A 57,023-nucleotide genomic window follows, 5' to 3' on the forward strand; every position below is an offset into this window, starting at 1 on the left:
CGATGCGCTTGCCGGTAGGGGTCAGGCTGGAGAACTCTTGCTCCAGCAACTGTAGGAAACTGTTCTTTTCCATAGACATGTCAGAGCCCCCGAACGTTGATTGTTATTAAGATGTCATTATTTGCATGAATGTTACAAACATAACATGTGTTTTCGAGACAACACAATGCCTTTTTCAGCAGGCGCCTAGGGCGCTATCAGGCAAGTGTGTTGACGCCAATGCCGAATTGACCCATGTGCTGACGCAAGATTAACCCGCGTTCAAATCGGCACAAATCCACCAAAGGTAGTGGTTCGCGAGGAGTCAGACCGGTTCAGTGATATCTCGGCAACTGGATCAATTCGGCGTAAGCGTCGACAGGCGTGTGTCTTTTGGTTCCAATTGCGTAGGCTGCATCGCCACATGACTTGCGGCCTGGTATTTGGAGTCGATGGCGCCACCCACCTCCATAAAGAAAATATTTCCCTTACCTTTGTTCTTGACCTGATACATCGCAATATCAGCCTGTGCGATCAGATATGACGCTGTAACCGCACGCCCAGCGTGTGCCGCAATGCCAATCGACATGCCAACTAAAAGCTTTCTCCCTTCAAATTCGAACGGTTCGCTGACCGCTTTCAGGCATTGCTGGGCAACGACGTTCGCGGTAGTGCGTACATCGGTGAGCCCAGTAAGCAGGATGACGAATTCGTCGCCACCCAAACGTGCCACCGTATCAACCTTGCGCCGCCCGTTACTCAATCGATGGGCGGTCTGACGCAGCACCGCATCGCCGGCATGATGTCCATACTGATCGTTGATCGCTTTGAAGCCATCCAGGTCGCAAAACAGCAATGCGATTTGCGATCCGTCGCGCTCGACGCGTGCCAGCGCATGTTCCAGACGGTCTTCCAGCATCGCTCGATTGCACAACCCGGTCAGCGAGTCATGATGCGCCAAGAACTTCAGTTGAGCCTCGCTGGCCTCGCGTGCCGCTTCTTCCTTGCGCAGATTCTCGACAAGAAAATTGAAGCCTTTCACCAACTCGCCGACCTCGTCCTCGTTGACGAACGGCAGCGGTACCAGCTTGCCATCGGCCATGTCACGTATTGCATGTGCAGCATCGGTGAGCGGGCGCAGGATGCGCGTCAGCGCAATGAACAGTATCGCGACAAGTGCGATCAGAAAGGCCATACCGGCCTTGAACATGAAACTTCGCACCGCCTCGATCGGACGAAATGCCTCCTCGGTCGAGATGTGCGCAACCAGAAGCCAGTTGGTGCTGGGCACAGTCACAACCGAGAAAAGTTCCTTCACGCCTTTGGCGTTCACAGCGATGCCGCTGCCGTGATAACCGGACATTGCACGATCAAGCAGTAGATCGCCCCCGGGCGGCGTTGGCTGGAGGGTCACGGCCAAGTCGCTTGACGCGACAAACTGATGGTCCTCGGGCGAAATCAGCAGAAAGCCGCCGGTTGCACCCAGTCGCGTCAGCTGCATGTGGTCGAGAAAGCCCGGTGGATTGATCTGCACAATGCCTGCCAGCACCGCTACAACGCCGCCTGCACCATCGCGCACCGGTGCCGCGAAAACGATCGTTGGATTACCGTTCATGTGTTCGCGCGACGGCCTGCCAATGACCGATGTGTTCGTGCGCAAAGCGGCACGGAACCAGTCCGTCGCCGCAAAGTCGAGTTGCCGCTGACCAGGAGTGGCTGAATACTCTGCGAGCAGGCCCTTCCCGTCTGGCCGTACCACCAATAGACCGCCGTTGAACAGCGGATTGACTTGCTGCCGGTCCTCGATCCAAGCCTGCAATTGTAGCGGTTGCCCAGCCAACGCCGGCGGCAATTGGCCGGCCAACCGGTCGATGAAGGCCAGACGCGAGCTAATGCTATTGTCGATGTCGCGTGCGACATAAGTCGCGATGGACATTTGCTGACTAGCGACCAGCTCATACACATGCTCCTGAATGAGTGGCAGCGCTACAAAATTGCGCGCCAGCATGCCGATCATGAGCAGCGTGACACCGAGCGCGACAATTCGGATTTTGATGCTTTTAAAATTCACTTTATCGTATCCATTGTGGAGGCATGTCACGAGTCTTCACGCTTGACTGTGCTACCCAGACGCAGACGCTACTATGGGCAAGTTTCCAAGCGTGTTGACGCCAACGCCGAATTGACCCACGTGCTGACGCAAGACGAACCCACCTCCAAATCGGCACAAATCCAGCAAAGGTAATGGTTCTCGAGGAATCAGACCGGGTCAGTGATATCTCGGAAACTGGGTCAATTCGGCGTCGACGCCAACACACAGCTTCGCGCCAGCCCTACAAAAACTCCGATAATTACTTCACGTAAGCGGTCCTCAGGTAGGCGCCTTCTTCGGCAGTCCCAAGATGCATTGCTCCCCAGCAACCTTGTCTTGCAGAAGGGCAGGGATCGATTTTCCAAGCACAAAAAAGGCCAATTCAGAGAATTGGCCTTTTTGCGTGAACCCGTGGATTCAACTATTTGTGAAAATGAGCAACTATTTTGTGAACCTACACCTGAATCAGAAATCCAGGTTGGAAACCGCCAGGGCGTTGCTTTCGATGAAGTCACGACGAGGTTCGACCGCATCACCCATCAGGGTGTTGAAGATCTGGTCCGCGCCAATGGCGTCTTCGATGGTCACTTTGAGCATCCGGCGCTGGCTTGGGTCCATAGTGGTTTCCCACAGCTGATCCGGGTTCATTTCACCCAGACCTTTGTATCGCTGGATGGTATGACGCTTGGTGCTTTCAGCCATCAGCCATTCAAGTGCTTCCTTGAACTCGGTGACCGGCTTCTTGCGCTCGCCGCGCTGGATGTACGCGCCTTCGTCCAGCAAGGTGCTCAGTTGAGCGCCCAGGGACACAACAGTCTTGTAATCGTTGCTGCCGAAGAAGTCGCGGTTGAAGGTGATGTAGTTCGACAAACCGTGGGAGATCAGTTCGACCTCTGGAAGCCAGACGTTACGTTCACGGTCTTCACGCAGACTGGCTTTGTAGACCAGACCGGATTTCTCGACGGTGCGCAGACGGACTTCGTACTTGGCCATCCAATCCTGCATCGCTGCATGATCGGACAGTTGCTCCATGCTCACTGCTGGCAGGTAGATGAAGTGCTCGGTCAATTCCTGGGGGTACAGGCGCGACAGACGCTTCAGAGTCTTCATTACCAGGCGGAAGTCATTCACCAGACGCTCGAGGGCCGGTCCGGAAATACCCGGGGCTTCCTCGTTCAGGTGCAGGCTTGCATCTTCCAGGGCCGATTGCGTCATGTACTCTTCCATGGCGTCGTCGTCTTTGATGTATTGCTCTTGCTTGCCTTTCTTGACCTTGTACAGCGGTGGCTGAGCGATGTAGATGTAGCCGCGTTCGATCAGCTCTGGCAACTGACGGAAGAAGAAGGTCAGCAGCAGGGTACGGATGTGCGAACCGTCGACGTCAGCATCGGTCATGATGATGATGTTGTGGTAACGCAGCTTCGCGATGTTGTACTCGTCGCGGCCAATGCCGCAGCCCAGCGCGGTGATCAAGGTGCCCACTTCCTGCGAAGAGATCATCTTGTCGAAACGCGCCTTCTCGACGTTCAGAATCTTGCCTTTCAGCGGCAGGATGGCTTGGGTCTTACGGTTACGTCCCTGCTTGGCGGAGCCGCCAGCAGAGTCACCTTCCACGAGGTACAGTTCGGAGAGGGCAGGGTCTTTTTCCTGGCAGTCAGCCAGTTTTCCCGGCAGGCCGGCAATATCCAGCGCGCCTTTGCGACGGGTCATCTCACGGGCTTTACGCGCCGCTTCACGAGCGCGAGCCGCATCGATCATCTTGCCAACGACCAGTTTGGCTTCGTTCGGGTTTTCCAACAGGAAGTCGGAGAAGTACTTGCCCATTTCCTGTTCGACCGCGGTCTTCACTTCGGAAGAAACCAGCTTGTCTTTGGTCTGGGAGCTGAACTTCGGATCCGGCACTTTCACCGAGATGATCGCGGTCAGGCCTTCACGGGCGTCGTCACCGGTGGTGGCGACTTTGTGCTTTTTCGCCAGACCTTCGGCTTCGATGTAGGTGTTCAGGTTACGTGTCAGTGCGGAACGGAAACCCACCAGGTGAGTACCGCCGTCGCGCTGCGGAATGTTGTTGGTGAAGCACAACAGGTTCTCGTTGAAGCTGTCGTTCCATTGCAGGGCGATTTCTACGCCGATGCCGTCTTCACGCTGGATGTTGAAGTGGAACACCTGGTTGACCGGGGTCTTGTTGGTGTTCAGGTACTCAACGAATGCACGCAGGCCGCCTTCGTATTTGAACAGCTCTTCCTTGCCGCTACGCTCGTCCTTGAGGACGATGCCGACACCGGAGTTGAGGAAGGACAGTTCACGAATCCGCTTGGCCAGGATGTCCCAGCTGAAGTGGATATTCTTGAAGGTCAGGTCGGACGGTTTGAAATGAATCTGGGTACCGGTGGATTCACTTTCACCGACGATTTTCATCGGTTCTTTCGGAACACCGTGGATATACGTCTGTTCCCAGATCTTGCCGCTACGGCGAACGGTCAGGACCAGCTCTTCAGACAGGGCGTTCACAACCGATACACCTACACCGTGCAAGCCGCCGGATACTTTGTAGGAGTTGTCATCGAACTTACCGCCGGCGTGCAGCACGGTCATGATGACCTCGGCTGCCGAAACGCCTTCTTCTTTGTGCACGTCTACCGGAATGCCACGACCGTTGTCGCGAACGGTGATGGATTCGTCCGGATGGATGATGATGCTGATGTCATCGCAGTGGCCGGCGAGCGCTTCGTCGATCGAGTTATCGACCACCTCGAACACCATGTGGTGCAGACCGCTGCCATCGTCGGTGTCACCAATGTACATACCGGGACGTTTGCGTACGGCATCCAGGCCTTTCAGCACTTTAATGCTCGTTGAGTCGTACGTATTTTCTTCGCTCAATGCCTTCACTCCCGATGGTCGTGGGTCTGGGTGATACGGCCCTGTTCCACGTGGAACAAAGCGACTGGCGTTTCCGTCTGCCAGCCTTCCCTCAATAATTCGTGATCTACACAGGTGATAAACACCTGGCAGCGTAAGTCTTCCAGCAAGCGGCAAAGCGCGCGGCGATGTTGCTCATCCAGTTCGGACGGCAGGTCATCCACCAGATAAATACACTGGCCGCGTCGGGCCTGGCTAACCAAATGCCCTTGGGCAATCCGCAATGCACAGACCACCAACTTCTGCTGTCCGCGGGACAAGATGTCGGCGGCGTTATGTGCGCCCAACCTAAGACGCAAATCAGCGCGTTGTGGTCCGGCCTGGGTATGACCCATTTGCTGATCCCGCTGAACGGACCCAGCGAGCACTGCACTCAATTCCCGGTCTTTGTCCCAGCCTCGGTAATAGCTGAGCGTCAAACCCTCAAGCTCAACCAATTCGCTCAAGGTCTGTTCAAAGACTGGTTTCAAGGCTTTGATATAAGCGCGGCGGTATTCATCTATTTCAGCGCTGGCCTGGCACAGTTCTCTGTCCCAAACCGCTTGCGAAACGGCGTCAAGTGTACCATGTCGCAGCCAAGAGTTTCTCTGGCGCAGGGCCTTCTGCAAGCGCTGCCAAGTGGACATGAATCGCGGTTCCACGTGGAACACGCCCCAGTCGAGAAACTGCCGACGAATCTTCGGTGCACCTTCCAGCAAGCGGAAACTGTCGGGGTTGATCAACTGTAATGGCAGGATCTCTGCCAGCTGCGCCGCACTGCGGGCGTTCTGCCCGTCGATACGGATCTGGAATTCCCCTTGGCGGTCGCGCGAAATGCCCAATGCGCTATGTCCCCCCTCAGCCAACTCCACCTGACCAAACACCGTACAGGCCAGTTGCTCATACTGGATAACCGGCAACAGACGGGTGCTACGAAACGAACGGGCAAGCCCCAGCAGGTAAATGGCCTCCAGAACACTGGTTTTGCCGCTGCCGTTGGCGCCGTAAAGAATGTTGATGCGGGGGGAGGGGGAGAAGGTCACCGGGTGCAGATTGCGCACCGCGGTGACCGAGACGCGACTTAAGGACATCTAGCTTCTGCTGGCATGATTACAGACGCATCGGCATGACAACGTAAGCCGAGTCGTCGTTGTCGGACTCTTGCACCAGCGCACTGCTGTTAGAGTCGGACAGAATCAGCCGAACCTGCTCGGTGGTCATCACGCCGAGCACGTCGAGCAAATAGCTCACGTTGAAGCCGATTTCCAGCGAGCCGCCGTTGTACTCAACGCCCACTTCTTCTTCCGCTTCTTCCTGCTCCGGGTTGTTCGCCTGGATCTTCAGCTGACCATTGGCCAGTTGCAAACGGATACCGCGGTACTTCTCGTTGGACAGAATCGCGGTACGGCTGAAGGCTTCACGCAGGGCCTGGCGATCGCCCAGCACAAGCTTGTCACCGCCTTTGGGAAGTACGCGCTCGTAATCAGGGAATTTGCCGTCGACCAGTTTCGAAGTGAAAGTGAATTCGCCGGTGGTCGCACGGATGTGATGTTGACCCAATACGATGCTGACGAGGCCGTCCGGTTCGGTCAGCAGGCGCGCCAGCTCAAGGATACCCTTGCGCGGCACGATCACCTGGTGGCGATCCGGCTGACCGATATCAGCCTGCATCGAGCACATGGCCAGACGGTGACCGTCGGTGGCCACGGCGCGAATAATGCCCGCCGAGACTTCAAGCAGCATACCGTTCAGGTAATAACGCACATCCTGTTGGGCCATGGCGAAGCTGGTGCGTTCGATCAAACGACGCAGTTTGCTTTGCTGAAGGCTGCAGGTCAGCGAACCAGGACCTTCTTCAACCGTCGGGAAATCGTTCGCCGGCAGAGTCGACAAGGTGAAGCGGCTACGGCCAGCCTTCACAACCAACTTCTGCTCGTCGACCTTGATGTCGATCAGCGCGTCGTTCGGCAAGCTCTTGCAGATGTCCATCAGCTTGCGCGCAGGCACGGTGATGGAACCTGGATCAGCCGGTTCTTCGAGTTGCACACGACCGACCAGCTCGACTTCCAGGTCGGTACCGGTCAGCGACAGTTGCTGGCCTTCGACAACCAGCAGCACGTTGGAGAGCACCGGCAAGGTCTGTCGGCGCTCGACGACGCCTGCGACCAGTTGCAGGGGTTTCAACAGGGCTTCGCGTTGAATGGTGAAATGCATGGTCTAGTCCCTTGCCTTAATAAGCTGCGCTGGTGTTCATCAAGTAGTCAGTGTACGCAGCAGGTTCTTGTAGTCCTCGCGGATGTCCGCGTCGGATTCCTTAAGTTCGTTGATCTTGCGGCAGGCGTGCAAAACAGTCGTGTGATCGCGGCCACCAAACACATCGCCGATTTCTGGCAGGCTATGGTTAGTCAGCTCTTTGGACAAGGCCATGGCCACCTGACGCGGACGGGCGACCGAGCGCGAACGACGCTTGGACAGCAGGTCGGAGATCTTGATCTTGTAGTACTCGGCGACGGTGCGCTGAATGTTATCCACAGAGACCAGTTTGTCTTGCAGTGCCAACAAGTCTTTCAGGGATTCGCGAATCAGCTCGATCGTGATGTCGCGGCCCATGAAGTGTGAGTGAGCGATGACGCGTTTGAGTGCGCCTTCCAGCTCACGGACGTTGGAACGAATACGTTGGGCAATGAAAAACGCCGCGTCGTGGGGCAGATCGACTTTGGCCTGATCAGCCTTTTTCATCAAGATCGCAACGCGGGTTTCCAGCTCCGGCGGCTCGACGGCTACCGTCAGGCCCCAGCCAAAGCGGGACTTGAGGCGCTCTTCAAGGCCTTCGATTTCTTTCGGGTAGCGGTCACTCGTGAGAATGACCTGCTGGCCACCTTCAAGCAAAGCGTTGAAGGTGTGGAAAAACTCTTCCTGGGACCGTTCCTTGCGGGCGAAGAACTGAATGTCATCGATCAGCAGGGCGTCCACCGAACGGTAGAAGCGCTTGAACTCGTTGATCGCATTCAGTTGCAGCGCCTTGACCATGTCAGCCACGAAACGCTCGGAATGCAGGTACACGACCTTCGCATTCGGATTCTTCTTTAATAGATGGTTACCCACAGCGTGCATCAAGTGGGTCTTACCCAGGCCGACGCCGCCATAAAGGAAGAGCGGGTTGTAACCGTGCTTGGGGTTGTCCGCCACTTGCCAGGCCGCGGCCCGGGCCAATTGGTTGGACTTACCCTCAACGAAGTTCTCAAAAGTGAAGGTACGGTTCAGGTAGCTGGTGTGCTTGAGCGCACCTTCTACCTGCACGGTGCGCTGCTCGGAACGAACCGGGGCTTGCTGCGAGCTGGCGCCGGCCATGGGGTCGAAGCTGTCGCGAGACGGCTCTTCACTGACCTCGGCCACTTTTTGCGTCGAACGCTTGGTCTGAGTGGCTACCGGGGCAGGCGTAGAGCTGACAGGCACTTGAGCCGCCTGAGCCTGGGAGGCTGCAGCGGCCAATGGTGCGTTAGGCGCAGCGCGCGGTGCCGAACTGCGTTTGCTGCCTATTAATAAGGAAAGCGCAGGCGCCATGCCATTGCCATGCTCATCCAGCAGTTCCAGGACGCGGCCCAGGTACTTTTCATTAACCCAGTCGAGAACAAAACGATTCGGTGCGTAGACACGCAACTCGTCGCCTTCGGCTTCGACCTGTAGTGGACGGATCCAAGTGTTGAATTGTTGGGCAGGCAGCTCATCGCGCAAAAGCTCCACGCACTGCTGCCAAAGTTCCACTGACACGGATATCCCCTAAGTTGAAAGCCGGTGAGGCAAAAACAAGCGGCCATTGTAGCGACCGGGCGCCGACTTATCCACACGTAGGTTTGTCACCCATTAAGAAGAATCCACGATTTATGGGAAAAAAAGACGACCAATGGTCTGTGTATAAGCTCTGTGGATAACCGGGTCTAAGGTCGTTGCACAAGTAGGGGGGAAACTCGGTGGATAACTGGCTTGTGGATAACTAGCCTTTTCACACACAGCTTATCCGACAGCGCAGCACAGGCTGAACACCGTTTTCCACCGTAGTTGTCATTCTCTGTACATCACGGTCTATAAGGGCCCGATACAGTTATCCACAGAGGATGGCCGCCCTAGCTTTTATAAGCTTTACAGAAAAGCTTTAAATAATTCCCTTCTTTATTTCTATATCTAGCGAAGGACCTGCGGACGGGCAAATCCTCTGGAGATCTATTTATAAGGAAACGCTGGTTGGAAATTGACCTAGAGGCTTGCTTTCTCTAGAATCCCCGGTCTCTTAAAACGGGGGCCATTCCGGCCCGTTGTGGACGAACCAGGTAACACGACAATGAAACGTACTTTCCAACCAAGCACTATCAAACGCGCTCGTACCCACGGTTTCCGTGCTCGCATGGCTACCAAGAACGGTCGTGCCGTCCTGTCGCGTCGTCGCGCCAAAGGTCGTGCGCGTCTGGCAGTTTGATAATCCGGCACTGGAGGTGAGTCAGGACTTCAGTCGGGAAAAGCGTTTGCTTACCCCCCGGCAATTCAAGGCAGTCTTTGACTCCCCTACCGGCAAGGTTCCGGGGAAAAATCTCCTGCTCCTTGCGCGCAACAACGATCTTGATCACCCCCGTCTCGGGCTGGTTATCGGGAAAAAGAGCGTAAAGCTCTCCGTCGAGCGCAATCGCCTCAAACGTCTGATGCGCGAATCGTTCCGTCTGCACCAGGATTCACTGGTCGGTTGGGACATCGTTATCGTCGCGCGCAAAGGTTTGGGTGACGTAGAAAACCCCGAATTGATTCAGCATTTCGGCAAACTCTGGAAGCGTCTGGCACGTAGCTCGCCGGTACCAGCAGTCAAAGCCGAAACTGTAGGGGTAGACAGTCCCGATGCGTAAACTGGCACTCGCTCCGATCCAGTTTTATCGCTATGCCATTAGTCCTTTGATGGCCAATCACTGTCGTTTCTACCCCAGTTGTTCCTGCTACGCGTATGAAGCCATAGAAAATCATGGCCTTCTGCGCGGTGGCTGGCTGGCCTTTCGTCGTTTAGGTCGCTGTCATCCGTGGAATCCCGGTGGTTATGACCCGGTTCCATCTATCCCTACCTCCCGTTCTTCTTCGATGGCCGAGTAATCATGGATATCAAACGCACGATCCTGATCGTCGCCCTGGCAATCGTGTCCTACGTTATGGTTCTTAAATGGAACCAGGACTATGGCCAGGCTGCCTTGCCGACTCAGAATGTTGCTTCCAGTACTACCGCACCGGGCCTACCGGACACGGCGACTGGCAATAATGCTTCTGTCAGTGACGACATTCCACGCGCCGCAAGCGATACCAGTGCCACTGCACCTGCTGAAACACCAGTAGCTGTAAGCAAAGATCTCATCCAGATCAAAACGGATGTGCTCAACCTGGCTATCGATCCACAAGGTGGCGATGTTGCCCAGTTGACGCTGCCGCTGTATCCACGTCGCCAGGACCATCCGGAAATTCCATTCCAGCTGTTCGATAACGGCAACGAGCGGACTTATCTGGCTCAAAGCGGCTTGATCGGCACCGATGGTCCGGACGCAAGTCCTGCCGGTCGTCCGGTTTACTCCTCGGAGAAGAAGATCTATCAACTGGCTGACGGTCAGGACCAATTGGTCGTGGACCTGAAGTTCAGCAAGGACGGCGTCAATTACATCAAGCGTTTCACACTGAAACGCGGCCTGTATGACGTAACCGTTTCCTACTTGATCGACAACGAAAGCGCCAAGCCTTGGTCGGGTGCGATGTTCGCGCAATTGAAGCGCGACGCCAGCTCCGATCCTTCTTCCAGCACTGCCACCGGCACCGCGACTTACCTGGGCGCCGCCCTGTGGACAAGTAACGAGCCGTACAAGAAAGTGTCGATGAAGGACATGGACAAGGCTCAGCTGAAAGAAACCGTAAACGGTGGTTGGGTTGCCTGGTTGCAACACTACTTCGTGACCGCGTGGATTCCGGCGAAGGGCGAAAACAACGTCGTCCAGACCCGTAAAGACAGCAAAGGCAACTACATCATCGGTTACACAGCGCCTGCATTGACTGTGGCGCCGGGTGCAAAAGCTGAAGTCAGCGCTGTTCTGTACGCCGGCCCGAAAAGCCAGGCGGTGCTGAAACAGTTGTCCCCAGGTCTGGAACTGACCGTCGACTACGGCATTTTGTGGTTCATTGCCCAGCCAATCTTCTGGTTGCTGCAACACATTCACGCGATTATCGGTAACTGGGGTTGGTCGATCATCTTCCTGACCATGCTGATCAAAGGGATCTTCTTCCCGCTGTCGGCTGCCAGCTACAAATCCATGGCGCGTATGCGCGCAGTGGCACCGAAACTGGCCGCGCTGAAAGAGCAACACGGCGACGACCGGCAGAAAATGTCGCAAGCCATGATGGAGCTGTACAAGAAAGAGAAGATCAATCCGCTGGGTGGCTGCTTGCCAATCGTCGTGCAGATGCCGGTTTTCCTTTCGCTGTACTGGGTTCTGCTGGAAAGCGTTGAAATGCGCCAGGCGCCTTTCATGCTGTGGATTACTGACCTGTCGATCAAGGACCCGTTCTTCATTCTGCCGATCATCATGGGCGCCACCATGTTCATCCAGCAGCAGTTGAACCCGACACCTCCGGATCCGATGCAGGCCAAGGTAATGAAGTTGATGCCGATCATCTTCACCTTCTTCTTCCTGTGGTTCCCGGCTGGTCTGGTGCTGTATTGGGTAGTGAACAACTGCCTGTCCATCACCCAACAGTGGTACATCACCCGTAAAATCGAACGAGCTACTAAAGCAACCGCTTGATTTACACTGTGGATAACCACTCAAGACGCCCCCTAGTGGGGCGTTTTGCTATCTGTCACTTTTGTCTGGATACCGGTTTATGAGCGTTCCTCGTGAAACCATCGCTGCCGTCGCCACCGCTCAAGGTCGCGGCGGTGTAGGCATTGTCCGTATTTCGGGACCACTCGCGAGCGTTGCAGCCAAGGCCTTCAGCGGTCGCGAACTCAAGCCACGATTTGCCCACTACGGCCCGTTCCTCAGTGATAACGATGAGGTATTGGACCAAGGCATCGCGCTGTATTTTCCGGGGCCCAACTCGTTCACCGGTGAAGATGTCCTGGAACTCCAGGGCCATGGCGGCCCGGTTGTTCTGGATATGCTGCTCAAACGTTGTCTGGAACTGGGCTGTCGGCTGGCCCGGCCTGGGGAATTCAGCGAACGCGCCTTCCTCAACGACAAACTTGATCTGGCCCAGGCCGAGGCTATCGCCGACCTGATTGAAGCGAGTTCTGCACAGGCGGCACGAAATGCCCTGCGTTCCTTGCAGGGAGCGTTCTCTGCACGTGTGCATAACCTGACCGAGCAACTGATTGGCCTGCGGATCTATGTCGAAGCGGCGATCGACTTTCCCGAAGAAGAAATCGACTTCCTTGCCGATGGCCACGTGCTGAGCATGCTCGACAAAGTGCGTGACGAGTTATCCACCGTGCTTCGAGAAGCCGGGCAGGGTGCCTTGTTGCGTGACGGCATGACGGTGGTGATCGCCGGCCGGCCCAACGCCGGTAAATCCAGCTTGCTGAACGCCCTGGCCGGCCGTGAAGCGGCAATCGTGACTGAGATTGCCGGCACCACCCGGGACATTCTTCGCGAACATATCCACATCGATGGGATGCCACTGCACGTAGTAGACACTGCAGGCCTGCGGGATACGGATGACCATGTGGAGAAAATCGGCGTCGAACGGGCGTTGAAAGCCATCGGCGAGGCCGATCGAGTGTTGTTGGTGGTCGATGCCACTGCACCGGAGGCGCTTGATCCTTTCGCATTATGGCCGGAGTTTCTGGAAACTCGCCCGGATCCAGCCAAGGTCACCCTGATCCGTAACAAGGCTGACCTGACGGGGGAACCGATTGCCCTGGAAGTTAGCGAGGATGGCCACGTCACCATCAGCCTCAGTGCGAAATCTGCCGGCAATGGACTGGAACTGCTGCGTGACCACCTCAAGGCCTGCATGGGCTACGAACAGACGTCGGAAAGCAGCTTCAGCGCTCGCAGGCGTCACCTTGAGGCGCTGCGTCATGCCAGCGCCTCCCTTGAGCATGGGCGTGCGCAGCTGACCCTGGCGGGTGCTGGTGAACTACTGGCTGAAGATTTACGTCAGGCTCAACACGCTTTGGGTGAAATCACCGGGGCATTCAGCTCCGATGACCTGCTTGGACGGATCTTTTCCAGCTTCTGCATCGGTAAATAACCCTTCCGTTGTCCACATGTAGGAGCGAGCTTGCTCGCGATGGACCTGAGGGTGACGCGTTTATCCAGCAAACACGCGTTATCGTTAACGTCCATCGCGAGCATGCTCGCTCCTACAAGGGTCAGCGTTCGCTCGACTGCCAGGCATTAGCCATTCGAGCCTGTCTGTTTCTTCCTTTCTCTTAAATTTTCTACCAGTGCCGAGCTGATTTTTTCTGCTTGAGCGGAATTTCCGTGCCCGGGATTTGCTCATTCGCTGCTTTTCTGTGGATTAAGCCCTGTGAATAACTGCCACTAAGGGCAGTTGATAACAGGGCCTCAAAACTGAAGATAACCGCCTCTGTGGATAACCATCCCTTTCATCCACAGGCTTAAACCGGTTATCCAAGGGCCTCCTTGGCAGATGACCACAGGGTTTTGAATCTCTGTACATATTGAATATAAAGGCCTGCATAGATCTATCCACAGAAATGTGCCTCAGTAGAAATAAACATAAAAACAAAGATTTAATAAATTTCTCTCTTTTTAATTTCTATAACCCCGACTTCTCCACAGCTGGTTAAATTTTGTGCAAAGGGTTCTTTAGGAAGGGCGAAGTCCCTATACTTGCCGACCTGGTCCAGAAACCCGGGCTCAAACTATTCCTGAATTACCTACTTAAGCAGGCACGAGGTGCGTGGTGGATTTCCCTTCCCGTTTTGAAGTGATCGTCATCGGCGGCGGTCATGCCGGTACCGAGGCAGCACTGGCGTCAGCACGTATGGGGGCAAAAACCCTGTTGCTGACGCATAACGTGGAAACCCTCGGCGCCATGAGCTGCAACCCCGCCATTGGTGGGATCGGCAAAAGCCACCTGGTCAAGGAAATTGACGCCCTGGGTGGCGCGATGGCCATGGCTACCGACAAAGGCGGAATTCAGTTCCGCGTGTTGAACAGCCGCAAAGGCCCGGCCGTGCGTGCAACCCGCGCTCAGGCAGACCGGGTCTTGTACAAAGCCGCTGTCCGCGAAGCGTTGGAGAACCAGCCGAACCTGTGGATATTTCAACAGGCTGCTGACGACCTGATCGTCGAGCAGGAACAAGTGCGTGGTGTTGTCACCCAAATGGGCCTGCGTTTCTTCGCAGATTCCGTGGTGTTGACCACTGGCACCTTCCTCGGTGGACTTATCCACATCGGCATGCAGAATTATTCCGGTGGTCGCGCCGGTGATCCGCCATCGATAGCCCTGGCTCACCGTCTGCGTGAATTGCCATTGCGTGTCGGTCGCCTGAAAACCGGGACACCGCCGCGTATTGACGGTCGATCGGTGGATTTCTCGGTAATGACCGAGCAAGCAGGCGATACACCGATCCCGGTGATGTCGTTCATGGGGTCCAAAGAGCAACATCCGAAACAGGTGAGCTGCTGGATTACCCACACCAACGCCCGCACCCACGAAATCATCGCTGCGAACCTCGACCGTTCGCCGATGTATTCCGACGCTGGGTTGATCGAAGGCATCGGCCCGCGTTATTGCCCTTCGATCGAAGACAAGATCCACCGCTTTGCCGACAAGGAAAGCCATCAGGTCTTCATCGAGCCGGAAGGCTTGACCACCAATGAGCTGTACCCGAACGGGATATCCACATCCTTGCCGTTCGATGTGCAATTGCAGATCGTGCAATCGATCCGCGGCATGGAAAACGCACACATTGTTCGGCCGGGCTACGCCATCGAGTACGACTACTTCGACCCACGTGACCTGAAGTACAGCCTGGAAACCAAAGTGATTGGCGGTCTGTTTTTCGCCGGGCAAATCAACGGCACCACCGGTTACGAAGAAGCCGGCGCCCAGGGTTTGCTGGCCGGGGCCAATGCGGCACTGCGTGCACAGGGCAAAGATGCCTGGTGTCCACGCCGCGATGAAGCGTATATCGGTGTGTTGGTCGACGACCTGATTACGCTCGGTACACAAGAGCCGTACCGCATGTTCACCTCCCGTGCCGAGTACCGTTTGATCTTGCGTGAAGACAACGCCGACCTGCGCTTGACCGAAAAAGGTCGCGAATTGGGTCTGGTCGACGACGCGCGTTGGGCGGCCTTTTGCAAGAAACGTGAAAGCATTGATCTGGAAGAGCAACGCCTGAAAAGTACCTGGGTTCGTCCGGGCACCGAGCAGGGCGATGCCATTTCCGAGAAATTCGGTACGCCACTGACCCACGAATACAATTTGCTCAACCTGCTGAGCCGTCCGGAAATCGACTACGCTGGTCTGATCTCCGTAACCGGTGGGGGCGCAGAAGATCCACAAGTCGCCGAGCAGGTCGAAATCAAGACCAAATATGCCGGTTACATCGATCGCCAACAGGATGAAATCGCCCGACTGCGCGCCAGCGAAGACACAAAACTGCCTGTGGATATCGATTACACAAACATTTCCGGTCTCTCCAAAGAGATCCAGAGCAAGCTCGGTGCGACCCGTCCAGAGACTTTGGGCCAGGCGTCACGCATTCCGGGCGTTACGCCGGCAGCGATTTCGCTGTTGATGATTCATTTGAAAAAACGCGGCGCGGGCCGTCAGTTGGAGCAAAGCGCTTGAGTTCGTTGGTCACCTCGCAACACGCAGAAGAGTTATCCACAGGTGCTCGCCAGCTGGGTGTCACACTGACAGACGCCCAGCACGCGCAGCTGCTGGGTTATCTGGCCCTGTTGATAAAATGGAACAAGGCTTACAACCTCACCGCCGTGCGCGATCCAGACGAAATGGTGTCCCGGCACCTGCTCGATAGTTTGAGCGTGATGTCGTTCGTCGAGAATGGCCGTTGGCTGGACGTCGGCAGTGGCGGCGGCATGCCGGGTATTCCATTGGCGATCCTGTTTCCAGAGTCCCAAGTGACCTGCCTGGACAGCAACGGCAAGAAAACCCGCTTCCTGACCCAGGTCAAACTCGAACTCAAACTGGATAACCTGCAAGTTATCCACAGCCGCGTCGAAGCCTTCCAGCCTGCACAGCCTTTCAACGGGATTATTTCCCGGGCGTTCAGCAGCATGGAGAACTTCAGCAACTGGACTCGCCACCTCGGTGACGCCGATACACGCTGGCTGGCAATGAAGGGCGTTCATCCCGCCGATGAGCTGGTAGCATTGCCGACAGACTTCCACCTCGATAGCGAACACGCCCTGGCTGTACCTGGTTGCCAAGGCCAACGCCATCTGCTGATACTGCGCCGCACGGCATGATTGGGAACACAAGCAAGAATGGCTAAGGTATTCGCGATTGCGAACCAAAAGGGTGGTGTGGGTAAAACCACCACCTGCATCAACCTCGCAGCTTCCCTGGTCGCTACCAAGCGTCGGGTGCTGTTGATCGATCTCGATCCACAGGGCAACGCCACCATGGGTAGCGGTGTGGATAAACACGGTCTGGAAAATTCGGTCTACGACTTGCTGATCGGCGAATGCGATCTGGCCCAGGCCATGCACTTCTCCGAACACGGTGGTTACCAGCTGTTGCCGGCAAACCGTGACCTGACCGCGGCCGAAGTGGTTCTGCTGGAAATGCAGATGAAGGAAAGCCGTCTGCGCAGTGCGTTGGCGCCGATCCGTGAAAACTACGATTACATTTTGATCGACTGCCCGCCGTCGCTGTCGATGCTGACGCTCAACGCATTGGTCGCCGCTGATGGGGTGATTATCCCCATGCAGTGCGAGTACTTCGCGCTCGAAGGTTTGAGCGACCTTGTGGATAACATCAAGCGCATCGCCGAACTGCTGAACCCGAACCTGAAAGTCGAAGGCCTGTTGCGGACAATGTACGACCCGCGATTGAGCCTGATGAACGACGTGTCGGCCCAGCTCAAGGAACACTTCGGCGAGCAGCTTTACGACACCGTGATTCCGCGCAACATCCGCCTGGCCGAAGCACCAAGCTATGGCATGCCAGCGCTGGCGTACGATAAATCATCGCGGGGCGCCATTGCCTATTTGGCATTGGCCGGCGAGATGGTTCGCCGTCAACGCAAAAACTCACGCACCGCCGCTGCTCAGGCAACTTAAGGAATCCCCATGGCCGTCAAGAAACGAGGTCTCGGACGTGGACTGGATGCACTGCTGAGCGGTCCGACTGTCAGCTCGCTGGAAGAACAAGCCGTACAAGCCGATCAGCGTGAGCTGCAACATCTGCCCCTGGACCTGATCCAGCGCGGCAAGTACCAGCCACGCCGGGACATGGATCCTCAAGCGCTGGAAGAACTGGCGCAGTCGATCAAGGCCCAGGGCGTGATGCAGCCGATCGTGGTTCGTCCGATCGGCAGCGGTCGCTTCGAAATCATCGCTGGCGAACGTCGCTGGCGCGCCAGCCAGCAGGCTGGCCAGGAAACCATCCCGGCAATGGTTCGCGATGTACCGGATGAAACCGCGATCGCCATGGCGCTGATCGAGAACATCCAGCGCGAAGACCTGAATCCGATTGAAGAAGCGGTAGCTCTGCAGCGATTGCAGCAGGAATTCCAGCTGACTCAGCAACAAGTGGCCGAAGCGGTGGGCAAATCCCGCGTGACTGTGGCCAACCTGCTACGCTTGATCGCGTTGCCGGAAGTCATCAAAACCATGTTGTCCCACGGTGACCTGGAAATGGGTCATGCGCGTGCTTTGCTTGGTTTGCCGGAAAATCAACAGGTTGAAGGGGCGCGACATGTTGTCGCACGGGGGCTGACGGTGCGCCAGACTGAAGCACTGGTTCGCCAGTGGTTGAGTGGCAAACAAGAACCTGCTGAACCGGTAAAGCCGGACCCGGATATCGCCCGACTCGAGCAGCGTCTGGCTGAGCGTTTAGGCTCTGCGGTGCAGATCCGCCACGGTAAGAAGGGGAAAGGGCAGTTGGTCATTGGGTACAACTCCCTCGATGAGCTTCAGGGTGTACTTGCACACATTCGTTGAAACATTTCCTCATGTAGCGTGCAGGCGGAAATCACTACCTGACAGTTGAATAGGGGCAGATCCGCCCCTATACTCTGCGCGCATTTTGTCGGCACAAATTATGCCAAGTTATTGAATTATGGCAGCCGATCATTGGGGAGCATTAGTGATGGACAGCCGCACGCCAAACCGCTTGCCGTTCCATCGCCTGGCAGTTTTTCCGGTGTTAATGGCTCAATTTGTCGTTTTGCTGATTGCCGCTTTGGCGCTCTGGCAATGGCATGGAGTCGTAGCCGGGTACTCAGGACTCTGCGGAGGCCTGATAGCCTTGCTGCCCAATGTTTATTTCGCTCACAGGGCATTTCGGTTTTCCGGCGCCCGAGCAGCTCAAGCCATCGTCCGGTCTTTTTATGCCGGCGAGGCGGGCAAACTGATTTTGACGGCAGTGCTCTTTGCATTGACGTTTGCAGGTGTGAAGCCATTGGCGCCGTTAGCTGTATTCGGCGTCTTCGTGTTGACCCAACTGGTCAGCTGGTTCGCACCCCTGCTTATGAAAACAAGACTTTCGAGACCTTAGGGCGTTTGAGGCAACCATGGCAGCAGAAACCGCTTCGGGCTATATCCAGCACCACTTGATGAACCTGACCTTCGGTCAGTTACCTACCGGCGGCTGGGGCTTTGCCCACACCGCAGCAGAAGCCAAGGCAATGGGCTTCTGGGCATTCCACGTCGATACCCTCGGCTGGTCTGTTGCGTTGGGTCTGATCTTCGTTCTTCTTTTCCGCATGGCGGCGAAGAAGGCGACTTCCGGTGTACCGGGTGCTTTGCAGAACTTCGTTGAAGTGATGGTTGAATTCGTCGATAGCGCCGTGAAGGACAGCTTCCACGGCCGTAGCCCGGTAGTTGCTCCGCTGGCGCTGACGGTTTTCGTCTGGGTGTTCATGATGAACGCCATCGACCTGGTACCGGTCGACTGGATCCCGCAACTGGCCGCGGCTATTTCCGGCAACCACGAGATCCCGTTCCGTGCCGTATCGACCACCGACCCGAACGCAACGCTGGCCATGGCCTTCTCGGTGTTCGCGCTGATCATTTTCTACAGCATCAAGATCAAGGGCCTCGGCGGCTTCATCGGCGAACTGACCCTGCACCCGTTCGGCAGCAAGAACATTTTCCTGCAAGCCCTGCTGATTCCGGTGAACTTCCTGCTGGAGTTCGTGACGCTGATTGCCAAGCCAATTTCGCTGGCACTGCGTCTGTTCGGCAACATGTACGCTGGCGAGCTGGTGTTTATCCTGATCGCCGTGATGTTCGGCAGCGGCCTGCTCTGGCTTGGCGGTCTGGGCATTGTGCTGCAATGGGCGTGGGCTGTATTCCACATCCTGATCATCACCCTGCAAGCGTTCATCTTCATGATTCTGACCATCATCTACCTGTCGATGGCGCACGAAGAGAACCATTAAGACCAGTCTCGACTAGTCTGATGTCCCACTCGGTCAAACGAGTGGGTGCCCGAACAGGGCTATGAAACGATTTGTTTTACCGCTTTAAAATCTAAAAAACCTAAACCATACGACGTAAAAGTCGGGAGGAAAGATGGAAACTGTAGTTGGTCTAACCGCTATCGCTGTTGCACTGTTGATCGGCCTGGGCGCACTGGGTACCGCAATTGGTTTCGGCCTGTTGGGCGGCAAGTTCCTGGAAGGCGCAGCGCGTCAACCAGAAATGGTTCCAATGCTGCAAGTCAAAATGTTCATCGTTGCCGGTCTGCTCGACGCCGTAACCATGATCGGCGTTGGTATCGCTCTGTTCTTCACCTTTGCGAACCCTTTCGTTGGTCAACTCGCTCACTAATCACTCGGATTTTCGAGTTGAGCAAGTCTGATGGACAACGAACGAGCGAGGTGTTGGCGTGAACATTAATGCAACCCTGATTGGCCAGTCCGTTGCGTTCTTCATTTTTGTACTGTTTTGCATGAAGTTCGTGTGGCCTCCGGTCATCGCGGCTTTGCACGAACGTCAGAAGAAGATCGCGGATGGACTGGACGCTGCCGCCCGAGCAGCTCGCGACCTGGAATTGGCCCAAGATAAAGCGGGTCAACAACTGCGCGAAGCTAAGGCTCAGGCAGCCGAAATCATTGAGCAAGCCAAGAAACGCGGTAACCAGATCGTTGAAGAGGCTGTTGAAAAAGCCCGTATCGACGCTGACCGTGTGAAGGTTCAGGCTCAGGCCGAGATCGAGCAGGAACTGAACAGTGTCAAAGACGCGCTGCGTGCCCAATTGGGTGCTCTGGCCGTTGGCGGCGCCGAGAAGATCCTGGGTGCCACAATCGATCAAAACGCGCACGCGGAGCTGGTAAACAAACTGGCTGCTGAAATTTAAGCGAGGGCGATCATGGCAGAATTGACCACGTTGGCCCGACCTTACGCTAAGGCAGCCTTCGAGCACGCCCAGGCCCACCAGCAACTGGCCTCTTGGTCAGCCATGCTCGGCCTGGCTGCAGCAGTGTCGCAAGACGACACCATGCAGCGCGTGCTCAAGGCCCCGCGACTGACGAGCGCAAACAAGGCCGCCACGTTTATTGACGTGTGCGGCGACAAGTTTGATGCCAAGGCACAGAACTTCATTAACGTCGTTGCCGAAAACGACCGTCTCCCGCTGTTGCCGGAGATCGCCGCTCTGTTTGACCTGTATAAGGCCGAACAAGAGAAGTCGGTAGATGTTGAAGTCACCAGTGCTTTTGCATTGAACCAAGAACAGCAAGACAAACTCGCCAAGGTTCTCAGTGCACGACTCAACCGGGAAGTGCGCCTGCAAGTTGCGGAGGATGCCGCCCTTATTGGTGGTGTCATCATTCGCGCCGGCGACCTGGTAATCGATGGCTCGATTCGCGGCAAACTCGCGAATCTTGCCGAAGCATTGAAATCTTGAGTTTGAAGGGGCAGCAGAGCAATGCAGCAACTCAATCCTTCCGAAATAAGTGAAATTATCAAGGGCCGCATCGACAAGCTCGATGTGACCTCCCAAGCCCGTAACGAAGGCACTGTCGTCAGCGTATCTGACGGTATCGTGCGGATTCACGGTCTGGCCGACGTCATGTACGGCGAGATGATCGAGTTTCCGGGCGGCGTCTTCGGCATGGCTCTCAACCTGGAGCAAGACTCCGTAGGTGCCGTTGTATTGGGCGTCTACCAGTCTCTGGCTGAAGGCATGAGCGCCAAGTGCACTGGCCGCATCCTCGAAGTTCCGGTTGGTAAGGAACTGCTGGGTCGCGTAGTCGACGCACTGGGTAACCCGGTTGACGGCAAAGGTCCACTGAACAACACCGAGACCGATGCGGTCGAGAAAGTTGCTCCAGGCGTGATCTGGCGTAAGTCGGTAGACCAGCCTGTACAGACTGGCTACAAGGCTGTCGATGCCATGATCCCAGTCGGCCGTGGCCAGCGTGAGCTGATCATCGGTGACCGTCAGATCGGTAAAACCGCTCTGGCGATCGACGCGATCATCAACCAGAAAGACAGCGGCATTTTCTGCGTCTACGTAGCGATCGGTCAGAAACAATCGACCATCGCCAACGTTGTTCGCAAGCTGGAAGAAAACGGCGCACTGGCTAACACCATCGTCGTGGCTGCGAGCGCTTCGGAATCTGCAGCACTGCAATTCCTGGCACCGTACTCCGGTTGCACCATGGGTGAATACTTCCGCGACCGCGGTGAAGACGCGCTGATCGTTTATGACGATCTGTCCAAGCAAGCAGTGGCTTACCGCCAGATTTCCCTGCTGCTGCGCCGTCCACCAGGCCGTGAAGCTTACCCAGGCGACGTGTTCTATCTCCACTCCCGTCTGCTGGAGCGCGCATCCCGCGTTTCGGAAGAGTACGTAGAGAAGTTCACCAACGGCGCAGTGACCGGCAAAACCGGTTCCCTGACCGCATTGCCGATCATCGAAACCCAGGCTGGCGACGTTTCCGCGTTCGTTCCGACCAACGTGATTTCCATCACCGACGGTCAGATCTTCCTGGAATCGGCCATGTTCAACTCCGGGATCCGTCCTGCTGTGAACGCCGGTGTTTCGGTATCCCGTGTGGGTGGTGCCGCTCAGACCAAGATCATCAAGAAGCTCTCCGGTGGTATCCGTACCGCTCTGGCTCAGTACCGTGAACTGGCGGCATTCGCCCAGTTCGCTTCTGACCTGGACGAAGCGACCCGTAAGCAACTTGAGCATGGTCAGCGCGTTACCGAGCTGATGAAGCAGAAGCAATACGCACCAATGTCGATCGCTGACATGGCGCTGTCGCTGTATGCCGCTGAGCGTGGGTTCCTGACTGACGTTGAAATCGCCAAGATCGGCAGCTTCGAACAAGCGCTGATTGCTTTCTTCAACCGCGATCACGCCGATTTGATGGCGAAGATCAACGTGAAGGGTGACTTCAATGACGAAATCGACGCTGGCATGAAAGCCGGTATCGAGAAGTTCAAGGCCACCCAAACCTGGTAAGCCGCAGCGGGAGCCGCAAGGCTCCCGCTTGCTAACCTGATAGGTGTTACATGGCAGGCGCAAAAGAGATTCGCAGTAAGATTGCGAGCATCAAAAGCACGCAAAAGATTACCAGCGCCATGGAAAAAGTGGCGGTCAGTAAAATGCGCAAGGCACAAATGCGCATGGCTGCTAGCCGTCCTTATGCGGAGCGCATCCGCCAGGTTATTGGCCATCTGGCCAACGCTAACCCGGAATATCGCCACCCATTCATGATCGAGCGTGAAATAAAGCGCGTCGGTTACGTTGTGGTGAGCAGTGACCGTGGTCTGTGTGGTGGCTTGAACACCAACCTGTTCAAGGCCTTGGTCAAGGACATGGCGAAAAACCGTGAAAACGGCGTCGAGATCGATCTGTGTGTTGTTGGTAGCAAGGGTGCGGCTTTCTTCCGCAACTTCGGCGGTAACGTCGTTGCAGCTATCAGCCACCTGGGTGAAGAGCCGTCGATCAATGACCTGATCGGCAGCGTCAAGGTGATGCTGGATGCCTACCTGGACGGCCGTATTGACCGCCTGTCCGTGGTGTCTAACAAGTTCATCAACACCATGACGCAACAGCCAACTGTGGAGCAATTGATTCCACTGGTGGCAACCCCGGATCAAGCACTCAAGCACCACTGGGACTATCTCTATGAACCGGACGCCAAAGAGCTGCTTGACGGCTTGATGGTCCGTTACGTGGAGTCGCAGGTCTACCAGGCGGTGGTCGAGAACAACGCGGCCGAACAAGCTGCGCGGATGATCGCGATGAAGAACGCTACCGACAACGCCGGTGATTTGATCAGCGATTTGCAGCTGATCTACAACAAGGCGCGTCAGGCTGCGATCACCCAAGAGATCTCGGAAATCGTCGGCGGCGCTGCCGCGGTTTAACGGTTCAAATATTCAGAGGATCCAGCTATGAGTAGCGGACGTATCGTTCAAATCATCGGCGCCGTTATCGACGTGGAATTTCCACGCGACAGCGTACCGAGCATCTACAACGCGCTGAAAGTTGTAAGCGCGGCTGAAACCACTCTGGAAGTTCAGCAACAGCTGGGCGACGGCGTGGTTCGTACCATTGCGATGGGTTCCACCGAAGGCTTGAAGCGCGGTCTGGAAGTCACCGACTCTGGCGCAGCCATCTCCGTACCGGTCGGTAAAGCGACTCTGGGCCGGATCATGGACGTACTGGGTAACCCGATCGACGAAGCTGGCCCGATCGACACCGAAGAGCGCTGGGGCATTCACCGTCCTGCGCCAACCTTCGCTGAACAAGCGGGCGGCAACGACCTGCTGGAAACCGGCATCAAGGTTATCGACCTGGTTTGCCCGTTCGCCAAGGGCGGTAAAGTCGGTCTGTTCGGTGGTGCCGGTGTAGGCAAAACCGTAAACATGATGGAACTGATCCGTAACATCGCCATCGAGCACAGCGGTTATTCCGTGTTCGCCGGTGTGGGTGAGCGTACTCGTGAGGGTAACGACTTCTACCACGAGATGAAGGACTCCAACGTTCTGGACAAAGTGGCACTGGTTTACGGTCAGATGAACGAGCCGCCGGGTAACCGTCTGCGCGTAGCTCTGACTGGCCTGACCATGGCCGAGAAGTTCCGTGACGAAGGTAACGACGTTCTGCTGTTCGTCGACAACATCTATCGTTACACCCTGGCCGGTACTGAAGTATCCGCACTGCTGGGCCGTATGCCTTCCGCAGTAGGTTACCAGCCGACCCTGGCCGAAGAGATGGGTACTCTGCAAGAGCGTATCACTTCGACCAAAAACGGTTCGATCACCTCGATCCAAGCGGTATACGTACCTGCGGATGACTTGACTGACCCGTCGCCAGCGACCACTTTCGCCCACTTGGACGCCACCGTCGTTCTGTCCCGTGACATCGCTTCCCTGGGTATCTACCCAGCGGTCGATCCACTCGACTCGACTTCGCGCCAGCTGGACCCGAACGTGATCGGCCAGGACCACTACGACACCGCTCGCGGCGTTCAGTATGTTCTGCAGCGTTACAAAGAACTGAAGGACATCATTGCGATCCTGGGTATGGACGAGCTGTCGGAAGCCGACAAGCAGTTGGTAAACCGTGCTCGTAAGATCCAGCGCTTCTTGTCGCAGCCGTTCTTCGTGGCTGAAGTCTTCACCGGTGCTTCGGGTAAATACGTTTCCCTGAAAGACACCATTGCTGGCTTCAAAGGCATCCTCAACGGTGACTACGACCACCTGCCAGAACAAGCGTTCTACATGGTCGGCGGCATCGAAGAAGCGATCGAGAAAGCCAAGAAACTGTAATCCCGGCGCCCGGCAACGGGCGCTAATTTAGGTTGAGGCAATCAGATGGCTATGACAGTCCATTGCGATATCGTCAGCGCGGAAGGGGAAATCTTTTCCGGCCTGGTCGAGATGGTGATTGCGCACGGTGCACTGGGTGATCTTGGTATTGCCCTGGGTCACGCGCCGCTGATCACTAATCTCAAGCCAGGTCCTATCCGCCTGATCAAGCAGGGCGGGGAAACCGAGGTGTTTTACATCTCCGGTGGTTTCCTCGAGGTTCAGCCGAACATGGTCAAGGTTCTTGCCGACACTGTGCAACGTGCCGCCGACCTGGATGAAGCCTCCGCTCAGGAAGCCGTTAAGGCTGCCGAGAAGGCCTTGCATGAACGTGGCGCAGAATTCGATTACGGTTCTGCAGCCGCACGTCTGGCCGAGGCGACAGCTCAGCTGCGCACCGTCCAGCAGATCCGCAAAAAGTTTGGCGGTTAATTCGTCATCGACTTGTTGTGCGATTGATTAAAAAGGGTAGCCTCGGCTACCCTTTTTTCTTTTCCGACTTTCATCACTTGGTCGCAGCTTCTGACCACTCAGGATTGATAGCCAGTCATGTCTCTTGAAATCGTTATTCTCGCCGCCGGCCAAGGCACACGCATGCGCTCGGCCTTGCCGAAAGTGCTGCATCCGATTGCCGGCAACTCGATGCTCGGCCATGTTATCCACAGTGCCCGCCAACTTGATCCACAGCGCATTCACGTGGTGATCGGTCATGGAGCGGAGGCGGTGCGTGAGCGTCTGGCGGCTGATGATCTGAATTTCGTCCTGCAGGACAAACAGCTGGGGACAGGTCATGCGGTGGCTCAAGCAGTACCGTTCATCACCGCCGATACCGTATTGATTCTTTACGGCGATGTGCCGCTGATTGAAGTCCCGACCCTGCAACGCTTGCTCAAGCTTGTGGCGCCGATGCAGATGGGGCTGTTGACCGTCGAGCTCGATGACCCGACGGGTTACGGTCGTATCGTGCGCAACGCTGACGGGCGGGTGACCGCTATCGTCGAGCACAAAGATGCCAGCGAAGCTGAGCGTACGATCACTGAAGGCAACACCGGCATTCTGGCGGTGCCAGCCAATCATCTGGAGGACTGGATGAGCCGGCTCTCCAACAACAACGCCCAGGGCGAGTACTACCTGACTGACGTGATTGCTATGGCAGTCAGCGACGGTCTGGTAGTGGACACCGAGCAACCTCACGACGCGATGGAAGTGCAGGGCGCCAACGATCGTAAACAGCTCGCAGAGCTCGAGCGTCATTATCAACTGCGTGTCGGCCGTCGTTTGATGGCTCAGGGCGTGACACTGCGCGACCCGGCTCGTTTCGATGTAAGGGGTGATGTCACCGTCGGCCGCGACGTGCTGATCGATATCAACGTGATCCTCGAAGGCAAGGTGGTTATCGAAGATGACGTGGTGATCGGCCCGAACTGCGTGATCAAGGACAGCACCCTGCGCAAAGGCGTGGTGATCAAGGCCAACAGTCACATCGAAGGGGCGATTCTCGGGGAGGGCAGCGATGCCGGTCCATTTGCTCGTTTGCGTCCAGGTACGGTGCTGGACGCTCGCGCCCATGTGGGTAACTTCGTCGAGCTGAAGAATGCTCATTTGGGCGAAGGGGCCAAGGCCGGCCACCTGTCTTACCTGGGCGATGCGGAGATCGGCGCACGCACCAACATCGGTGCTGGCACCATTACGTGTAACTACGATGGCGCCAACAAGTGGAAAACGGTGTTGGGTGAAGATGTGTTCATTGGTTCCAACAACTCGTTGGTGGCACCTGTGGATATCTCTAGTGGTGCAACCACTGCAGCCGGTTCGACCATTACGCAGAATGTGGATAACGCGCAATTGGCCGTGGGCCGAGCGCGTCAAAAGAACATCGACGGCTGGAAGCGGCCAGAGAAAATCAAGAAGTCCTGAGTTATCCACAGTCAATGAAATCGTCTTCGCGGGCAAGCCTCGCTCCTACAGGGTTTGAGTCGTACGCATGTTTAGCGGATGACACAAAATTGTAGGAGCGAGGCTTGCCCGCGAAGCTTTTTTATCGCGTCAGCTTGACGAAGTTTCGCTAATAGGTTTTGATTGGTTTCGTTATCTTTCGAATCGAAACTTACGTGATCATGTCGAAACGCAACACACCTCAGCGTCGTCACAATATCCTCGCCCTGCTCAATGAACAGGGCGAAGTCAGTGTGGACGAACTGGCCAAGCGTTTCGAAACCTCGGAAGTTACTATTCGCAAGGATCTTGCGGCGCTGGAAAGCAACGGCTTATTGCTGCGGCGTTACGGTGGGGCGATCACCATGCCTCAGGAATTGGTAGCCGACCTCGGCCAACCGGTTTCCCAATATAAGCAGGCCATCGCTCGCGCCGCCGTGACGCGAATTCGCGAGCATGCGCGGATCATCATCGACAGCGGCAGTACCACTGCAGCGATGATCCCGGAACTCGGCCAACAACCGGGCCTGGTGGTGATGACCAACTCTCTCTATGTCGCCAACGCGTTGAGCGAACTCGAACATGAGCCCGTGCTTTTGATGACCGGTGGTACCTGGGACCCGCATTCCGAGTCGTTTCAGGGGCAGGTGGCCGAGCAGGTATTACGCTCTTACGACTTTGATCAGCTGTTTATCGGCGCCGATGGCATCGACCTGGTTCGCGGTACTACCACCTTCAACGAATTGCTGGGGCTGAGCCGGGTCATGGCGGAAGTCGCCCGCGAAGTGGTCGTCATGGTGGAGGCTGACAAGATCGGTCGCAAGATTCCCAATCTGGAGCTGCCGTGGAGCAGCGTCCATACCCTTATTACCGATGATCGCCTGCCGCTCGAGGCACGGGATCAGATTCAGGCCCGCGGTGTCACATTGATTTGCGCGGCTATCAATCAGGAGAAATAGCATGTGTGGAATTGTCGGCGCGGTTGCAGAACGTAATATCACCGCCATCCTGCTCGAAGGTCTGAAGCGCCTCGAATACCGGGGTTATGACAGCGCGGGTGTGGCAATCCTCAGCAATGACGCAACGCTTGAACGCATGCGTCGCCCAGGCAAAGTCAGCGAGTTGGAACAGGCGCTGGCCGCAGAGCCGTTGGTCGGTCGCCTCGGTATCGCCCACACCCGTTGGGCCACTCACGGCGCCCCGTCAGAGCGCAATGCGCACCCGCATTTCTCCCGTGATCTGGCGGTCGTACACAACGGCATCATCGAGAACCATGAAGCCCTGCGCGAACAACTGATCGCCTTGGGTTATGTGTTCACCTCGGATACCGACACTGAAGTCATCGCCCACCTTCTGGATCACAAACTCAAGGACTTGGGTGATCTGACCGTGGCGCTCAAGGCGACCGTTAAAGAATTGCATGGTGCTTACGGCTTGGCCGTGATCAGCGCTCAACAACCGGATCGTCTGGTTGCCGCACGCAGTGGCAGCCCGCTAGTGATTGGTCTGGGACTGGGGGAAAATTTCCTGGCTTCCGACCAGTTGGCCCTGCGTCAGGTCACTGACCGTTTCATGTACCTTGAAGAAGGTGACATCGCCGAAATTCGCCGGGATAGCGTTCAAATCTGGGACGTCAATGGCAAGCAGGTTGAGCGCGAAGCGGTGCAGTACCGTGACGGTGCCGAAGCCGCGGACAAGGGCGAATTCCGCCACTTCATGCTCAAGGAAATCCACGAGCAACCTACTGTGGTGCAGCGCACCCTGGAAGGTCGCCTGGGCCCGAACAGCGTGCTGGTGCAGGCTTTCGGTCCACAGGCAGCCGAGCTGTTTGCCAAGGTGCGCAACGTGCAGATCGTCGCCTGTGGCACCAGTTACCACGCCGGCATGGTTGCCCGTTACTGGCTCGAAGAACTGGCCGGCATTCCTTGCCAGGTCGAAGTCGCCAGCGAATTCCGCTACCGCAAGGTCGTCGTGCAACCCGATACCTTGTTCGTGACCATTTCCCAGTCCGGTGAAACCGCCGACACCCTGGCAGCGCTGCGCAACGCTAAAGAGTTGGGCTACCTCGCCAGCCTGGCAATCTGCAACGTCGGCATCAGCTCGCTGGTGCGTGAATCCGACCTGACCCTGCTGACACAGGCGGGTCGTGAAATCGGCGTGGCCTCGACCAAAGCCTTCACCACTCAGTTGGTTGGCCTGTTGTTGCTGACCTTGTCCCTGGGTCAGGTTCGCGGAACGTTGGCCAACGGCGTCGAAGCCACCCTGGTCGAAGAACTGCGTCGTTTGCCAACCCGCCTCGGCGAAGCTTTGGCGATGGACGGCACCATCGAGAAAATCGCCGAGCTGTTCGCTGAGAAGAACCACACCCTGTTCCTCGGTCGCGGTGCGCAATTCCCGGTGGCGATGGAAGGGGCACTCAAGCTCAAGGAAATTTCCTACATCCATGCCGAAGCCTATCCGGCCGGCGAGCTGAAACACGGTCCGTTGGCACTTGTGGATAACGACATGCCCGTGGTGACTGTGGCGCCGAACAACGAGCTGCTGGAGAAGTTGAAGTCCAACCTCCAGGAAGTCCGCGCCCGTGGCGGCGAGCTGATCGTCTTCGCAGACGAGCAGGCGGGCATGATCAATGGCGAAGGCACGCACGTGGTGAACATGCCGCACATCCACGACATCCTGTCGCCGATCCTCTACACCATTCCGCTGCAGTTGCTCTCGTACTACGTGGCCGTATTGAAAGGCACCGACGTCGATCAGCCGCGTAACCTGGCGAAGTCGGTGACAGTGGAATAAGTTATCCACAGGTGATCGAAACATAAAAAATCGCAGCCTACGGTTGCGATTTTTTTTATCTAAATGGAGAGCACGCCCATGGACCGTTTCCAGGAAATGCAGGTGTTCACTGCCGTCGCCCAAGAGCAGGGCTTCTCGGCGGCGGCGCGGCGTTTGGGCATGTCGGCGGCGAGCGTCACCCGAGCGGTGGCAGCGCTTGAGAAGCGCATCGGCACACTGTTGCTGACGCGCACGACCCGCAGCGTGCATTTGAGCGAAGCGGGCCAGCGTTTTCTCGAAGACTGTCGGCGGATTCTCGCTGAGGTGCAGGAAGCAGAAGATTCGGCTGCCGGCAGCCACGCTCATCCGCGTGGGCAACTGACAATCACCGCGCCAGTGTTGTTTGGTGAACTGTTTATCACCCCCTTGATGGTGAATTACCTGACTCAATTCCCTGAAGTCAGCATCAACGGTTTGCTGGTTGACCGAGTGGTGAGCATGGTCGAGGAGGGCATCGATGTGGCGGTGCGCATCGGAGAGCTGCCTGACAGTAATCAGCATGCGGTTTATGTCGGTGAAGTGCGACGGGTGGTCTGTGGGTCACCGGGGTTTCTGGCAATTCATGGGCGGCCTCGACATCCGCAGGATCTGGCGCAGGCTCCGGTTATCGCGACGTCTTCCATCGGTCAGCAGAGATCCTGGCCATTTCTGGAGGCGGGGGAGCCACTGAGCGTTCGACCAGAACCGCGCTTGGTGGTGACGGCGAATCAGGCGGCCATCACTGCGGCGTGCCTCGGGCTGGGATTCACTCGGGTTCTGTCTTATCAGGTGGCGAGCAAAGTCGCGGCTGGCGAGTTGGAGATCATCCTGGCTGACTTCGAACTGGCGCCATTGCCCATCCATGTGGTGTACCAGGGCGGGCGCAAGGCGCCGGCGCGGATTCGCAGTTTTGTGGACTTTGCGGTGACGGCCCTGCGCGAACATCCGGATTTGCAGCACTGAAGGGTTATTGCGCAAGCTGAAATAATGGATTGCGTTTGTTGGTTATTCTGTTGTTTTCAGGCGTGGTGGAATATAGCTGTCACCGGCGCTTAGCCCTCCTGAACAGCACCACTAAACCAGCGGAGTCGACCCTCATGCAAGCGATCAAACTCTACAACTTCCCACGTTCCGGTCACTCCCACCGTGTGGAGCTTATGTTGTCGCTACTGCAACTGCCGACCGAATTGATCTTCGTCGATCTGGTCAAGGGCGAGCACAAACAGCCGGATTTCCTGGCGATCAATGCTTTTGGTCAGGTACCGGTTATTGATGATCAAGGCGTAGTGCTGGCGGATTCCAACGCGATTCTGGTTTATCTGGCGAAAAAGTACGGCAACGGTCGCTGGCTGCCAGACGATCCGGTCGGTGCCGCCAAGGTTCAGCGCTGGTTGTCTGTAGCTGCTGGTCCGATTGCCTTTGGCCCTGCCAGAGCACGGCTGATCACTGTATTTGGTGGGTCTTACAACGCTGAAGAAGTGATTGCGTATTCACACGCCTTGCTCAAGGTGATCGATCACGAACTGGCCAATACGGCTTATCTGGCCGGCAGCGAGCCGACTATCGCCGACGTCGCGGCCTACAGCTACATCGCCCATGCGCCGGAAGGCAATGTGTCGCTTGAGGACTACGCCAACATTAGGGCGTGGCTGGCGCGCATCGAAGCCTTGCCAGGGTTTGTCGGCATGCCGCGTACCGTCGCCGGCCTGCAAAAAACTGCCTGATGCTGACGGCCCGATACTGTCGGGCCGTTCACACTGCGCGAATGGCGCAGGGGAGAAGCCGTTATGGACCGTTCACCTTGGCACGCTGGCGAAAAACAGCTGCAGACACACGTAGGTGTTGCCGAGCGAATGGAGGTGCTCGGTCGTAGGGCCATTCGCCGTGAAATGCCGGACCAGCATCGCCAGTTCTATGAGCAATTGCCGTTCATCCTGTACGGCGCGGTGGATGCCGACGGCAATCCATGGGCCAGTATTCTTGAAGGGCCGCCAGGCTTCGCTAAATCGCCCGAACCCGGTCTGCTGCAATTCAACAGCCTGCCAGGCGCCGATGACCCTGCGCAATTGACGGAGGGGGCGGCGATCGGACTGTTGGGAATCGAGCTGCACACTCGCCGCCGTAACCGCCTCAACGGGCGGATAGGCGCTCTGACGGCAAGCGGTTTCGGTGTGACGGTGGAGCAGTCTTTCGGCAATTGCCCGCAATACATCCAGCTACGCCAGTTTCGCTCGGTGCCGCTGTCGGACCCTGCGACACGACGCGCGCAGCACCTCAACGAACTGGATGAAGCCGCCCGGTCGATGATCGCTGGAGCCGACACCTTGTTTGTCGCCAGCTACGTGGACGTCGATGGCCAGCATTCGGTGGACGTTTCACACCGCGGCGGTCAAGTCGGTTTCGTACAGGTAGACGGTAATCGCCTGACCATTCCGGATTTTGCCGGCAACCTGTTCTTCAACACCTTAGGCAACCTGCTGCTCAATCCTCGGGCCGGTTTGCTGTTTATCGATTTTAATTCGGGCGACCTGCTGCACCTCAGCGGTCGCACCGAAGTCATTCTTGAAGGCCCACAGGTCGAAGCGTTTCAAGGGGCTGAGCGCTTGTGGACGTTAGAGGTGGATCGCGTGGTTCGTCGGCCCGCCGCCCTTGGTTTGCGTTGGCGTTTCGATGGCATGTCACCGACCAGTTTGCTCACCGGCACCTGGCAACAGGCCAACGCCCGGCTGCAAGCTAAAGCGTTGGGCGATCAATGGCGGCCGCTACGGGTCGTGCGCATCGAAGCGCAAAGCCACAACATCCGCTCGCTCTATCTGGAGCCTGCCGACGGTGCCGGGATGCCGGTGTTTCAGGCCGGGCAGCATTTGCCGCTGCGGTTCAATATTGGCGGTGATGTGCATATCCGCACTTACAGTTTGTCGAGTGCACCCTCGGATGATTTTTTCCGTATCAGCGTAAAGCGTGAAGGGCTTGTGTCTTCGCACCTGCATCAACAGGTTCGCGTGGGTGATGTGTTGGAGGCCCGCCCGCCTCAAGGGCACTTCACCGTGGCGCCGCATGAACGTCGACCGCTGGTGTTGTTGGCGGCAGGTGTAGGCATTACGCCGTTGCTGTCGATGGTGCGAGAGGTGGTGTATCAAGGCCTGCGCACCCGGTACATTCGGCCTACATGGTTTTTCCAGAGTTCGCGCACGCTGGCCGATCAAGTATTTCGTCCTGAGCTGGATCGTCTGATCGAGGGAGCGGGTGGCGCAGTAAGAGTGCTGCGTTTGCTCAGTCAGCCGGAGCCCGGAGCGCTGGAAGGCGAAGATTTCGACCTGACCGGACGCATCGATACGGCGTTGCTCAAGACCATTCTTGAAGTCGAGGACTACGACCAGCTGGATTTCGTCCTGTGTGGCCCGGGAAGTTTTACCCAAGGGCTGTACGACAGCCTTCGGGAGCTCGATATCCGTGATTCACGGATTCACGCCGAAACCTTCGGTCCATCTACCTTGCATCGCCAGCCTGATCCCGATGCGATAGTCATCGAGCAAGCCCCGGCCGCTACCATTCCAGTGCCGGTGATATTCGAGCGTTCGGCCAAAGAAGCTCGCTGGCAACCCGACGGCGGCAGTTTGCTGGAGTTGGCGGAAAGCCGTGGATTGCGCCCGGAATTCAGTTGTCGCGGCGGTTCCTGCGGAACCTGCAAAACGCGGTTGATCAGCGGCCAGGTAAATTATCCACAGCCGCCAGCGGACGTGCCGGACGACGGCTATGTCCTGATTTGTTGTGCGATTCCGGCACAGGGGGCGCAGCCTTTGGTGCTCGACCTGTAGCAGCTGCCGAGCCTGCGAGGCTGCGTCCGGCTGCGAAGCAGTCGTAAACTCTGAGTGCACGGTTTATCTGAAACACCGCGGCGTATGTTTTTACGACTGCTTTGCAGCCGGACGCAGCCTCGCAGGCTCGGCAGCTGCTACAAAGGATCTGATTCGGCTTAAGGATTTTTATGTGTTTGTTCGTTCGTCTGTCGGCATTGCTGGCGGTGTTGGTACTGCTCAACGGATGCGAACGGCAGGAGGCGCCTCCGCTCGATCAGCAGCTCTATGTCTGGCAACGTCAATGGACGTTGGCTCACGAAGCCGCGCTCAAGGACAGTCGCGCCGACTTTTCGACTCTGCGGGTACTGGCCTTGCAGGCCTTCCCGTGGGCCGGTTGGCATCGGGCGCGGATCGACCCGGCATTACTCAAGCGTGATGGTCGTCCACTGATTGCGGTGATTCGTCTCGACGGCCAGCTAAAGTCGCTGGATCAGGACGATGTCACTGCGCAGATTCAACAAGTGCTCAGTGATTGGCAAGGGCAGGGGCTCATGGTCTCCGGCGTGGAGATTGACCACGATGCGGGTAGTGCCCGGCTACCGGCTTACCGCGAATTTCTTACCCACTTGCGCACCGTTCTCCCCGCTTCTGTGCCGCTGAGCATTACCGCATTGCCGGCCTGGCTCGACAGTCCCGAATTGTCGGCGCTGTTATCCACAGTCGACAGCAGCGTGCTGCAGGTGCACGCGGTAAGCGATCCGCGTCGCGGCTTGTTTGATGCGGATCAGGCCAGAAAATGGGTGAAGGCCTGGAGCCACATGACTTCGAAACCCTTTTATTTGGCGCTGCCGGCCTATGGTGTGGCGTTGTTACCGAGTGCCGGCGACATACCCATTGTGGAGAGCGAAGCACCCCTTGAGCGTGGCGGACAGCGCCGGGAGTTAATGGCTGACCCGCTGCCATTGAGTACGCTCGGTGCCGAGTTACGCAATGATCCGCCGGCTCATCTGGCCGGCCTGATTTGGTTTCGACTACCGTTGGCCAATGATCGCCGGGCCTGGAGCCTGACGACCCTGCGCGCAGTCGCTCGGGGCGATGCGCTGGACAGTCGCCTGACGTTGAAGCTTTCGCAGAACGAAGGACTGTTTGATATCGGCATCAGCAACCAGGGCAATCTCGACACCGCATGGCCAGAGCGTCTGACCCTCGCGGTCCAGAACTGCGAGGGCGCCGATGCCCTGGCGGGTTATGCGTTGCAACAAACCCCGGATCTGCTTACCTTCACCCGCCTGCGCGACGGACGCCTGCCGGCCGGCGAGCAGCGCGCCATTGGTTGGGCGCGCTGCGCACAAATTGATCAAGGAGGTTCGAATGTTCACCCGTAACTGGCCGCGTCATGTGCTCTGCCTGAGCCTCAGTTTGCCGCTGGGTTCGGCGTTGGCCTGTGGGCCGGATTTCCCCATGCGTCTGCTCGACAATCGAGGTCAGTCACTGGCGGAGCTGCCGGAGGGCAACTTCAATGTCGAGATCAATCGCCTCGGGCATGCCATCGCCGGCTTGAAAAACATCACCCAGGCCGCCTACAACATGCAGGCGCCTGACTACGCAGATCAGCGCGACAACGCCGAGCGGGCCGGCTTGACGGCTGAGCAGCAAGCGTTGGTGAAACAGCTGCGCAGCTTGCCTGACGCCCATCAGGTCGAGATTCAGGCTGCGAGTCTGCCGGCGGAGCTCAAGCTTTATCTGGCGGGTGCTGTGGCGTTTGCTGCCGGTGATCATGGGCTGGCGGCCGAGTACTTCCAGAAGGTGCTGGCGTTGCCGGCAGATCAACGCGCATTGCGCAGCACCTGGGCCGCTTATTCGTTGGGCCGGGCGCTGTTTGCCATGAGTTCTGAAGCGGACGCTGGGCCCGACTTGCTGGATCGGTCTCGGAAAGCTTTTGAGCAGACTCGCCAACTGAGCATCGAAGGCTTCAGCGACCCGTTGGAACTGGGCGTCGCCAGCCTCGGCGAAGAGGCTCGCGTTGCACGCACCGCTGGCGACTGGAACAGCGCCATCGAACGCTACGCCACGCAAAACCTCCACGGTTCGGCGGTAGGCTATACCTCGCTGAAACTGTTGATGGCCGACCTGGCAGCGATGCCTGAGGATCAACTGGCCGTGCTGCTCAAGGGCAAACCGGTGCAGCAGCTTGTGACAGCGTCATTGATCAGCCGACTGGGCTGGTCATTTGGTGAACAACCACCGAACGAATTGAAACTGATCACACAGCTGCAAAACAGCACACGCGGTAGCCTGGATAATGCGGATCGTCTGGCGGCGGTAAGTTATCAACAGGGCGACTACGCCAGCGCCAAAGCATTTCTTGAGCACGCGGGCGACGGCGGCCTGGCGTGGTGGTTACGGGCGAAACTGGCGATGCGCGACGGCGATAAAACCGCAGCCGCCGCAGCGTATGCCAAAGCGGCCCAGGCCTTCCCGCAGAATGAGTCGTGGGGGGAGCGACGGACGCCAGAATGGGATTTCGAAACGTTGCAGCCCAAGTGCCGGGTCGAGGGTGAAAGCGCGATCCTCGCCCTGCAGCGCGGTGACTACCTGCAAGCGTTCGATCAGCTTTACCGCAGCAATGGCATCTACTGGTTCGACGCCGCCACCGTCGCCGAACGGGTGCTGACCGTCGATGAGCTCAAGCACTACGTCGACACCCAGGTGCCGGCACCGCCACCGCTGACCCAGCAGGAGCGGGATAACTACGTGCCGTTGCCGGTGGCGGCGAAATTGCGCGATTTGCTCGGGCGGCGTCTGCTGCGCGAAGCGCGTTACGATGAAGCGCCGGGGTATTTCGACAGTGTCGAATTGCAAGACAAGGCCAAGTGGTACGGGGAGTTGCGCAACGATGCCGAATCGAAATGGTGGCCAACCAAACGGGCATTCGCTTACTACAACGCCGCAACCTTAGCCCGTTTCGACGGGATGGAATTGTTGGGTTACGAGATGGCGCCGGATTACGCGGCCTTGGGTGGTAACTACAGTCTTGAAACGCCAGAGCTCAAGGTCGGACCGCTGATTACTGTGGGTGAAGTGCAGCGCCAGCAGGCTACCGTGGCGCAACCTGACGAGCGTTTTCATTACCGTTTTGTTGCCACAACGCTGGCGAGCAAGGCTGCTGATCATCTGCCCCACAGCAGTCAGGCTTTCGCTTCGGTGCTGTGCAAGGCTTCGACATGGGGGACCAGTCTGCAAGAACAAAGCGCGTTTTATCGTCGTTATGTCGAGGAGGGCCCCTACGTGGTCTGGGCCAGCGACTTCGGTCATCAATGCCAGGAACCGGACTTCCAGAACACCGACAAACGCTATGTGACCCAGGTTACCGACGCCGTGCGATCGCATCTGCGGCCGTACAAGAAACCATTGCAATTCGGCGCAGTGATCCTGGTCGCGGCAGCGGCGTTGTTGCTGATCAACCGCCGCCGGCAAAAAGTGCAGTAAGGCTCATGCCTGTTGAACAAATGTCAGCCGCACTGCGAAACCAATCAACAGGCTGCCAAACAACCACTGCTGCAAGCGTTGGGCCGAGGGACTGCGTTGCACCCAACGGCCAAGTGCTGCGCCCACCAATGCATACGCGCTGTCGAACAATAATCCAACGCCCACCAGCACCACGCCCAGGGTCGCGAATTGCGCGAGCACCCGCCCCGCGGTCGGATCGATAAACTGCGGCAGCAGCACTGAGCAGAACAGCAGCGCTTTCGGGTTGAGCAGGTTGGTCAGCAAACCGCGCTGGATCGCTTCGCGCCAGTGCGGTTTGCCGGTGGTGGCTTCGGCGTTGTGCAGATTTGGCAGCAGCGTGGTTCGCAGGCATTGAATGCCGATCCACAACAGGTACGCGGCACCGACCAGACGCACCACATCGAAGGTCCAGGGCGCGGCTTTGAATAACGCTGCGAGCCCCAACGCCGCCAGTGCCACATGACACCCGCGTGCAATGCCCAGACCCACCGCAGTCGCCAGCGCGGCGCCTTTGCCTTGGCGGGCACCGGTCTGCAACAGCAGAATCATGTCTGGGCCCGGCAACAGGTAGACCACTGCCAACGCCATGAAAAACAGCCACATCCCCGCCATGTCACACCCCATTCATTGTCGATTCGGTGCGGTCAGTCTAGGGCTGATGGGCGGGGCAGGTGGTTGCGTAGTTCGCTTCTAAACCCTCCTTGATTGGCATAATCTGCTACAAATTTGCATCACAAACATCAGGATCTGCCAAACCATGAAACTGGACGCCTACGACCGCAAAATTCTCGCGGCGCTGCAACGGGACGGTCGCCTGAGCAACGTGCAACTGGCTGAGGAGATTGGTCTGTCGGCTTCGCCGTGTTTGCGCCGGGTACGGATGCTTGAAGACGCCGGGGTGATTCGCGGCTATCAGGCCAATCTGGATCGCGATGAGGTTGGGCTCGGTCTGACCGTGTTTGTCGGGGTCAAGGTTGAACGCCATAACGATGAACAGGCGGAAGCCTTCCGCCTGGCCGTAACGGCGCTGCCCGAAGTGATTTCGGCGTTTCTGGTGTCAGGGGAATCGGATTTTTTACTGCAAGTGGTGGTGCCGGATTTGCGCGGCTATGACCGATTTCTCACGGGACGTTTGTTGAAGCTGCCAGGCGTTAGTGACATCCGTAGCAACTTTGCGATTCATACGGTGAAGACGCCCGGGGCTTTGCCGCTGGAGCATTTACCGCTTTAGACCGAGTCGCCCCTTCGCGAGCAGGCTCGCTCCCACATTGGTTTTGTGAACGGCACCGATCAAATGTGGGAGCGAGCCTGCTCGCGAAGACGATAGGTCAATCGACTCAACTCTGTGGGTCCTACATCTGGGCTGGATAAGCGCAGTTCTCAGCTAAAATTACGAACATAATATGTGCGTTCTGAAGCGTTTCGGTCAACGCTTCAGGTAAGCGACAGGTCGAGTGTTTTTAGATAGAAGGTTTTAGTATAAAAATTTTACTGTTTTCGTTATATCGTAACGAACTGTGCTGTGAGCCGATAAACTCTGGGGTGGTATGCAAGTCGATCTGGATGTCGATGGGACGCAAGTAGCCGGACTACCGCGCTTTCAGCAGGCGGTTTTTCAAGGGCGCCGATTGCGCAAGCTCGCCATTGGCCTGGGCGCTCTCGCGGCGTCAGGCGGGGTGCTGGCGTTTTTTGTCGGGCTATTTGCGCCGCAATCGCTCTGGCCGGCATTGCTGGTCAATCAGAGCGCCGGTTTGCTGGTGCTGGTTGCCGGCCTGCAATCAGCCTGGTGGATTACCCAATGGCGCACAGGGGCGATGAATCCTGTCGCCGTGCAGGAAATCGTTGTTGCTGAAGCTGATGTCCCCGTGGGGGCGTACGAACGGCTATTGGAGCGGATCAGTCAGCGATGGCTGAACATGCTGAGGCAGATCGGCGCCCCGACGTTGTGGCTGGGGGGATGGGCGCTGTTGACGTTGGTCAGCGTCGAACAGGTCTGGAACCTCACACTACCGCCCGCCGCGCTGGGTTCGTCGGCCAGTGTCGGCGCTGCGCTATCGTTATTGCTGGCCTTCGGCTTGCTGGTGCTGGAGCGTCAACTGGCCCAGGAAAACCTGGCGCAATGGCCGGAAGCAGGGCCGTTGGCACAGCTGACTCGTGTGGTGATCATTTGCCTGGTGCTCAGCGCTTTGTGCCTGTTATTCGGTAGCGAAACTTCGGTCTGGCCGGTGCGACTGGCCGTGTTGAGCGGCTTGCTGCCAGGCTTGGTCGCTGTCGAATTGCTGCTGCGCGCGGTGCTGTCATTATTCAGTCCCCGGCGAGAACAACTTGAGCCGACGTTGCTGGCGCGAAGTTTCGTTGCCGACATGCTGCGCTGGCCGCCCCAGCCACTTCTGGCATTGCAGCACGAATTGCACAATCGCTTCGGCATCGACCTGCGGCAGATCTGGGCCTTCACTTACATGCGCCGAGCGTTCCTGCCGGTGCTGGCTGTGGTGTCGATTGTCGGCTGGTCGCTCACCGGGATTCACGAAGTGCCGCTGCAAGGGCGGGGGATCTATGAGCGTTTCGGTAAACCGGTGGACGTGTTCGGCCCCGGTTTGCACGCGGGTTTGCCATGGCCGCTGGGCCGAGTGCTGAGCGTCGAGAATGGCGTGGTCCACGAGTTGGCCACCAGTGTCGGCGAAGCGACGGCACCGATCGTTGCGGAGCCGGCAGAAGGCCCGGCACCGGCGATTGCCAATCGCTTGTGGGACGCGAGCCATGTGAACGACAAATCCCAAGTCATCGCCAGTAGCCGTGCCGACAAGCAGAGCTTCCAGATCGTCAACATGGACGTACGCTTCGTCTACCGCATTGGTCTGACTGATCAGGCGGCGATGGCGGCAACGTACAACAGCGCCGACGTGCCGACGCTGATTCGCAGCACTGCCAGCCGGATTCTGGTTCACGACTTTGCCTCGCGCACCCTCGACGGCTTGCTCGGCGAGGACAGGGTAGGGCTGGCTCAGGAGATCGGGCGCGCGGTGCAGGCGGACCTGAAAAAACTCGACAGCGGCGTAGAAATTCTCGCCACCGTGGTCGAGGCCATTCACCCGCCCGCTGGTGCGGCCAATGCTTATCACGGCGTGCAGGCGGCACAGATTGGCGCCCAGGCCTTGATCTCCCGCGAGCGCGGGGCGGCGGCGGAGGCCACCAATCAGGCGCAGTTGCAGGCCAGCATCGCCCGTGATCAAGCGACGGCCAGCGCCCGGGAAATCAACGCCACGGCCCAAGCGGCAGACCTGCGCTTCAGCGCCGAACAAAAGGCCTACGCCAGCGCCGGCCAGGCCTTTGTGCTGGAGCAATACTTCAGCCAGCTTTCCCAGGGCCTGGCCAACGCCAAGTTGCTGGTTCTAGACCATCGTCTGGGCGGCAGCAGTAACGCGCCGACCATCGACCTCCGTACGTTCACGCTGCCGGCAGACCCTGCGCCCGCGCGTAAAACAGCTCAGCCAGGAGTTGCCAATTGAGCCAGTCGCATACTCACGATCACGAAGATCACTCTGGTCACGATCACAGCCATGGCGGGCATCACCACGGCCATCATCACCACGGCGACCCACAAGAGGCTGGCCCATTCCCGTGGCAACGCATGGGTTGGGCGGCGTTGCTGGTGGCGTTCGCCATCGCGGCGGCGAGTCTGGTGCAAGTTCGGTCGGGGGAGGCCACGGTGATCACGCGCTTCGGCAATCCATCCCGCGTGTTGCTGGAGCCAGGTCTTGGCTGGCGCTGGCCAGCTCCGTTTGAAGCGGCGATACCCGTCGATCTGAGGTTGCGCACCACCTCCAGTGGTTTGCAGGACGTGGGTACGCGGGACGGTTTGCGCATCATCGTTCAGGCCTATGTCGCCTGGCAGGTGCAGGGCGATCCGGACAATGTGCAGCGTTTTATGCGCGCGGTGCAAAATCAGCCGGACGAGGCGGCGCGGCAGATTCGCACTTTTGTAGGCTCGGCGCTGGAAACCACCGCCAGCAGTTTTGATCTGGCCAATCTGGTGAACACCGATGCCAATCAGGTGCACATCGCCGATTTTGAGGCACAGCTGCGGCAGCAGATTGATCAGCAGCTGTTGACCACTTATGGCGTGCGTGTGCTGCAAGTCGGGATTGAGCGCCTGACATTGCCCTCGGTAACCCTCACGGCCACCGTCGATCGCATGCGCGCCGAGCGTGAAACAATCGCCACTGAACGCACCGCCATCGGCAAGCGTGAAGCGGCGCAGATCCGTTCCGCCGCTGAACGTGACGCACGAATCGTGCAAGCCGATGCGACGGTAAAAGCGGCGGACATCGAAGCACAATCTCGCGTCGAAGCCGCACAGATCTACGGCCGCGCCTATGCCGGCTCGCCGCAGCTCTACAACTTGCTGCGCTCCCTCGACACCTTGGGCGCGATCGTTACGCCGGGCACAAAACTGATTTTGCGCACTGATGCTGCGCCGTTTCGGGTATTGGTCGACGGTCCGCCGACACTCGACAACAAGTCCGGGTCGCAGCCATGAATTTGGTTCCACGTGGAACAAATGAGTTAAGCATCCCCTGGATTCAGGCCGGGCGATTGGCCTTTCTCGCGTTGTACGCGGTGACTGTGTTGGCAGCTTTGGCGTGGGTGGTCTCCAATGTGCGGCAGATCGACCCGCAGAATCGCGCGATGGTGTTGCACTTCGGCGCGCTGGATCGGATTCAGAATGCCGGGTTGCTATTGGCGTGGCCGCGACCATTTGAGCAGGTGATTTTGCTGCCTGCGGCGGATCGGGTGATTGAGCGTCGGGTGGAAAATCTGCTGCGCTCGGATGCCGCGTTGCAGGCCGATCGAGCGTCGAGTTTTGCCACGCCGATTAGCGATGCCCTGGCTGGCTCCGGCTACTTGCTGACCGGCGACGCAGGTGTGGTGCAACTGGATGTGCGGGTGTTCTACAAGGTGACTGAGCCGTATGCATTCGTTCTTCAAGGCGAGCACGTACTGCCGGCGCTGGATCGATTGGTCACCCGCAGCGCGGTGGCGCTCACCGCTGCGCGTGACCTGGACACCATTTTGGTTGCACGCCCAGAGCTGCTCGGCGCCGATAACCAGGCCGCCGAAAGACGTGAACGGCTGCGTGGCGATTTGGTGAAAGGCATCAATCAACGTCTGGCCGAACTGACGGCGACCGGGCAGGGGCTCGGCATTGAGGTGGCGCGGGTCGATGTGCAGTCGAGTCTGCCTGGCCCAGCAGTCAATGCTTTCAACGCTGTTCTGACGGCCAGTCAACAAGCCGATAAAACCGTGGCCAATGCGCGCACTGACGCCGAGAAGCTGACTCAGACCGCTAACGAGCAAGCCGACCGAGCGCTGCAAGTCGCCCATGCACAGGCGAGTGAACGATTGGCCAAAGCCTCGGCCGACACGGCCACCGTGTTGAGTCTGGCCAAGGCGCAACAGCAAGGCACTGACCCGCAAATGCTGCTGCGCATTTACCGCGAGCGAATGCCGAAAATCCTCGGACAGGCCGGCTCGGTAACCACGGTCAATCCGAAAGACGATTCCCGCCTGATCATTCAGGGAGCTGCACAATGACCACCCAAACTGCCGCTTCACCGAGCATGTTGTCCTCGACTGAACAACGCAGCGCTGCCCGCCAACTGACGCTGGCGATGCTCGCACTGGGCTTGCTCGCGCTCGGCCTGATATGGCGCTGGCTGTCGCCGGAACAGACCGGTATCAGTCAATTGCTGTTGGGGTTTGCTTCCGTGATGGTGGCCGTGCCGGTCATGCGTTCGGCCTGGTACAGCCTGCGTTTTCCAAGTTTGCACGGGATCACCGATCAGTTGATCGCTCTCGCCATGCTGGGCGCTTGGGCCACGGGTGATCTGCTCACGGCGGCTTTATTGCCGATCATCATGATCTTCGGCCACGTGCTGGAAGAACGCAGCGTGATCGGTTCCCAGGAAGCCATTCACGCGCTGGGCAAACTGACGCGCAGCCATGCGCGAAAGGTTCAGGCGGACGGCTCCATCATTGAAGTCGACAACAGCACACTCAAGGCGGGTGATCAGGTCGAGGTGCGCGCGGGTGATCGGGTGCCGGCGGACGGTCGGGTGTTGTCCGGTCAGGCGAGCCTGGACACGGCTTCGATTACCGGCGAATCGGTGCCGATGGAGGCGAGCGTCGGTCTGCAAGTCTTCGGCGGGGCGATCAATCTCGACGGTCTGTTGCGCATTGAAGTGACACGCACCGGTAACGAATCGACCCTCGGCAAAGTCATCGCGCTAATGCAAAGCGCTGAACGCTCCAAGCCGCCGATCACGCGTTTGTTGGAACGCTATGCGGGCAGCTACATGGTGCTGGTGTTGTTGCTGGCCGCGGTGACCTGGTTTATTACCAACAATGCCCAGGCAATGCTCGCGGTGTTGGTGGCGGCCTGTCCTTGTGCGCTGGTGTTATCGGCACCGGCCACGGCGATTGCCGGTGTGGCCGTGGCGGCGCGTCACGGGATTCTGATTCGCAGCTCCGCGTTCCTCGAAGAGTTGGCAGACCTGACTTCGCTGGTGGTCGACAAAACGGGAACCCTGACCTTTGGGACCTTACGCTTGCAGTCCATCGACAGCCCGCTGGAGGATCGTAGTCACGTCTTGAAACTGGCTGCCAGCCTCGGTTCTGCCAGCAGCCATCCGGTTAGCCGCGCGCTCGCGGGGTTGGTGAGTCAGGAGCATTTTCTGCTGCTCACGGACATTCACGAGCGTCAGGGTTTGGGCGTGGTGGCAATGACAGGGCAGGGCGAAGCGGCGCTCGGGCGACCAGAGTTGTTCGCGCAATTGGGTATCGCCACGTCGAGCGTCCCGGGCCACGATGGACCGATTGCCGGGCTGGCACTCAACGGTGAATTCCTCGCATGGCTATTGCTGGCCGACAGCGTCAAACCCGAAGCACGCTTTGCCTTGAGCGAGTTGCGCGATCTGGGGTTGGGACGTCAGTTGTTGCTGACGGGTGACCGACACAGTGTCGCTCACACCTTGGCGCGGGATGTCGGCATCAGCGATGTTGAAGCCCAGGCGCTGCCCGAAGACAAACTCAATCGCGTGCTGAAAGAAATCGGCAGTGGCTTCCGGCCAATGGTGGTGGGCGATGGCATCAACGATTCGCTGGCCCTTAAGGCCGGTGTGGTCGGCGTGGCGATGGGGGCGGGCGGAGCAGATATCGCATTGGCCTCGGCCGACATCGTGCTGATTGGCAGTGACTTGCGCCGGCTCGGGACGTGTGTGCGTTTGAGTCGTCAATGCCGGCAGACCTTGCAGGTCAACGTGATCATTGGTCTGGGGTGGACGCTGGCAATCGTCGCCTTCGCTGCGTTCGGCTGGCTCGGTGCGGCAGGGGCGATGATTGCTGCGTTGTTGCACAATTTCAGCACGTTATTGGTATTGGGCAACGCCGGGCGTTTACTCCGGTTTCAGGAGCCCTTGCTGAAGTTGAAAGACGAGATCTGAATGATTTCAACTTTTCAGAACTGTGCGCTGAATTCGTAGTCATCAGTGAGAGGGCATGTCACTTTCGAGAGTTCGCAGCGGTTTTGTTGAACGTTGCGAACTATAGAAAACGGCTATTAAATCGATAGCCAGCTATTTTTCAAAGATGGTCTACCCTCACATCAGACGTCTGAAACAAGGGGGGCTCTCCATGCTCGCGCAACTTCCACCGGCCTTACAGAATCTGCAGTTACCGCTTCGTCTGAGACTCTGGGACGGCCATGAAATCAATCTGGGGCCGACGCCCAGCGTCACTATTGTGGTCAAGGACCCACAAATGGTTTCCCAGTTCACCCATCCCAGCCTTGACCTGCTAGGGGCGGCGTTTGTCGAAGGCAAACTTGAACTTGAAGGCTCAATCAGCGATGTGATTCGCGTCTGTGACGAATGGAGCCAGGCGCTGCTTGATGAAGATGGCAATCAGCCGGTGCGTGTTGTGCACGACAAAGAAACCGACGCCAAAGCGATTTCCTACCACTACGATCTTTCCAACGCCTTCTATCAATTGTGGCTCGACAGCGACATGGCGTATTCCTGCGCTTATTTCGAGACCGGCAGCGAAACGCTTGAGCAAGCCCAACAGGCCAAATTCCGTCACCTGTGCCGCAAGTTGCGGCTGCAGCCGGGCGAGTACTTGCTGGATGTCGGGTGTGGTTGGGGCGGTTTGGCTCGGTATGCGGCTCGGGAGTTCGGTGCGAAGGTGTTCGGGATCACGCTCAGTAAAGCGCAACTGGCTCTGGCCCGTGAACGGGTGACGGAGGAAGGCCTGGACGATTTGGTGGAACTGCAACTGCTCGACTACCGCGATCTGCCGCAGGACGGTCGTTTCGACAAGGTGGTGAGTGTCGGCATGTTCGAACACGTTGGCCACGCCAATCTGGCGGAGTACTGCAAAACCCTGTTTGGCGCGGTTAAAGAGGGCGGTCTGGTGATGAACCACGGGATCACCGCCAAGCACACCGACGGTCGTCCGGTGGGGCGCGGTGCCGGTGATTTCATCGAGAAATACGTGTTCCCCAACGGTGAGCTGCCGCACCTGTCGATGATCGCCGCCGAGATCAGTGAAGCGGGGCTGGAGATTGTCGATGTCGAGAGTCTGCGTCTGCATTACGCACGGACCCTGGACCACTGGAGTGAACGTCTGGAAGACAATCTGGAAGCTGCCGCCAAGCAGGTGCCGCAACAGGCGTTGCGGATCTGGCGGTTGTACCTGGCGGGGTGCGCCTATGCGTTCGCCAGGGGTTGGATCAATCTGCACCAGATCCTTGCGGTGAAGGCCCACCCCGACGGTAGCCATGAGCTGCCCTGGACGCGCGACGACATCTATAACCCCTAGAGAATCGGAGAAATAAGCCGGGCGATCCGCATGCCGACCTGTTGCAGGCGGTGGGTTTCCCGGCTTTCTTCTTTGGCGACTTCGTGGGCCTGCGCGAAGTCATCGTTGAGCATCTGCTCCACCTCGGCAGCGAACACACTGTCCACCGTCAGCAGCATCACTTCGAAATTCAAGCGGAACGAACGGTTGTCCAGGTTCGCACTGCCGATGGCGCTGATTTCGCTGTCGACCAACACCACTTTCTGATGCAGAAACCCGGGCTTGTAGCGGAACACCCGCACACCGGCGCGTACTGCTTCGAAGGCATACAGGCTGGAAGCGGCGTAGACGATACGATGATCCGGACGAGATGGCAGCAGCAGTCGCACATCCACACCGCGCAGAACTGCCAGCCTGAGGGCCGCGAATACGGCTTCGTCGGGTATGAAATAAGGGCTGGTGATCCATACCCGTTCTGTCGCCGCGTGGATGGCTTCGACGAAGAACAACGAACAGGTTTCGTAGGAGTCTGCCGGCCCACTGGCGAGCAGCTGGCAAAGGACCCCGTCGTCCGGATAAACGTCCGGCAAGATAAGCGGTGGCAGAGAACGGGCGGCCCAGAACCAGTCTTCGGCGAAGGATTCCTGCATGCTGGCCACCACCGGTCCGCGCACTTGCACGTGAGTATCGCGCCACGGCGCCAGGGGTGGTTTCTCGCCCATGTATTCGTCGCCCACATTGAGTCCGCCGACGAAGCCCAGCACCCCGTCCACCACCACAATCTTGCGGTGGTTGCGGAAGTTCACCTGAAACCGATTGAGCCAGCCGCTACGCGTTGCGAAGGCTTTGACCTCGACGCCAGCCTCTCGCAACGTTTGCACGTAGCTGTGGGGCAGGGTGTGACTGCCAATTCGGTCGTAGAGCAAGTAAACGGCCACGCCTTCGGCCGCTTTTTGCAGCAGCAGGGTTTGCAATCGTTGGCCGAGGCGGTCGTCGTGGACGATGAAGAATTGAATCAGCACGGCTTCTTTGGCGCCGCTGATCGCTTCGAAAATGGCCTCGAAAGTGGCGTGGCCGTTGATCAGCAGTCGCACCTCGTTGTTCGCCAGGCACGGCATGCGTCCTAGCTTTGGCATGGCCCTTAAAGACGCGTAAGCGTTGGAAGCGCGCGCTGTCAGCGCCTCTTCTACCCACGGGCGCCAGTTCAGCTCAGAAATGGCCTTGCGCATTTCTTCGTTGGCGGTCCGTCGAGCCTTGATGTAACCATCAAACGTACTGCGGCCGAAGACCAGGTACGGAATAAGCGTCAGGTAGGGAATGAACAGCAACGAAAGTGCCCAGGCGATCGAGCCCTGCGCGGTGCGGACAGTGAGCACGGCGTGGATGGCAGCAATCAGGCCCAGCGAGTGAAGCAGTGCAATCGTGTAGCCGAAAATGTGTGGTCCAAAATAATCCATGGGGCAGCCTTGCTCCTGAAGATTCAGTGCTTAACAGACCATGTTCCGTGCAGAATGTCGCTATTTAATTGGCCCATGAACCGATGCCAACGGCAGACGTCTAACGGCCACTATTGATCAGGAGTTACTCGATGAACGTTCGTCTGCTGGGTTTGGCCGTGGTTTTTGGTTTAGCACTTCCTGTGGCCGCTCAAGCGCAAATGCTGCAACCGGGTTTGTGGGAATTGACCACCAGTAACATGAAAGTCGATGACCAGAATCTGCCGGATTTGCAGCTGATCCTTGGTCAGTTGCAGAGCCAGATGACCCCTGCGCAGCGCGCGCAATTGGAGAAGCAGGGCATCACGATGGGGGGTAAGGGGATCCGGGCGTGCCTGACTCCAGAGCAGGTCAAGACTGACAATATTCCGCTCACCGACCCGCAATCGGGCTGCAAGCAGGAAATCACTGATCGCAGCGGCAATCAGTGGAAATTCCGCTTTAGCTGTCCGAAAGCGCAGGGTGCCGGTGTCGCCACATTCCTCAGTGACCGCGAGTTCACCACCAAAGTTAATGGCACTTTCAATGCCACCGGCATCCAGCAGAAGGGCAGTCTTGAAAGCCGCGCTGTGTGGTTGGGTCAGGATTGCGGGACCGTTAAGCCGAGAGCTTAAAAGCATCGCGAGCAAGCTGCTCCTACACGACGGTGTCGGAGCAAGCTTGATTCAGCCATTCACATACGGCATCAACGGTCATTCTGCCAAAGTCTTCTCCGGTGCGACTGCGCACGCTGACGAATCCGCCTGATTCTTCTTTCTCCCCGATCACCACCAGATACGGCACTCGCTGACTGTGTTCGCGGATCTTGTGGTGAACCTTCTCGTTGCGCAGATCCGCTCGCGCACGCACGCCGTTTCGGCGCAACGCCTCAGTCACCGACTGTGCATAATCCGCCTGACGCTCATCCATGCTGACGACGATCACGTGTGGCGGTATCCGCCAGTTGTCCAATTCCCGTTGGCAGGGCCAGCATGTGCCGTAAATGCGCTGTGGCGAAGTACCGCTGATGTGATCGAGCGCGAATGCCTGCAGTACTTTGGTTGCGGGAACATGCGGCCCCACCGACACACACTCGAGGCCCGCGAAAAGGTAGGGCGTTTCCGTGAGGCTTGATCGGTCGGGCGGTTTGCGGCGGCGGATCGAATGATTGGTCGCGGCCAGTGTCTTCATGCGCGCTTCGATGTTCGCAAGGTCGACCAGGTTTAAAGTTCGTTCGAACGCAAACTCATAATAAAAACCATCACCCAGCGCCGACCCGCTTTGCAATTGTGCTTTTGGATAGAGCTGTTTCACGGCGATGGCCAGCATCAACGCGCAGGAGCGACGCAAGATCTCCAGGCCATCGGGCTCTTGAGGCGTGACGATGTTGACTCGGGCATCGGCCTCGATCATGAACTCACAGTCCAGCAGCACCCCGTTCACTCGGCCGGCGACTGCCGCTTTGGCAAGCTCGGGACTAATACTGGCTGCGAACTCATACACCGACAACGGCTGGTCGTATTCACGCAATGAACCATCGCTCAACTTAATCTGGATCATGTCGGTGTTCTCGATCGAGTGCTTACGCATGAACCGTAGTGGCAAATCCCGACACTGTCATTAAGACCTTTGTTGTGCCGGATGAATTGTCCAGACATCAGCGCTATGGCGAAAACGGTGTCAGGCGAGGGCATCGGAGCGGTGCGATCGCGGATTTGTCCACGTACGGTGACTCTCGGTAATCAGCGGCAAATCACCTGAAGGATGCTTGCGGATCATGGCTTACTCAACGCGTCGTACAGAGTATTCAGGTTGTACTCGAACAACCCGGTGAAGGTGTTGGCAGGACCGCTGGCCGCGAGTGCATCGGAGTACAACGTGCCACCGATGTGCGCGCCGCTTTCATCGGCAATCTGCTTGAGCAAGCGAGCGTCCTTGATGTTTTCCATGAACACCGCTTTGACCTTGGCCTGACGAATCTGGGTGATCAACGTAGCGACTTCAGTGGCGGAAGGTTCGCGCTCGGTGGACAGACCTTGAGGCGCAATGAAGTCGATAGCATAAGCCTGTCCGAGATACCCGAACGCATCATGGGACGTCACGATCTTGCGGTTGCCCGGTGGTAGCGAACCTAGCTTGGCTTTGGCTTCGGCGAGCAGTGCGTAGATCTGTTTCAGGTAGGCCTGACTGTTGCGTTCGTAGTCGGTTTTGTTCGCAGGGTCGGCGGCGATCAGTGCCTTGGTGATGTTGCTGATGTATAGCTCGCTGTTCGCCAGGTTGTGCCAGGCGTGAGGGTCGGGAACGGTCTCGCCATCCTCATCAAGGGAGCGCGGGATAACTCCGTGGCTGGCGCTGATGACCGGGGCTTTGGTCTCGGTACTGGTCACCAGCCGGTCCAGCCAGGGTTCAAAACCCAAACCGTTTTTTATGATGAGTTTGGCGTTGAGCAACGCCTTGGCATCGTCCGGGGTCGGCTCGTACGTGTGGGCATCGGCGTCTGGGCCGACCATGTTGGTGATTTGAATGTGGTCACCGCCGACTTGATGGGTCATGTCGGCGAGGATGCTGAAGCTGGTGACCACCTGAAGTTTTTCCGCAGCAGACAGCGACATCGATAGCATCAGACTGAACAGTACGAGCGAAGCGCGCATCGGGAAACACCTCATTGGGATGTGAGCAAAGGCGGGCGGCGCAGCAAGCCGTGCACCGGTCCAAACACCACGGACAGAAGATACAAGCCGCCAGCCACCAACACGATTGCCGGGCCGCTGGGCAGCGAGTAGTAGAAAGACAGCAATAAACCGAGCCACACCGAGAGGCAGCCGAGCAGCCCGGCGACGACCATCAGCACTGGCAAACGGCGACTCCAGAAGCGCGACGCTGCGGCGGGCAACATCATCAATCCGACGACCATCAGCGCGCCGATGGCTTGAAAACCAATCACCAGGTTCAGCACCACCAGCGTTAGAAATACGCCGTGTGCCAAGGGGCCGAGGCGGCTGACGGTTTGCAAAAAAAGTGGGTCGAGGGTATCCAGCAACAGTGGTTTGTAGATAAGTGCCATGGCGATCAGGCTGAATGCCGAGACCCATAACATGCCGGTCAACGTCGGGCCGTCGACCGCCAACGCCGAGCCGAACAACAGATGAAGCAAGTCCAGGCGTTTACCGGCGAGGCCGAGGATCAGCACGCCGCTGGCGAGAGAAATCGGGTAGATCGCGGCGAGACTCGCGTCTTCTCGCAGCCCGGTACGACGGGTGATCCACGCGGCAAGTCCGGCCATGCTCAGGCCGGCGCCGAGGCCTCCAATGGTTAACGCCGGTAGGCTCAGCCCGGAGAACCAGAAGCCGAGTGCCGCACCGGGCAGGATGCCGTGAGCGACCGCGTCGCCTATCAGGCTCATGCGCCGCAGGATCAGAAAAACGCCAAGTGGTGCCGTGCTACACGCCAAAACCAGTCCGCCGAGCAGCGCCCGGCGCATGAACACAAATTCGTGGAACGGTTGCCAAAGTTGAGCGGCCGCGAGCATCAGGCCACCTGCGTTTGTGGTTGTTGTTGGATCAGTTCGGTGCTTGGACCGAGGATGCAACCGCTGCTTTTGATCAGCAACGTGTAGGGAATGTGTTGGCGAACGGCGGCCAAATCGTGACACACGACCACAAGGGTTCGGCCTTCGGCATGCCAGGCGTGGATGTGTCTCCAGAGCAGCAATTGACCGAGTTCATCGAGGGCGGCATGGGGTTCGTCGAGTAACAGCAAAGGCGCTTCAGCGAGACTCAGTCGGGCGAGCAGTGCGCGCTGCAATTCGCCGCCGGATAGGGCCATCAAAGGGCGCTGTTCCAAGCCGCTCAGGCACCAGTCCTCCAGCACGGCTTTGAGGCGCGCACTGCGCAGTTCTGGCGATTGCTTATTGCCCCAGAACCCGGCGGCCACCACCTCTTGCAGGCTGATCGGAAATTGCCGGTCCAAATGTTGTTGCTGGGGGAGAAATGAGAGCGAACCAATCTTGCGTGGAACATCAAGGATCAATTTTCCGGTCAGTGGTTTTTGCAGGCCGGCGATGACTTTTAACAGACTGCTCTTGCCTGACCCATTGGCACCGACCACTGCCGTCAGACTCCCCTTAGGCAATTCGAAATCCACAGGCGGAGTAAGCGGTTGTCCGGGGGCGCCCCAACGCAAAGCCTGGCAGCGGATCATGAGGCTTCCCAATTCCATCGGCTTTCGGCGATGGCGTCGTGGGCGTGCAGGCTTTCGGCGTGGACCACTCGTATCTGGAATGCGTTGATTCCCGGGGAGCGTTTCAAGGCCAGATTCAAGCGTCGAGCGGCGTCTTCGCAGAACATCAGATTTTGCCCGTTAGCCAAGGCAAAGGCTTGTTCATCGGCGCGTTTTACAGCAGTTTGCACGACGGTGCCGAGGGCGGCTTCGGCGTCGTTGATCACTGCAATCAGTGGCAGGTCATCCAGATAGTCATGGAGACGAAGCGTCAATTGCGCGTAACTGCGTTGGCTGTGCGGCGTCGCGATGATGCCTTTGGTAGAACCAAGCCAAGCCAAGACGTCGGCGTGTTGTAGTGAATGATTGGCAAAGTCATCGACAAATTGCTGCTGAATCAACTGCCGGGATAGCGCTGCTGAACATGGGCAGGTTGAGGAATAAGGTATGTCGATTTTTAGTTCCACGTGGAACATCGCATTTTTCAAACACGCTTCGATACTGACGGGATAGTTTTTCCAACCGGACAATGGACTGATGAGCGCCGGCCGTTTGAGCAGCAAATCTGTGTGGATTTTTAAGTAAGCGCTATTGGACAGGCCTCTGTGAGAGTCGAGAAAGCGCTGCAACACTCGCTGCAATAGATCGGGCGACAGGTTCTCCTGTTCGAGCATTTCCAGCGCCAGGTACAGCCGCGACATATGAATGCCGCGCGCTTCGCCATCGTCCAGGCTCACGCTGGCGTCGGCCTTCGCGCTCAATCGTTGGCCATCGAACAAAACGGGAAGAGCAATGCCGCACATGCCCACCCATTCGAGTGGTAGGGCTTGGCGTGAGGCCTGCGCGGCGATATCCGGCAGAGTCAGCGCATTCATGAGAGGTCCATCGTGGGAGTCGATTTAACATGTTATGTTATTACATTAAATCCAGCCACGTTTTTTTCACGAACTGCATTCACCCTGCACAGGCGTGGTATTTCCATCGCCGGGGTGATTCTCGACATGTCGATGAATGCCACTATCGCCGCCAGTTTGCAGCTGGGCAGTACGATACTCGGCAGCTTGGCGGGCATTACAACGCCGCATCAGAAGTGTGTGGAACAGGCAGGCTTCGCGGTGCTGAAGTCGCCTGACGTGGCATCGATCCTGGTGGAAACCGGCTTCATTTCTAACGCACGCGATAGCCAGCGGCTAGTCACGGCTCGGCATCAGCAGGCCGTAGCTGACGGTTTGTTCGAAGGATTACAGCGCTATTTCCAGAAGAATCCGCCGGTCAACAGTTACATCGCGTGGCAGCAGGAACAGAAAAAAACGCAGGTCTAGCAACCGGTGATTCGGCTGCAGGTGAACTTGGCGCTGCTGCCTCCTGAGCTGGAAAACCGGTTGATGGTTGTCCAGCCAACCCGACGGGTGTAGCCCACCCAAGCTTCGCCGTCGGAGGCGATCCCGGTAAAAAACGTCAATTGTCCATAACGACTGTTGGTCTGCGCCCAATAGCGTTTACCCACCCGTTCGAAGCCTCGCAAGTAAATCGTACTGCCCACGGTGTTGACGCTGTAGGCGTTGCCGTCGGCATCCATGCAGGCCAGCAGACTAGCGCTTCGGGTGCATGTGGCCAGGTTCGGGATTTGTGCCCAGGCATCTACGGTGACCAGTAGCGAAACGCTCATCAGCGCTATTTTCAGGGTGATACGCATGGGATTTCTCACAAAGCGAAAGACCACCAGCATCATGCCCTTTGTCACTGCGGGCAAGAGGGAGTGGTTTGGATGTATCGTTATACTATAACATCTATATAGGCCCGACACTGCGACCGGGCATCCCTGTGAGGATTTTCTGATGCCCAATCGTCTCCCCGTGACCGTCTTATCGGGCTTTCTCGGCGCCGGCAAGAGCACGCTGCTCAACTACGTGCTGCGTAACCGCGAAAACCTGCGAGTTGCCGTGATCGTCAATGACATGAGCGAAATCAACATCGATGGTAGCGAGGTTCAGCGTGATGTAACCCTGAACCGCGCCGAAGAAAAACTTGTTGAAATGAGCAACGGCTGCATCTGCTGCACCTTGCGTGAAGATTTGCTCGAAGAAGTCAGCAAACTGGCCAAGGAGGGGCGTTTCGACTACTTGTTGATTGAATCCACCGGTATCTCCGAACCGATGCCGGTGGCGGAAACTTTTACTTTTCGCGATGAAGAAGGACAGAGTCTGGCCGACATCGCGCGGCTCGACACCATGGTCACCGTGGTCGACGGCATGAACTTCCTGCTCGACTATCAGGCCGCAGAAAGCCTCGTTTCTCGTGGCGAAACCTTGGGCGAGGAGGACGAGCGCTCCATCACCGACCTGTTGATCGAACAGATCGAATTCGCCAACGTGATCCTGATCAGCAAGATCGACTTGATCAGCAGCCGCGAGCGCCAGGAGCTGATGGCGATCCTGGCGCGACTGAACTCCCAAGCCGAAATCCTCCCGATGGTCATGGGTGAAATTCCGTTAGAAAAGATCCTCAACACCGGTCGCTTCGACTTCGAAAAGGCTGAACAGGCGCCAGGCTGGTTACAGGAACTTCGCGGCGAGCACGTGCCGGAAACGCAAGAGTACGGCATCGCCTCTACGGTTTATCGTGCACGTAGACCGTTCCATCCGCAGCGCTTTTTCAGCTTTATCGATCGCCCGTGGGTGAACGGCAAACTGTTGCGTTCCAAAGGTTTTTTCTGGCTGGCGAGCAAGCACATGGACGCGGGCAGTTGGTCCCAGGCTGGTGGTTTGATGCGCCACGGTTTTGCGGGACGCTGGTGGCGTTTCGTGCCGAAAACCCAGTGGCCGCAGGACGAAGAAAGTACCACTGGGATAATGGAAAACTGGACCGCCAGCACGGGCGATTGCCGACAGGAACTGGTGTTCATCGGGCAGATCATCGACTTCGTCCATCTCACCGCCGAGCTCGACGATTGCTTGCTGACCGATGATGAAATGGCGCTGGGAGTCGAGGGCTGGCAGCGGCTGCCGGATCCTTTCGGCCCTTGGTTTGAAGAGGCGACAGACTGAAGTCGCTTAGCTAACGGCTCAAGGCTTGAGCCAGGTGCCCAGGCTCTGGGCTTCGCAAAACGGCTTCAAATACGCTGCGTCGGTGGCTACGCCGTAATAGTGAATATCCTGCCGGTAAGGCATATTGGCGACTTGAGCGTTGCTGCACACACCGAATGCGCCGGCGGGGCATTGGTCAACGTACTGCACCTCGACGTTCTGTCCGGGAAGGTTCGGTTGGCAGAAACCGTCGGCGAACAGCTTTTCCGGGATGTTGCGGTTCTGCTGGCAGACTTTCACGTCGAGTCGTTCAGCCATGGTATGTACTACGCAGGCCTGGGCCATGGCTTCACCCGAAACGAACGTAAAGAGCAACGATAATCCTATCAACCGCATCCATTACCTCCTTAGAAAACCTTGACCATGTTGCAGAACATTCCCACCCACGTCATTGCAGGCCCTTTGGGTGCCGGCAAGACCAGCCTGATCAAAAACTTGCTGATGCAGCGGCCGATCGGTGAGCGCTGGGCGGTGCTGATCAATGAGTTCGGCCAGATCGGCCTCGACGCTGCACTTCTGACCCGGGACGCCGATGGTATCGCACTGGGTGAAGTGGCCGGAGGTTGTCTGTGTTGCGTGAACGGTGCGCCGTTTCAGATCGGGCTCGGGCGTTTGCTGCGTAAGGCACGGCCGGATCGGCTGTTCATCGAACCCTCAGGGTTGGGACACCCGGCGCAGTTGCTCAAGCAATTGAGTGAAGCCCCGTGGGTAGGCGTGCTGGCGGTACAACCCTGCGTATTGGTGCTGGATGCCCAAGCCCTCGCTGTCGGTAAGCCGCTGCCTGAGTCGCAACAGGAGGCGTTGATCAGCGCTGGTTTGTTGTTGCTGAACAAGACAGAGGGTCTCGACGTCAATGATCGTCAGCGGATCGCCGCGCAGTTGCCTGCTCGTCCGTTGTATTGGACGCAGCAAGCTAGCTTGCCGTTGAGCAAACTACCGGGTCTTGAGGCCCGGGCGGTGGCGGGTGTGGATAACTTTATCGCCCCAAAAGGAATAGGGCAGATGCCGGCCATCTGGACTGATCCAGCGCTGCCGATTTGCTTGAGCCAGGAACAGGAGGGCGGTTGGAGCGTCGGCTGGCGCTGGCATCCGAGCCAGACATTCGACTCGGCGCTCATTGCCCGGTGGCTGGAAAGCCTTGCCTGGCGGCGGGCCAAGCTGGTTATTCACAGCGTCAACGGTTGGGTTTCGGCGAATGCAGTGGATAACTCGCTAATGGAATGGCAGCCCAGTGAATGGCGTCAGGATTCACGGATCGAGCTGATTTTCAGTGCGCCACAGGCTGTTGATTCGCTGCAACGAGGTCTGGCCGACTGCCTTTCGAGCAAAATGTAGGAGCGAGCTTGCTCGCGAAAGACGTTAACGATAACGCGTCCTGTCTGGAAAAAGGCGTTGCCTTCGAATTCATCGCGAGCAAGCTCGCTCCTACAGGGGGAATGCGTACGCTCTGTAGTTGCCGCAGGCTGCGATCTTTTGATTCATGGGCGCCACTTGGTATGTTCCTGCCGCCACTGACTCAACTCGATCACCTCCGCGCGAGGCTTCGCCACATCCACCACCGTCGGCGTGTCGTCGAATGGCATCGGGTAGGGCGCCAGTTCGATCTGCGCGCTATGGGCGCCGAACTGGGTGATAGTCCCGGTGTGGCGGGTTTCACCGGTCACCGTGAATTCGAAGTTATAGACACGCGCCAATCGTCGCCGGCCGTTGGCGTCTTTAATGAACGCGATTTTTTTCAGCGCCACGTTGCCGTCCAGCAGCTCGATCCCGAGTTTGTTGCAATGCTGCTTGACCCGCTCCAGCGCACGCTCGCGCAAGCCATGGTTGTGCCACAACCACGCGCCACCGGTGGCCAGCAGCATCAGCACGAAGATATTTCCAAGAGTCAGCATCAACAGGGTGCTCCAACAAGATAGTGTCAGCTTAACTGTGTCGCCGGTCTGTCGTACAGGCTGCATTTAGTCGCATACTGCGGGGCTCGAATTTCAATCGGTTTACGGAAAACTCACCGCATGAAACGTACGCCCCATCTGCTCGCCATCCAGTCCCACGTGGTGTTCGGTCACGCTGGCAACAGCGCCGCGGTTTTCCCGATGCAGCGGGTCGGGGTGAATGTCTGGCCGCTTAATACCGTGCAATTTTCCAACCACACCCAGTACGGCCAGTGGGCCGGTGAAGTGCTGTCACCACAGCAGATTCCCGAGTTGGTCGATGGTATCGCGGCGATTGGCGAACTGGGGAATTGTGACGGGGTGTTATCCGGTTACCTCGGCAGCGCAGCCCAAGGGCGGGCGATCCTGACGGGTGTGGCACGGATCAAGTCGATGAATCCCAAGGCGCTG

General features: G+C 57.7%; 52 protein-coding genes and 1 pseudogene (2 of these 53 only partly in view). 37 read left to right on the forward strand and 16 right to left on the reverse strand.

Features of this window, described 5'->3' with window-relative positions; translation table 11 throughout:
* The 6 genes from ACM6IR_RS22975 to dnaA form a co-directional block, all read right to left on the reverse strand.
* Positions 1-79: the start of a MurR/RpiR family transcriptional regulator gene (locus ACM6IR_RS22975; RefSeq protein WP_414909821.1), read on the reverse strand. Its footprint begins 782 nt before the window's first position; 79 of the gene's 861 nt are visible here — the first part of the coding sequence; the start codon lies at positions 77-79; the stop codon falls past the left edge of the window.
* Positions 80-337: 258 nt separating this feature from the next.
* Positions 338-2,050: a diguanylate cyclase domain-containing protein gene (locus ACM6IR_RS22980; protein WP_414909822.1), complete on the reverse strand. Its 1,713-nt coding sequence runs from the start codon at positions 2,048-2,050 to the stop codon at positions 338-340.
* A gap of 486 nt (positions 2,051-2,536) precedes the next feature.
* On the reverse strand, positions 2,537-4,954 hold the full coding sequence (gene gyrB, locus ACM6IR_RS22985; protein WP_414909823.1) for a DNA topoisomerase (ATP-hydrolyzing) subunit B: 2,418 nt from the start codon (positions 4,952-4,954) through the stop codon (positions 2,537-2,539).
* A gap of 5 nt (positions 4,955-4,959) precedes the next feature.
* Positions 4,960-6,063, reverse strand: coding sequence for a DNA replication/repair protein RecF (recF, locus tag ACM6IR_RS22990; protein WP_414909824.1), 1,104 nt, complete (start codon positions 6,061-6,063; stop codon positions 4,960-4,962).
* 19 nt (positions 6,064-6,082) lie between these two features.
* Positions 6,083-7,186 (reverse strand): DNA polymerase III subunit beta, encoded by a 1,104-nt coding sequence (gene dnaN / locus ACM6IR_RS22995; RefSeq protein WP_414909825.1) that lies wholly within the window; start codon positions 7,184-7,186, stop codon positions 6,083-6,085.
* Positions 7,187-7,225: 39 nt separating this feature from the next.
* Entirely contained in the window at positions 7,226-8,743 is a 1,518-nt protein-coding gene (gene dnaA / locus ACM6IR_RS23000) for a chromosomal replication initiator protein DnaA (protein WP_414909826.1), read from the reverse strand.
* A 568-nt stretch (positions 8,744-9,311) separates the two neighbouring features.
* On the opposite strand from dnaA, the gene rpmH reads away from it, so the two are divergent.
* From rpmH to ACM6IR_RS23130, 26 genes are all read left to right on the forward strand, one after another.
* Positions 9,312-9,446, forward strand: a complete 135-nt coding sequence (gene rpmH / locus ACM6IR_RS23005) for a 50S ribosomal protein L34 (protein ID WP_003213577.1) — start codon at positions 9,312-9,314, stop codon at positions 9,444-9,446.
* Positions 9,447-9,462: 16 nt separating this feature from the next.
* Complete coding sequence (gene rnpA, locus ACM6IR_RS23010; protein ID WP_414909978.1) at positions 9,463-9,864, forward strand: ribonuclease P protein component; 402 nt, start codon at positions 9,463-9,465, stop codon at positions 9,862-9,864.
* Positions 9,857-10,102: a membrane protein insertion efficiency factor YidD gene (gene yidD / locus ACM6IR_RS23015; RefSeq protein ID WP_414909827.1), complete on the forward strand. Its 246-nt coding sequence runs from the start codon at positions 9,857-9,859 to the stop codon at positions 10,100-10,102. Before rnpA ends, yidD begins: the two co-directional genes overlap by 8 nt.
* A gap of 2 nt (positions 10,103-10,104) precedes the next feature.
* Positions 10,105-11,790, forward strand: coding sequence for a membrane protein insertase YidC (gene yidC / locus ACM6IR_RS23020; protein ID WP_414909828.1), 1,686 nt, complete (start codon positions 10,105-10,107; stop codon positions 11,788-11,790).
* A gap of 79 nt (positions 11,791-11,869) precedes the next feature.
* Positions 11,870-13,240 carry a tRNA uridine-5-carboxymethylaminomethyl(34) synthesis GTPase MnmE gene (gene mnmE, locus ACM6IR_RS23025; protein ID WP_414909829.1) on the forward strand — a complete coding sequence of 457 codons (1,371 nt, stop codon included), beginning with the start codon at positions 11,870-11,872 and terminating at the stop codon, positions 13,238-13,240.
* 678 nt (positions 13,241-13,918) lie between these two features.
* Positions 13,919-15,817 carry a tRNA uridine-5-carboxymethylaminomethyl(34) synthesis enzyme MnmG gene (gene mnmG / locus ACM6IR_RS23030; RefSeq protein WP_414909830.1) on the forward strand — a complete coding sequence of 633 codons (1,899 nt, stop codon included), beginning with the start codon at positions 13,919-13,921 and terminating at the stop codon, positions 15,815-15,817.
* On the forward strand, positions 15,814-16,458 hold the full coding sequence (gene rsmG, locus ACM6IR_RS23035) for a 16S rRNA (guanine(527)-N(7))-methyltransferase RsmG (RefSeq protein ID WP_414909831.1): 645 nt from the start codon (positions 15,814-15,816) through the stop codon (positions 16,456-16,458). The genes mnmG and rsmG overlap by 4 nt, the downstream gene beginning before the upstream one ends.
* Before the next feature lie 18 nt (positions 16,459-16,476).
* Positions 16,477-17,274, forward strand: a complete 798-nt coding sequence (locus ACM6IR_RS23040) for a ParA family protein (protein WP_007948095.1) — start codon at positions 16,477-16,479, stop codon at positions 17,272-17,274.
* A 9-nt stretch (positions 17,275-17,283) separates the two neighbouring features.
* The gene (locus ACM6IR_RS23045) at positions 17,284-18,156 is read left to right on the forward strand and encodes a ParB/RepB/Spo0J family partition protein (RefSeq protein WP_008027541.1); all 873 of its coding nucleotides are present in this window, start codon (positions 17,284-17,286) and stop codon (positions 18,154-18,156) included.
* A gap of 148 nt (positions 18,157-18,304) precedes the next feature.
* On the forward strand, positions 18,305-18,712 hold the full coding sequence (locus ACM6IR_RS23050) for a F0F1 ATP synthase subunit I (protein ID WP_414909832.1): 408 nt from the start codon (positions 18,305-18,307) through the stop codon (positions 18,710-18,712).
* A gap of 16 nt (positions 18,713-18,728) precedes the next feature.
* Positions 18,729-19,598: a F0F1 ATP synthase subunit A gene (atpB, locus tag ACM6IR_RS23055; RefSeq protein ID WP_414909833.1), complete on the forward strand. Its 870-nt coding sequence runs from the start codon at positions 18,729-18,731 to the stop codon at positions 19,596-19,598.
* Between the two features lie 133 nt (positions 19,599-19,731).
* A complete protein-coding gene (atpE, locus tag ACM6IR_RS23060; RefSeq protein WP_019694395.1) occupies positions 19,732-19,989 on the forward strand; it encodes a F0F1 ATP synthase subunit C in 258 nt (85 codons plus the stop codon).
* 58 nt (positions 19,990-20,047) lie between these two features.
* Positions 20,048-20,518, forward strand: coding sequence for a F0F1 ATP synthase subunit B (locus ACM6IR_RS23065; RefSeq protein ID WP_008027535.1), 471 nt, complete (start codon positions 20,048-20,050; stop codon positions 20,516-20,518).
* Between the two features lie 12 nt (positions 20,519-20,530).
* Entirely contained in the window at positions 20,531-21,067 is a 537-nt protein-coding gene (locus tag ACM6IR_RS23070; RefSeq protein ID WP_027926211.1) for a F0F1 ATP synthase subunit delta, read from the forward strand.
* Between the two features lie 21 nt (positions 21,068-21,088).
* Positions 21,089-22,633 carry a F0F1 ATP synthase subunit alpha gene (gene atpA, locus ACM6IR_RS23075; protein ID WP_157714414.1) on the forward strand — a complete coding sequence of 515 codons (1,545 nt, stop codon included), beginning with the start codon at positions 21,089-21,091 and terminating at the stop codon, positions 22,631-22,633.
* A gap of 50 nt (positions 22,634-22,683) precedes the next feature.
* Complete coding sequence (gene atpG / locus ACM6IR_RS23080; RefSeq protein WP_414909834.1) at positions 22,684-23,544, forward strand: F0F1 ATP synthase subunit gamma; 861 nt, start codon at positions 22,684-22,686, stop codon at positions 23,542-23,544.
* A 27-nt stretch (positions 23,545-23,571) separates the two neighbouring features.
* Positions 23,572-24,951, forward strand: a complete 1,380-nt coding sequence (gene atpD / locus ACM6IR_RS23085; protein WP_008155715.1) for a F0F1 ATP synthase subunit beta — start codon at positions 23,572-23,574, stop codon at positions 24,949-24,951.
* Between the two features lie 45 nt (positions 24,952-24,996).
* On the forward strand, positions 24,997-25,422 hold the full coding sequence (locus tag ACM6IR_RS23090) for a F0F1 ATP synthase subunit epsilon (protein ID WP_201115593.1): 426 nt from the start codon (positions 24,997-24,999) through the stop codon (positions 25,420-25,422).
* A 117-nt stretch (positions 25,423-25,539) separates the two neighbouring features.
* Complete coding sequence (gene glmU / locus ACM6IR_RS23095; protein WP_414909835.1) at positions 25,540-26,907, forward strand: bifunctional UDP-N-acetylglucosamine diphosphorylase/glucosamine-1-phosphate N-acetyltransferase GlmU; 1,368 nt, start codon at positions 25,540-25,542, stop codon at positions 26,905-26,907.
* Between the two features lie 197 nt (positions 26,908-27,104).
* On the forward strand, positions 27,105-27,884 hold the full coding sequence (locus ACM6IR_RS23100; protein WP_414909979.1) for a DeoR/GlpR family DNA-binding transcription regulator: 780 nt from the start codon (positions 27,105-27,107) through the stop codon (positions 27,882-27,884).
* A gap of 1 nt (position 27,885) precedes the next feature.
* On the forward strand, positions 27,886-29,718 hold the full coding sequence (gene glmS, locus ACM6IR_RS23105) for a glutamine--fructose-6-phosphate transaminase (isomerizing) (RefSeq protein ID WP_414909836.1): 1,833 nt from the start codon (positions 27,886-27,888) through the stop codon (positions 29,716-29,718).
* Between the two features lie 78 nt (positions 29,719-29,796).
* Entirely contained in the window at positions 29,797-30,699 is a 903-nt protein-coding gene (locus ACM6IR_RS23110; RefSeq protein WP_414909837.1) for a LysR family transcriptional regulator, read from the forward strand.
* A gap of 134 nt (positions 30,700-30,833) precedes the next feature.
* Positions 30,834-31,460, forward strand: a complete 627-nt coding sequence (locus ACM6IR_RS23115; protein WP_414909838.1) for a glutathione S-transferase family protein — start codon at positions 30,834-30,836, stop codon at positions 31,458-31,460.
* Between the two features lie 63 nt (positions 31,461-31,523).
* Complete coding sequence (locus tag ACM6IR_RS23120; RefSeq protein ID WP_414909839.1) at positions 31,524-33,554, forward strand: pyridoxamine 5'-phosphate oxidase family protein; 2,031 nt, start codon at positions 31,524-31,526, stop codon at positions 33,552-33,554.
* Positions 33,555-33,724: 170 nt separating this feature from the next.
* Positions 33,725-34,921: a DUF3142 domain-containing protein gene (locus ACM6IR_RS23125; RefSeq protein ID WP_414909840.1), complete on the forward strand. Its 1,197-nt coding sequence runs from the start codon at positions 33,725-33,727 to the stop codon at positions 34,919-34,921.
* Positions 34,908-37,025 carry a hypothetical protein gene (locus ACM6IR_RS23130; RefSeq protein ID WP_414909841.1) on the forward strand — a complete coding sequence of 706 codons (2,118 nt, stop codon included), beginning with the start codon at positions 34,908-34,910 and terminating at the stop codon, positions 37,023-37,025. Before ACM6IR_RS23125 ends, ACM6IR_RS23130 begins: the two co-directional genes overlap by 14 nt.
* 3 nt (positions 37,026-37,028) lie before the next feature.
* Here the strand turns inward: ACM6IR_RS23130 and ACM6IR_RS23135 are convergent, their stop codons facing one another.
* Positions 37,029-37,658 (reverse strand): LysE family translocator, encoded by a 630-nt coding sequence (locus tag ACM6IR_RS23135; RefSeq protein WP_414909842.1) that lies wholly within the window; start codon positions 37,656-37,658, stop codon positions 37,029-37,031.
* A gap of 145 nt (positions 37,659-37,803) precedes the next feature.
* Here ACM6IR_RS23135 and ACM6IR_RS23140 point away from each other — a divergent pair, with 145 nt between their 5' ends.
* The 6 genes from ACM6IR_RS23140 to cfaB all read left to right on the forward strand — a co-directional run bounded on the left by ACM6IR_RS23140 (position 37,804) and on the right by cfaB (position 45,923).
* Complete coding sequence (locus tag ACM6IR_RS23140; protein WP_414909843.1) at positions 37,804-38,277, forward strand: Lrp/AsnC family transcriptional regulator; 474 nt, start codon at positions 37,804-37,806, stop codon at positions 38,275-38,277.
* Between the two features lie 316 nt (positions 38,278-38,593).
* On the forward strand, positions 38,594-40,555 hold the full coding sequence (gene hflK / locus ACM6IR_RS23145) for a protease modulator HflK (RefSeq protein ID WP_414909844.1): 1,962 nt from the start codon (positions 38,594-38,596) through the stop codon (positions 40,553-40,555).
* On the forward strand, positions 40,552-41,586 hold the full coding sequence (hflC, locus tag ACM6IR_RS23150) for a protease modulator HflC (protein WP_414909845.1): 1,035 nt from the start codon (positions 40,552-40,554) through the stop codon (positions 41,584-41,586). Before hflK (ACM6IR_RS23145) ends, hflC begins: the two co-directional genes overlap by 4 nt.
* A complete protein-coding gene (gene hflK, locus ACM6IR_RS23155; RefSeq protein ID WP_414909846.1) occupies positions 41,583-42,641 on the forward strand; it encodes a protease modulator HflK in 1,059 nt (352 codons plus the stop codon). Before hflC ends, hflK (ACM6IR_RS23155) begins: the two co-directional genes overlap by 4 nt.
* Positions 42,638-44,548, forward strand: a complete 1,911-nt coding sequence (locus ACM6IR_RS23160; protein ID WP_414909847.1) for a cation-translocating P-type ATPase — start codon at positions 42,638-42,640, stop codon at positions 44,546-44,548. The genes hflK (ACM6IR_RS23155) and ACM6IR_RS23160 overlap by 4 nt, the downstream gene beginning before the upstream one ends.
* A gap of 190 nt (positions 44,549-44,738) precedes the next feature.
* Entirely contained in the window at positions 44,739-45,923 is a 1,185-nt protein-coding gene (gene cfaB / locus ACM6IR_RS23165; protein WP_414909848.1) for a C17 cyclopropane fatty acid synthase CfaB, read from the forward strand.
* Here cfaB and cls read toward each other — a convergent pair.
* Positions 45,920-47,359: a cardiolipin synthase gene (gene cls, locus ACM6IR_RS23170; protein ID WP_414909849.1), complete on the reverse strand. Its 1,440-nt coding sequence runs from the start codon at positions 47,357-47,359 to the stop codon at positions 45,920-45,922. The genes cfaB and cls overlap by 4 nt on opposite strands.
* A gap of 131 nt (positions 47,360-47,490) precedes the next feature.
* On the opposite strand from cls, the gene ACM6IR_RS23175 reads away from it, so the two are divergent.
* On the forward strand, positions 47,491-48,012 hold the full coding sequence (locus ACM6IR_RS23175; RefSeq protein WP_414909850.1) for a DUF3617 domain-containing protein: 522 nt from the start codon (positions 47,491-47,493) through the stop codon (positions 48,010-48,012).
* Positions 48,013-48,034: 22 nt separating this feature from the next.
* Here the strand turns inward: ACM6IR_RS23175 and ACM6IR_RS23180 are convergent, their stop codons facing one another.
* The 5 genes from ACM6IR_RS23180 to folE2 all read right to left on the reverse strand — a co-directional run bounded on the left by ACM6IR_RS23180 (position 48,035) and on the right by folE2 (position 52,470).
* Complete coding sequence (locus ACM6IR_RS23180) at positions 48,035-48,937, reverse strand: His/Gly/Thr/Pro-type tRNA ligase C-terminal domain-containing protein (protein WP_414909851.1); 903 nt, start codon at positions 48,935-48,937, stop codon at positions 48,035-48,037.
* 215 nt (positions 48,938-49,152) lie between these two features.
* Positions 49,153-50,028, reverse strand: coding sequence for a metal ABC transporter substrate-binding protein (locus tag ACM6IR_RS23185; protein ID WP_414909852.1), 876 nt, complete (start codon positions 50,026-50,028; stop codon positions 49,153-49,155).
* Positions 50,029-50,039: 11 nt separating this feature from the next.
* Positions 50,040-50,906: a metal ABC transporter permease gene (locus ACM6IR_RS23190; RefSeq protein WP_414909853.1), complete on the reverse strand. Its 867-nt coding sequence runs from the start codon at positions 50,904-50,906 to the stop codon at positions 50,040-50,042.
* Positions 50,906-51,577 carry a metal ABC transporter ATP-binding protein gene (locus tag ACM6IR_RS23195; protein WP_414909854.1) on the reverse strand — a complete coding sequence of 224 codons (672 nt, stop codon included), beginning with the start codon at positions 51,575-51,577 and terminating at the stop codon, positions 50,906-50,908. The genes ACM6IR_RS23190 and ACM6IR_RS23195 overlap by 1 nt, the downstream gene beginning before the upstream one ends.
* Positions 51,574-52,470 (reverse strand): GTP cyclohydrolase FolE2, encoded by an 897-nt coding sequence (folE2, locus tag ACM6IR_RS23200; RefSeq protein ID WP_414909855.1) that lies wholly within the window; start codon positions 52,468-52,470, stop codon positions 51,574-51,576. The genes ACM6IR_RS23195 and folE2 overlap by 4 nt, the downstream gene beginning before the upstream one ends.
* A gap of 105 nt (positions 52,471-52,575) precedes the next feature.
* Here folE2 and ACM6IR_RS23205 point away from each other — a divergent pair.
* Positions 52,576-52,917: pseudogene (locus ACM6IR_RS23205) on the forward strand (N-acetylmuramoyl-L-alanine amidase family protein); the annotation flags it as partial.
* Here the strand turns inward: ACM6IR_RS23205 and ACM6IR_RS23210 are convergent.
* The gene (locus tag ACM6IR_RS23210) at positions 52,914-53,291 is read right to left on the reverse strand and encodes a glutamine synthetase (protein WP_414909856.1); all 378 of its coding nucleotides are present in this window, start codon (positions 53,289-53,291) and stop codon (positions 52,914-52,916) included. The pseudogene ACM6IR_RS23205 and the gene ACM6IR_RS23210 sit on opposite strands and share 4 nt — an antisense overlap.
* Positions 53,292-53,433: 142 nt before the next feature.
* On the opposite strand from ACM6IR_RS23210, the gene zigA reads away from it, so the two are divergent.
* Complete coding sequence (gene zigA, locus ACM6IR_RS23215; RefSeq protein WP_414909857.1) at positions 53,434-54,642, forward strand: zinc metallochaperone GTPase ZigA; 1,209 nt, start codon at positions 53,434-53,436, stop codon at positions 54,640-54,642.
* A gap of 18 nt (positions 54,643-54,660) precedes the next feature.
* On the opposite strand, the gene ACM6IR_RS23220 is transcribed toward zigA, so the two are convergent.
* Entirely contained in the window at positions 54,661-55,017 is a 357-nt protein-coding gene (locus tag ACM6IR_RS23220) for an NADH:ubiquinone oxidoreductase (RefSeq protein ID WP_414909858.1), read from the reverse strand.
* Between the two features lie 27 nt (positions 55,018-55,044).
* Between ACM6IR_RS23220 and ACM6IR_RS23225 the strand changes: the two genes are divergently transcribed.
* Complete coding sequence (locus tag ACM6IR_RS23225) at positions 55,045-56,016, forward strand: CobW family GTP-binding protein (RefSeq protein WP_414909859.1); 972 nt, start codon at positions 55,045-55,047, stop codon at positions 56,014-56,016.
* Between the two features lie 143 nt (positions 56,017-56,159).
* On the opposite strand, the gene ACM6IR_RS23230 is transcribed toward ACM6IR_RS23225, so the two are convergent.
* Positions 56,160-56,573, reverse strand: a complete 414-nt coding sequence (locus tag ACM6IR_RS23230; RefSeq protein WP_414909860.1) for a DUF3301 domain-containing protein — start codon at positions 56,571-56,573, stop codon at positions 56,160-56,162.
* A 120-nt stretch (positions 56,574-56,693) separates the two neighbouring features.
* Here ACM6IR_RS23230 and pdxY point away from each other — a divergent pair, with 120 nt between their 5' ends.
* Positions 56,694-57,023: the 5' portion of a pyridoxal kinase PdxY gene (pdxY, locus tag ACM6IR_RS23235; protein ID WP_414909861.1), read on the forward strand. Its footprint extends 543 nt past the window's final position; only the first 330 of its 873 coding nucleotides appear in the window; it begins with the start codon at positions 56,694-56,696; its stop codon lies beyond the right edge, outside the window.

Source organism: Pseudomonas sp. IT-P253 (assembly GCF_949768125.1).
In the GTDB taxonomy this organism is placed as follows: domain Bacteria; phylum Pseudomonadota; class Gammaproteobacteria; order Pseudomonadales; family Pseudomonadaceae; genus Aquipseudomonas.

What these genes read in the sequence shown, in the direction of transcription:
- ACM6IR_RS23210 (WP_414909856.1), bottom strand. Translation starts at nt 53,291, where the DNA reads ATGCGTATCACCCTGAAAATAGCGCTGATGAGCGTTTCGCTACTGGTC.
- ACM6IR_RS23135 (WP_414909842.1), bottom strand. Translation starts at nt 37,658, where the DNA reads ATGGCGGGGATGTGGCTGTTTTTCATGGCGTTGGCAGTGGTCTACCTG.
- ACM6IR_RS23040 (WP_007948095.1), top strand. Translation starts at nt 16,477, where the DNA reads ATGGCTAAGGTATTCGCGATTGCGAACCAAAAGGGTGGTGTGGGTAAA.
- ACM6IR_RS23220 (WP_414909858.1), bottom strand. Translation starts at nt 55,017, where the DNA reads ATGCGGTTGATAGGATTATCGTTGCTCTTTACGTTCGTTTCGGGTGAA.
- ACM6IR_RS23230 (WP_414909860.1), bottom strand. Translation starts at nt 56,573, where the DNA reads ATGCTGACTCTTGGAAATATCTTCGTGCTGATGCTGCTGGCCACCGGT.
- folE2 (WP_414909855.1), bottom strand. Translation starts at nt 52,470, where the DNA reads ATGAATGCGCTGACTCTGCCGGATATCGCCGCGCAGGCCTCACGCCAA.
- ACM6IR_RS23115 (WP_414909838.1), top strand. Translation starts at nt 30,834, where the DNA reads ATGCAAGCGATCAAACTCTACAACTTCCCACGTTCCGGTCACTCCCAC.
- ACM6IR_RS23175 (WP_414909850.1), top strand. Translation starts at nt 47,491, where the DNA reads ATGAACGTTCGTCTGCTGGGTTTGGCCGTGGTTTTTGGTTTAGCACTT.
- ACM6IR_RS23180 (WP_414909851.1), bottom strand. Translation starts at nt 48,937, where the DNA reads ATGATCCAGATTAAGTTGAGCGATGGTTCATTGCGTGAATACGACCAG.
- ACM6IR_RS23050 (WP_414909832.1), top strand. Translation starts at nt 18,305, where the DNA reads ATGGACAGCCGCACGCCAAACCGCTTGCCGTTCCATCGCCTGGCAGTT.
- rpmH (WP_003213577.1), top strand. Translation starts at nt 9,312, where the DNA reads ATGAAACGTACTTTCCAACCAAGCACTATCAAACGCGCTCGTACCCAC.
- ACM6IR_RS23185 (WP_414909852.1), bottom strand. Translation starts at nt 50,028, where the DNA reads ATGCGCGCTTCGCTCGTACTGTTCAGTCTGATGCTATCGATGTCGCTG.
- ACM6IR_RS23195 (WP_414909854.1), bottom strand. Translation starts at nt 51,577, where the DNA reads ATGATCCGCTGCCAGGCTTTGCGTTGGGGCGCCCCCGGACAACCGCTT.
- recF (WP_414909824.1), bottom strand. Translation starts at nt 6,063, where the DNA reads ATGTCCTTAAGTCGCGTCTCGGTCACCGCGGTGCGCAATCTGCACCCG.
- zigA (WP_414909857.1), top strand. Translation starts at nt 53,434, where the DNA reads ATGCCCAATCGTCTCCCCGTGACCGTCTTATCGGGCTTTCTCGGCGCC.
- mnmE (WP_414909829.1), top strand. Translation starts at nt 11,870, where the DNA reads ATGAGCGTTCCTCGTGAAACCATCGCTGCCGTCGCCACCGCTCAAGGT.
- atpG (WP_414909834.1), top strand. Translation starts at nt 22,684, where the DNA reads ATGGCAGGCGCAAAAGAGATTCGCAGTAAGATTGCGAGCATCAAAAGC.
- atpE (WP_019694395.1), top strand. Translation starts at nt 19,732, where the DNA reads ATGGAAACTGTAGTTGGTCTAACCGCTATCGCTGTTGCACTGTTGATC.
- ACM6IR_RS23090 (WP_201115593.1), top strand. Translation starts at nt 24,997, where the DNA reads ATGGCTATGACAGTCCATTGCGATATCGTCAGCGCGGAAGGGGAAATC.
- atpA (WP_157714414.1), top strand. Translation starts at nt 21,089, where the DNA reads ATGCAGCAACTCAATCCTTCCGAAATAAGTGAAATTATCAAGGGCCGC.
- atpB (WP_414909833.1), top strand. Translation starts at nt 18,729, where the DNA reads ATGGCAGCAGAAACCGCTTCGGGCTATATCCAGCACCACTTGATGAAC.
- ACM6IR_RS23140 (WP_414909843.1), top strand. Translation starts at nt 37,804, where the DNA reads ATGAAACTGGACGCCTACGACCGCAAAATTCTCGCGGCGCTGCAACGG.
- ACM6IR_RS23160 (WP_414909847.1), top strand. Translation starts at nt 42,638, where the DNA reads ATGACCACCCAAACTGCCGCTTCACCGAGCATGTTGTCCTCGACTGAA.
- cls (WP_414909849.1), bottom strand. Translation starts at nt 47,359, where the DNA reads ATGGATTATTTTGGACCACACATTTTCGGCTACACGATTGCACTGCTT.
- cfaB (WP_414909848.1), top strand. Translation starts at nt 44,739, where the DNA reads ATGCTCGCGCAACTTCCACCGGCCTTACAGAATCTGCAGTTACCGCTT.
- ACM6IR_RS23190 (WP_414909853.1), bottom strand. Translation starts at nt 50,906, where the DNA reads ATGCTCGCGGCCGCTCAACTTTGGCAACCGTTCCACGAATTTGTGTTC.
- glmU (WP_414909835.1), top strand. Translation starts at nt 25,540, where the DNA reads ATGTCTCTTGAAATCGTTATTCTCGCCGCCGGCCAAGGCACACGCATG.
- dnaN (WP_414909825.1), bottom strand. Translation starts at nt 7,186, where the DNA reads ATGCATTTCACCATTCAACGCGAAGCCCTGTTGAAACCCCTGCAACTG.
- ACM6IR_RS23070 (WP_027926211.1), top strand. Translation starts at nt 20,531, where the DNA reads ATGGCAGAATTGACCACGTTGGCCCGACCTTACGCTAAGGCAGCCTTC.
- ACM6IR_RS23130 (WP_414909841.1), top strand. Translation starts at nt 34,908, where the DNA reads ATGTTCACCCGTAACTGGCCGCGTCATGTGCTCTGCCTGAGCCTCAGT.
- hflK (WP_414909844.1), top strand. Translation starts at nt 38,594, where the DNA reads ATGCAAGTCGATCTGGATGTCGATGGGACGCAAGTAGCCGGACTACCG.
- ACM6IR_RS23045 (WP_008027541.1), top strand. Translation starts at nt 17,284, where the DNA reads ATGGCCGTCAAGAAACGAGGTCTCGGACGTGGACTGGATGCACTGCTG.
- ACM6IR_RS23120 (WP_414909839.1), top strand. Translation starts at nt 31,524, where the DNA reads ATGGACCGTTCACCTTGGCACGCTGGCGAAAAACAGCTGCAGACACAC.
- ACM6IR_RS23110 (WP_414909837.1), top strand. Translation starts at nt 29,797, where the DNA reads ATGGACCGTTTCCAGGAAATGCAGGTGTTCACTGCCGTCGCCCAAGAG.
- glmS (WP_414909836.1), top strand. Translation starts at nt 27,886, where the DNA reads ATGTGTGGAATTGTCGGCGCGGTTGCAGAACGTAATATCACCGCCATC.
- yidD (WP_414909827.1), top strand. Translation starts at nt 9,857, where the DNA reads ATGCGTAAACTGGCACTCGCTCCGATCCAGTTTTATCGCTATGCCATT.
- ACM6IR_RS23225 (WP_414909859.1), top strand. Translation starts at nt 55,045, where the DNA reads ATGTTGCAGAACATTCCCACCCACGTCATTGCAGGCCCTTTGGGTGCC.
- yidC (WP_414909828.1), top strand. Translation starts at nt 10,105, where the DNA reads ATGGATATCAAACGCACGATCCTGATCGTCGCCCTGGCAATCGTGTCC.
- hflK (WP_414909846.1), top strand. Translation starts at nt 41,583, where the DNA reads ATGAATTTGGTTCCACGTGGAACAAATGAGTTAAGCATCCCCTGGATT.
- atpD (WP_008155715.1), top strand. Translation starts at nt 23,572, where the DNA reads ATGAGTAGCGGACGTATCGTTCAAATCATCGGCGCCGTTATCGACGTG.
- ACM6IR_RS23125 (WP_414909840.1), top strand. Translation starts at nt 33,725, where the DNA reads ATGTGTTTGTTCGTTCGTCTGTCGGCATTGCTGGCGGTGTTGGTACTG.